The organism is Providencia sp. PROV073, assembly GCF_033688125.1.
GTDB classification, from domain to species: Bacteria; Pseudomonadota; Gammaproteobacteria; order Enterobacterales; family Enterobacteriaceae; genus Providencia; species Providencia hangzhouensis.
The window spans coordinates 807,402-865,072 of the sequence record NZ_CP096353.1; the positions used below are offsets into that span (position 1 = coordinate 807,402).

Annotated in this window: 56 protein-coding genes and 1 other RNA gene (2 of these 57 cut by a window edge); 29 read left to right on the top strand and 28 right to left on the bottom strand. The window is 40.4% G+C overall.

Annotation, left to right across the window (positions count from 1 at the left end):
- From ribD to pgpA, 5 genes are all read left to right on the top strand, one after another.
- On the top strand, positions 1-330 hold the 3' end of the coding sequence (ribD, locus tag M1F17_RS03420) for a bifunctional diaminohydroxyphosphoribosylaminopyrimidine deaminase/5-amino-6-(5-phosphoribosylamino)uracil reductase RibD (RefSeq protein WP_094961951.1). Its footprint begins 786 nt before the window's first position; the window shows 330 of its 1,116 coding nt (coding positions 787-1,116); its start codon lies beyond the left edge, outside the window; it ends in the stop codon at positions 328-330.
- Positions 331-420: 90 nt separating this feature from the next.
- The gene (gene ribE, locus M1F17_RS03425; RefSeq protein WP_004905531.1) at positions 421-894 is read left to right on the top strand and encodes a 6,7-dimethyl-8-ribityllumazine synthase; all 474 of its coding nucleotides are present in this window, start codon (positions 421-423) and stop codon (positions 892-894) included.
- Positions 895-997: 103 nt separating this feature from the next.
- Complete coding sequence (gene nusB, locus M1F17_RS03430) at positions 998-1,414, top strand: transcription antitermination factor NusB (RefSeq protein WP_036958557.1); 417 nt, start codon at positions 998-1,000, stop codon at positions 1,412-1,414.
- A gap of 243 nt (positions 1,415-1,657) precedes the next feature.
- Complete coding sequence (gene thiL, locus M1F17_RS03435; protein WP_004905525.1) at positions 1,658-2,641, top strand: thiamine-phosphate kinase; 984 nt, start codon at positions 1,658-1,660, stop codon at positions 2,639-2,641.
- A 1-nt stretch (position 2,642) separates the two neighbouring features.
- On the top strand, positions 2,643-3,161 hold the full coding sequence (gene pgpA / locus M1F17_RS03440) for a phosphatidylglycerophosphatase A (protein WP_094961952.1): 519 nt from the start codon (positions 2,643-2,645) through the stop codon (positions 3,159-3,161).
- A 315-nt stretch (positions 3,162-3,476) separates the two neighbouring features.
- Here the strand turns inward: pgpA and M1F17_RS03445 are convergent, their stop codons facing one another.
- The 5 genes from M1F17_RS03445 to fixA form a co-directional block, all read right to left on the bottom strand.
- Positions 3,477-4,802 carry an MFS transporter gene (locus tag M1F17_RS03445; RefSeq protein ID WP_004905520.1) on the bottom strand — a complete coding sequence of 442 codons (1,326 nt, stop codon included), beginning with the start codon at positions 4,800-4,802 and terminating at the stop codon, positions 3,477-3,479.
- 77 nt (positions 4,803-4,879) lie between these two features.
- Positions 4,880-5,167: a ferredoxin-like protein FixX gene (gene fixX, locus M1F17_RS03450; protein ID WP_004905518.1), complete on the bottom strand. Its 288-nt coding sequence runs from the start codon at positions 5,165-5,167 to the stop codon at positions 4,880-4,882.
- Positions 5,164-6,450 carry an FAD-dependent oxidoreductase FixC gene (gene fixC, locus M1F17_RS03455; protein ID WP_112307837.1) on the bottom strand — a complete coding sequence of 429 codons (1,287 nt, stop codon included), beginning with the start codon at positions 6,448-6,450 and terminating at the stop codon, positions 5,164-5,166. The genes fixX and fixC overlap by 4 nt, the downstream gene beginning before the upstream one ends.
- A 54-nt stretch (positions 6,451-6,504) precedes the next feature.
- On the bottom strand, positions 6,505-7,446 hold the full coding sequence (locus M1F17_RS03460) for an FAD-binding protein (protein WP_004905511.1): 942 nt from the start codon (positions 7,444-7,446) through the stop codon (positions 6,505-6,507).
- An 11-nt stretch (positions 7,447-7,457) separates the two neighbouring features.
- Positions 7,458-8,228 (bottom strand): putative electron transfer flavoprotein FixA, encoded by a 771-nt coding sequence (fixA, locus tag M1F17_RS03465; protein WP_004905507.1) that lies wholly within the window; start codon positions 8,226-8,228, stop codon positions 7,458-7,460.
- Between the two features lie 533 nt (positions 8,229-8,761).
- Here fixA and caiT point away from each other — a divergent pair.
- The 6 genes from caiT to caiE all read left to right on the top strand — a co-directional run bounded on the left by caiT (position 8,762) and on the right by caiE (position 15,861).
- The gene (gene caiT, locus M1F17_RS03470) at positions 8,762-10,279 is read left to right on the top strand and encodes an L-carnitine/gamma-butyrobetaine antiporter (protein WP_004905502.1); all 1,518 of its coding nucleotides are present in this window, start codon (positions 8,762-8,764) and stop codon (positions 10,277-10,279) included.
- Between the two features lie 34 nt (positions 10,280-10,313).
- Positions 10,314-11,456 (top strand): crotonobetainyl-CoA dehydrogenase, encoded by a 1,143-nt coding sequence (gene caiA / locus M1F17_RS03475; protein WP_004905499.1) that lies wholly within the window; start codon positions 10,314-10,316, stop codon positions 11,454-11,456.
- A 63-nt stretch (positions 11,457-11,519) separates the two neighbouring features.
- Positions 11,520-12,740 carry an L-carnitine CoA-transferase gene (caiB, locus tag M1F17_RS03480; protein ID WP_036958556.1) on the top strand — a complete coding sequence of 407 codons (1,221 nt, stop codon included), beginning with the start codon at positions 11,520-11,522 and terminating at the stop codon, positions 12,738-12,740.
- A gap of 71 nt (positions 12,741-12,811) precedes the next feature.
- Positions 12,812-14,371 carry a crotonobetaine/carnitine-CoA ligase gene (gene caiC, locus M1F17_RS03485; protein ID WP_094961957.1) on the top strand — a complete coding sequence of 520 codons (1,560 nt, stop codon included), beginning with the start codon at positions 12,812-12,814 and terminating at the stop codon, positions 14,369-14,371.
- Positions 14,372-14,459: 88 nt separating this feature from the next.
- A complete protein-coding gene (gene caiD / locus M1F17_RS03490) occupies positions 14,460-15,245 on the top strand; it encodes a crotonobetainyl-CoA hydratase (RefSeq protein WP_094961958.1) in 786 nt (261 codons plus the stop codon).
- Between the two features lie 22 nt (positions 15,246-15,267).
- Entirely contained in the window at positions 15,268-15,861 is a 594-nt protein-coding gene (gene caiE, locus M1F17_RS03495; RefSeq protein WP_004905486.1) for a carnitine operon protein CaiE, read from the top strand.
- A gap of 78 nt (positions 15,862-15,939) precedes the next feature.
- Here caiE and caiF read toward each other — a convergent pair whose 3' ends face one another.
- The 4 genes from caiF to xseB all read right to left on the bottom strand — a co-directional run bounded on the left by caiF (position 15,940) and on the right by xseB (position 20,216).
- Positions 15,940-16,332: a carnitine metabolism transcriptional regulator CaiF gene (gene caiF / locus M1F17_RS03500; protein WP_094961959.1), complete on the bottom strand. Its 393-nt coding sequence runs from the start codon at positions 16,330-16,332 to the stop codon at positions 15,940-15,942.
- 593 nt (positions 16,333-16,925) lie between these two features.
- Positions 16,926-18,791: a 1-deoxy-D-xylulose-5-phosphate synthase gene (gene dxs / locus M1F17_RS03505; protein WP_094961962.1), complete on the bottom strand. Its 1,866-nt coding sequence runs from the start codon at positions 18,789-18,791 to the stop codon at positions 16,926-16,928.
- Positions 18,792-19,043: 252 nt separating this feature from the next.
- On the bottom strand, positions 19,044-19,961 hold the full coding sequence (gene ispA, locus M1F17_RS03510) for a (2E,6E)-farnesyl diphosphate synthase (protein ID WP_164454996.1): 918 nt from the start codon (positions 19,959-19,961) through the stop codon (positions 19,044-19,046).
- 3 nt (positions 19,962-19,964) lie between these two features.
- The gene (gene xseB / locus M1F17_RS03515; protein WP_004914571.1) at positions 19,965-20,216 is read right to left on the bottom strand and encodes an exodeoxyribonuclease VII small subunit; all 252 of its coding nucleotides are present in this window, start codon (positions 20,214-20,216) and stop codon (positions 19,965-19,967) included.
- Between the two features lie 220 nt (positions 20,217-20,436).
- On the opposite strand from xseB, the gene thiI reads away from it, so the two are divergent.
- On the top strand, positions 20,437-21,888 hold the full coding sequence (gene thiI / locus M1F17_RS03520) for a tRNA uracil 4-sulfurtransferase ThiI (RefSeq protein WP_180312369.1): 1,452 nt from the start codon (positions 20,437-20,439) through the stop codon (positions 21,886-21,888).
- Positions 21,889-21,958: 70 nt separating this feature from the next.
- On the opposite strand, the gene M1F17_RS03525 is transcribed toward thiI, so the two are convergent.
- The 5 genes from M1F17_RS03525 to panE form a co-directional block, all read right to left on the bottom strand.
- Entirely contained in the window at positions 21,959-22,102 is a 144-nt protein-coding gene (locus M1F17_RS03525; protein ID WP_004905468.1) for a Hok/Gef family protein, read from the bottom strand.
- Between the two features lie 384 nt (positions 22,103-22,486).
- Positions 22,487-22,630 (bottom strand): Hok/Gef family protein, encoded by a 144-nt coding sequence (locus M1F17_RS03530; RefSeq protein WP_004905468.1) that lies wholly within the window; start codon positions 22,628-22,630, stop codon positions 22,487-22,489.
- A gap of 384 nt (positions 22,631-23,014) precedes the next feature.
- Positions 23,015-23,236 carry a Hok/Gef family protein gene (locus tag M1F17_RS22545; protein WP_413242982.1) on the bottom strand — a complete coding sequence of 74 codons (222 nt, stop codon included), beginning with the start codon at positions 23,234-23,236 and terminating at the stop codon, positions 23,015-23,017.
- A 177-nt stretch (positions 23,237-23,413) separates the two neighbouring features.
- Positions 23,414-24,007 (bottom strand): protein deglycase YajL, encoded by a 594-nt coding sequence (gene yajL, locus M1F17_RS03540; RefSeq protein WP_318837237.1) that lies wholly within the window; start codon positions 24,005-24,007, stop codon positions 23,414-23,416.
- Positions 23,967-24,881, bottom strand: coding sequence for a 2-dehydropantoate 2-reductase (gene panE / locus M1F17_RS03545; RefSeq protein ID WP_318837238.1), 915 nt, complete (start codon positions 24,879-24,881; stop codon positions 23,967-23,969). The genes yajL and panE overlap by 41 nt, the downstream gene beginning before the upstream one ends.
- Positions 24,882-25,068: 187 nt before the next feature.
- On the opposite strand from panE, the gene M1F17_RS03550 reads away from it, so the two are divergent.
- Positions 25,069-25,560, top strand: a complete 492-nt coding sequence (locus M1F17_RS03550) for a YajQ family cyclic di-GMP-binding protein (protein ID WP_004905465.1) — start codon at positions 25,069-25,071, stop codon at positions 25,558-25,560.
- 205 nt (positions 25,561-25,765) lie between these two features.
- Here M1F17_RS03550 and M1F17_RS03555 read toward each other — a convergent pair whose 3' ends face one another.
- The 9 genes from M1F17_RS03555 to M1F17_RS03595 all read right to left on the bottom strand — a co-directional run bounded on the left by M1F17_RS03555 (position 25,766) and on the right by M1F17_RS03595 (position 35,930).
- Positions 25,766-27,127 carry an MFS transporter gene (locus M1F17_RS03555; protein ID WP_112307843.1) on the bottom strand — a complete coding sequence of 454 codons (1,362 nt, stop codon included), beginning with the start codon at positions 27,125-27,127 and terminating at the stop codon, positions 25,766-25,768.
- A gap of 312 nt (positions 27,128-27,439) precedes the next feature.
- A complete protein-coding gene (cyoE, locus tag M1F17_RS03560) occupies positions 27,440-28,327 on the bottom strand; it encodes a heme o synthase (protein WP_004905461.1) in 888 nt (295 codons plus the stop codon).
- Between the two features lie 12 nt (positions 28,328-28,339).
- On the bottom strand, positions 28,340-28,672 hold the full coding sequence (locus tag M1F17_RS03565) for a cytochrome o ubiquinol oxidase subunit IV (protein WP_004905459.1): 333 nt from the start codon (positions 28,670-28,672) through the stop codon (positions 28,340-28,342).
- The gene (locus tag M1F17_RS03570) at positions 28,673-29,287 is read right to left on the bottom strand and encodes a cytochrome o ubiquinol oxidase subunit III (protein WP_004905456.1); all 615 of its coding nucleotides are present in this window, start codon (positions 29,285-29,287) and stop codon (positions 28,673-28,675) included.
- Positions 29,277-31,268, bottom strand: a complete 1,992-nt coding sequence (cyoB, locus tag M1F17_RS03575) for a cytochrome o ubiquinol oxidase subunit I (RefSeq protein WP_036958554.1) — start codon at positions 31,266-31,268, stop codon at positions 29,277-29,279. Before cyoB ends, M1F17_RS03570 begins: the two co-directional genes overlap by 11 nt.
- A 4-nt stretch (positions 31,269-31,272) precedes the next feature.
- On the bottom strand, positions 31,273-32,244 hold the full coding sequence (gene cyoA / locus M1F17_RS03580) for a cytochrome o ubiquinol oxidase subunit II (RefSeq protein WP_004905454.1): 972 nt from the start codon (positions 32,242-32,244) through the stop codon (positions 31,273-31,275).
- 428 nt (positions 32,245-32,672) lie between these two features.
- Positions 32,673-33,443 (bottom strand): outer membrane protein OmpK, encoded by a 771-nt coding sequence (locus M1F17_RS03585; RefSeq protein ID WP_112307844.1) that lies wholly within the window; start codon positions 33,441-33,443, stop codon positions 32,673-32,675.
- A gap of 272 nt (positions 33,444-33,715) precedes the next feature.
- A complete protein-coding gene (ampG, locus tag M1F17_RS03590) occupies positions 33,716-35,218 on the bottom strand; it encodes a muropeptide MFS transporter AmpG (protein ID WP_094962141.1) in 1,503 nt (500 codons plus the stop codon).
- A 130-nt stretch (positions 35,219-35,348) separates the two neighbouring features.
- Positions 35,349-35,930, bottom strand: coding sequence for a YajG family lipoprotein (locus M1F17_RS03595; RefSeq protein WP_036958553.1), 582 nt, complete (start codon positions 35,928-35,930; stop codon positions 35,349-35,351).
- A gap of 257 nt (positions 35,931-36,187) precedes the next feature.
- Between M1F17_RS03595 and bolA the strand changes: the two genes are divergently transcribed.
- The 9 genes from bolA (at position 36,188) to M1F17_RS03640 (ending at position 47,059) form a co-directional block, all read left to right on the top strand.
- Positions 36,188-36,526, top strand: coding sequence for a transcriptional regulator BolA (gene bolA, locus M1F17_RS03600; RefSeq protein WP_004905448.1), 339 nt, complete (start codon positions 36,188-36,190; stop codon positions 36,524-36,526).
- 352 nt (positions 36,527-36,878) lie between these two features.
- A complete protein-coding gene (gene tig, locus M1F17_RS03605; protein ID WP_004905445.1) occupies positions 36,879-38,183 on the top strand; it encodes a trigger factor in 1,305 nt (434 codons plus the stop codon).
- A gap of 538 nt (positions 38,184-38,721) precedes the next feature.
- Positions 38,722-39,342, top strand: coding sequence for an ATP-dependent Clp endopeptidase proteolytic subunit ClpP (clpP, locus tag M1F17_RS03610; RefSeq protein ID WP_004905443.1), 621 nt, complete (start codon positions 38,722-38,724; stop codon positions 39,340-39,342).
- 114 nt (positions 39,343-39,456) lie between these two features.
- Complete coding sequence (gene clpX, locus M1F17_RS03615) at positions 39,457-40,734, top strand: ATP-dependent protease ATP-binding subunit ClpX (protein WP_094962144.1); 1,278 nt, start codon at positions 39,457-39,459, stop codon at positions 40,732-40,734.
- Between the two features lie 206 nt (positions 40,735-40,940).
- Positions 40,941-43,379, top strand: coding sequence for an endopeptidase La (lon, locus tag M1F17_RS03620; protein ID WP_004905440.1), 2,439 nt, complete (start codon positions 40,941-40,943; stop codon positions 43,377-43,379).
- 236 nt (positions 43,380-43,615) lie between these two features.
- Entirely contained in the window at positions 43,616-43,891 is a 276-nt protein-coding gene (gene hupB / locus M1F17_RS03625) for a nucleoid-associated protein HU-beta (protein ID WP_004914513.1), read from the top strand.
- 175 nt (positions 43,892-44,066) lie between these two features.
- Entirely contained in the window at positions 44,067-45,938 is a 1,872-nt protein-coding gene (gene ppiD, locus M1F17_RS03630) for a peptidylprolyl isomerase (RefSeq protein ID WP_136134841.1), read from the top strand.
- A gap of 144 nt (positions 45,939-46,082) precedes the next feature.
- Positions 46,083-46,454: a ComEA family DNA-binding protein gene (locus tag M1F17_RS03635; protein WP_036958552.1), complete on the top strand. Its 372-nt coding sequence runs from the start codon at positions 46,083-46,085 to the stop codon at positions 46,452-46,454.
- 176 nt (positions 46,455-46,630) lie between these two features.
- Positions 46,631-47,059: an acyl-CoA thioesterase gene (locus M1F17_RS03640; RefSeq protein ID WP_036958551.1), complete on the top strand. Its 429-nt coding sequence runs from the start codon at positions 46,631-46,633 to the stop codon at positions 47,057-47,059.
- 60 nt (positions 47,060-47,119) lie between these two features.
- Here M1F17_RS03640 and queC read toward each other — a convergent pair whose 3' ends face one another.
- Complete coding sequence (gene queC / locus M1F17_RS03645) at positions 47,120-47,809, bottom strand: 7-cyano-7-deazaguanine synthase QueC (protein WP_036958550.1); 690 nt, start codon at positions 47,807-47,809, stop codon at positions 47,120-47,122.
- A gap of 277 nt (positions 47,810-48,086) precedes the next feature.
- Here queC and M1F17_RS03650 point away from each other — a divergent pair, with 277 nt between their 5' ends.
- The 5 genes from M1F17_RS03650 to amtB all read left to right on the top strand — a co-directional run bounded on the left by M1F17_RS03650 (position 48,087) and on the right by amtB (position 53,958).
- The gene (locus M1F17_RS03650) at positions 48,087-48,548 is read left to right on the top strand and encodes an Lrp/AsnC family transcriptional regulator (RefSeq protein WP_004905429.1); all 462 of its coding nucleotides are present in this window, start codon (positions 48,087-48,089) and stop codon (positions 48,546-48,548) included.
- 75 nt (positions 48,549-48,623) lie between these two features.
- Positions 48,624-50,369: a SmdA family multidrug ABC transporter permease/ATP-binding protein gene (locus M1F17_RS03655; RefSeq protein ID WP_318837239.1), complete on the top strand. Its 1,746-nt coding sequence runs from the start codon at positions 48,624-48,626 to the stop codon at positions 50,367-50,369.
- Complete coding sequence (locus M1F17_RS03660; protein ID WP_004905423.1) at positions 50,366-52,150, top strand: SmdB family multidrug efflux ABC transporter permease/ATP-binding protein; 1,785 nt, start codon at positions 50,366-50,368, stop codon at positions 52,148-52,150. The genes M1F17_RS03655 and M1F17_RS03660 overlap by 4 nt, the downstream gene beginning before the upstream one ends.
- Before the next feature lie 172 nt (positions 52,151-52,322).
- A complete protein-coding gene (gene glnK, locus M1F17_RS03665) occupies positions 52,323-52,661 on the top strand; it encodes a P-II family nitrogen regulator (protein WP_004905421.1) in 339 nt (112 codons plus the stop codon).
- A gap of 10 nt (positions 52,662-52,671) precedes the next feature.
- Positions 52,672-53,958 carry an ammonium transporter AmtB gene (amtB, locus tag M1F17_RS03670; RefSeq protein WP_004905420.1) on the top strand — a complete coding sequence of 429 codons (1,287 nt, stop codon included), beginning with the start codon at positions 52,672-52,674 and terminating at the stop codon, positions 53,956-53,958.
- A 138-nt stretch (positions 53,959-54,096) separates the two neighbouring features.
- On the opposite strand, the gene tesB is transcribed toward amtB, so the two are convergent.
- On the bottom strand, positions 54,097-54,966 hold the full coding sequence (tesB, locus tag M1F17_RS03675; RefSeq protein WP_318837427.1) for an acyl-CoA thioesterase II: 870 nt from the start codon (positions 54,964-54,966) through the stop codon (positions 54,097-54,099).
- Positions 54,967-55,204: 238 nt separating this feature from the next.
- Here tesB and M1F17_RS03680 point away from each other — a divergent pair, with 238 nt between their 5' ends.
- Both M1F17_RS03680 and ffs read left to right on the top strand, forming a co-directional pair.
- Complete coding sequence (locus tag M1F17_RS03680; RefSeq protein ID WP_004905418.1) at positions 55,205-55,663, top strand: YbaY family lipoprotein; 459 nt, start codon at positions 55,205-55,207, stop codon at positions 55,661-55,663.
- A gap of 141 nt (positions 55,664-55,804) precedes the next feature.
- Positions 55,805-55,901: signal recognition particle sRNA small type (gene ffs / locus M1F17_RS03685), an RNA gene on the top strand.
- A gap of 345 nt (positions 55,902-56,246) precedes the next feature.
- Here ffs and M1F17_RS03690 read toward each other — a convergent pair.
- The 3 genes from M1F17_RS03690 to mltD form a co-directional block, all read right to left on the bottom strand.
- The gene (locus M1F17_RS03690; protein ID WP_004905417.1) at positions 56,247-56,450 is read right to left on the bottom strand and encodes an HHA domain-containing protein; all 204 of its coding nucleotides are present in this window, start codon (positions 56,448-56,450) and stop codon (positions 56,247-56,249) included.
- Positions 56,451-56,524: 74 nt separating this feature from the next.
- Positions 56,525-56,893 carry an Hha toxicity modulator TomB gene (gene tomB, locus M1F17_RS03695; protein ID WP_004905413.1) on the bottom strand — a complete coding sequence of 123 codons (369 nt, stop codon included), beginning with the start codon at positions 56,891-56,893 and terminating at the stop codon, positions 56,525-56,527.
- A gap of 523 nt (positions 56,894-57,416) precedes the next feature.
- Positions 57,417-57,671, bottom strand: the 3' portion of a protein-coding gene (gene mltD / locus M1F17_RS03700; protein ID WP_094962148.1) for a murein transglycosylase D. 1,116 nt of this gene lie beyond the right edge of the window; 255 of the gene's 1,371 nt are visible here — the last part of the coding sequence; its start codon lies off the right edge, out of view; its stop codon occupies positions 57,417-57,419.

The following is a 57,671-nucleotide window of genomic DNA, read 5'->3' on the forward strand; positions in this document are numbered from 1 at the left end:
AATGCAGTATGGCAAGGGCAAGTTGAGCAACTCGCTGTTCCTGCTGATGAAAACGGCACCGATCTCGTTATTTTGATGATGCAATTGGCTAAACGTAATGTGAATAGCATTTGGGTTGAAGCAGGGGCAAAACTTGCAGGCTCATTGCTTAAGTTAGGTTTAGTGGATGAGCTGATTGTCTATATTGCGCCTAAATTATTAGGAAATAGCGCTCGAGGCCTGGTGGACTTCCCACCGCTTAATGCCCTTATTGATGCGCCAAAATTTGAATTTACAGAAGTGAAGCAAGTCGGGCCAGACCTACGCGTCAGGCTTCGTCCCGTATGGTAAGTGTTTTTTTTGAAAATCATACGTACGATACACGAAAGAATGTGATAAAATCCGCGCCCCGCGGGTTATAATTAATATTAGAGGAAGGCTATGAACGTAATTAAAGGTGTTGTTGCTGCTCCACAAGCGCGTGTTGCTATCGCTATCGCTCGTTTTAACAACTTTATTAATGATAGTCTGCTGGAAGGTGCTGTTGATGCGTTAGAGCGCATTGGTCAGGTTTCAAATGACAACATCACAATTGTGTGGGTTCCAGGCGCTTATGAGCTACCGTTGACCACAAAAGCATTAGTTGAAACTAATAAATATGATGCAGTAATTGCATTAGGTACCGTTATTCGTGGTGGTACAGCTCACTTTGAATATGTTGCAGGTGAATGTAGTTCCGGCCTATCTCATGTCGCGATGAACAGTGAAGTGCCAGTGACTTTTGGTGTGTTAACCACTGAAAATATCGAACAAGCCATTGAACGTGCGGGTACTAAAGCAGGTAATAAAGGTGCTGAAGCTGCGCTGACAGCACTTGAAATGATTAATGTAATTAAGGCCATCAAAGGCAAATAATACACAATTAGCTCGATGTTGCCGTTTTTTCGCCACAATGGTGTAGATAACGCAATGCAACAAGTGTTTTTTGTGTACAGTTTTTAAATTTAAGGGGAATCTTGTGAAACCTGCTGCTCGTCGCCGCGCTCGTGAGTGTGCTGTACAGGCCATTTATTCATGGCAATTATCTGGCAATCCAATTGCTGAAGTGGAATATGAGTTTATTGCTGAACAGGACATGTCAGACGTTGACGTAAACTATTTTCGTGAACTGTTATCAGGTGTTGCGACCAACGCGACAAAACTTGATCAACTGATGGCGCCTTATTTATCTCGTCAGCTAGAAGAGTTAGGGCAGGTAGAAAAAGCGATTTTACGTGTCTCCATGTTTGAATTAAGTTTCCGTGAAGACGTACCTTATAAAGTTGCAATCAACGAAGGTATTGAATTAGCGAAAGTTTTTGGCGCAGAAGATAGCCATAAATTTGTTAACGGTGTATTAGACAAAGCGGCACCTGCAGTTCGTCGTAAAAAATAATAATATCAGGGTTCCCTCCTGTAGCACTACGGTAATAAATAGGTAGGCTGGGTTCCAGTCTACCTTTGTGTTTATATGCTCGCGATATTTCAATGACAGGTGAGCGAAGAATAATTGTAGCCAATTAGATACGCTGTTTAGGTTAGCAATTGTGTGCTATTTACCTATTATTGAATTATTAGGGTGTAAATTATTTGCTTCGTCTCAAACGAAAATAGATATAGCGAAAACGGAAAATCTACCATGTCATATGGCGAATTTGACCTCATCGCGCGTTATTTTAACCGTCAAACCACTAACCGACGTGATGTTAATATCGGTATTGGCGATGATTGTGCGTTGATGACCATTCCAGAAAAACAGCAACTTGCAGTAAGTACTGACACTCTCGTTTCTGGTATCCATTTCCTACCTACCATTTCACCGGCTGATCTTGCTTATAAATCATTAGCATCTAATTTAAGTGACCTTGCAGCGATGGGCGCAGACCCTGCATGGGTTTCCTTAGCCATTACATTGCCTTGTGTTGATTGCGATTGGTTGCAATCTTTCAGTGATAGCTTGTTTGAACAGCTTAATTATTATGGAATGCAATTGATTGGTGGTGACACAACTCGTGGGCCAATGAGTTTAACGTATACGGTTCATGGTTTAGTACCAAATGGTAAGGCGATGTCTCGCGCAGGAGCGCGTAATGGCGATTGGATTTATGTCACTGGTACTCTCGGTGATAGCGCGGCAGGCTTAGCTATTTTGCAAGACAAACTGAATGTTGAAAATGTAGAGCATCAAGAATGGCTAATTGCGCGCCATTTACGTCCGCAGCCACGGATTTTACAAGGCCAAGCGCTGAGAAACCTGGCTTCTTCTGCAATTGATATTTCGGATGGTTTAGTTTCCGATCTTAACCATATCTTGAAAGCGAGTGGTTGTGGTGCACGGATTAATTTAGATGCATTGCCTCAATCAGAAGCGTTGAAACAAAGTTGTAGTATTGAGCAAGGGCGTTTATGGTCTTTGAGTGGTGGTGAAGATTACGAACTCTGTTTTACTGTTCCTGAAATTAATCGTGGAGCGTTAGAGATGGCATTAGCGCATACGGGGTCAGGCTTTACGTGTATCGGGCAAATTAAGCCGCAGTCTGAAGGAATTAGCTACTTTTGCAATAACCAAGAAGTTGATGTAAACCTAAAAGGTTTCGATCATTTTGTTTCGGAAGGTGCATAGAATGGCAAGTCGCCAAGAAAAAGCGGAAGCAAAAAAACGGCTAACTATGCGTAATCCTTGGCACTTATTGGCTACGGGGTTTGGTAGTGGCCTTTCTCCTATTGTGCCTGGCACAATGGGCTCTCTTGCTGCGATACCTTTCTGGTTATTAATGGCAAACATGCCAATTTGGAGTGTGTGGGTACTCATTATCGTGGGTTTTTGGATTGGTTGCCTAATTTGCCAACGCACTTCCGACGATATGAAAATTCATGACCATGGCAGTATTGTTTGGGATGAATTTATTGGGATGTGGATTACGCTAATGGCGATCCCAGTTGTTGATTATGAGTGGGTCATTACCGCCTTCTTTATTTTCCGCATTTACGACATGTGGAAGCCATGGCCAATACGGTTTTTTGACCGAAAAGTCAGCGGCGGTTTTGGTATTATGATTGACGATATCATTGCGGCGATTTTTGCTTATGTCACTATTTGGTTGTTGGTTTGGTATGACATTATGCCATTCTCAACCAACTAAATACGCGTCATATTTTGCGTTGTGGCGTTGTTGGCTGCGTTCGGTTACCCGAATCACATACTTGTGTATGCTCATCGGGATAACCTCGATTGCCGCCTAGCCACAACCCAAACTATTTAGCGTATAAATACGCGTCATATTTCAAATTGTAGGGGTGTTGGCTTCGCTTATTCGCTCTAGTCACATACTTGTGTATGCTCCTAGGGTCTTATTCGCTTGCCGCCTACCTACAATCTGAACTATTTAGCGTATAAATACGTGTATATTTGATGTGATTGCATATCGTGGTGACTTCTTTTACTTCTTTTACTTCTTTTACTTCTTTTTGCGCCGAATACCCATCACGGAGGTTTGTGCTAGGGTTAATCCTTTGGTTTCTGGTGCAAATAGGATAGAAACAATTAGCCCGAGCAAAGAAACACCTGCCCCCATTAACACCACTGAACTGACCCCATATTTAGTGATAAACAGTGGTAATGCCCACGTTGAAAAAATGGTTCCAATACGGCTGATGGACATAATTACCCCAACGGCAGAGGCACGAATATCTGTTGGAAACAGTTCATTAGGGTAGAGCCATTGTAAAATACCCGGCCCGCCGGAGAAGAAAGCGTAAATGCCAAACATAATAATCACAAGGCAAATACCGAGGTTTGAGAATAGCCCAAGTATGGCAAGTGCAAGGGTCATAATCGCAAAGCTACCAATCAATAGTGGCCGCCGGCCCATTTTATTTAACCAATACATCGCGGGTAAACAGCCTAACATAAAGAATAAGCTAATAACCACGTTACCCAGTGCGGCATTTTTCCCCTGATCCCAGCCCAATTGCCCAACAATTTGTGGGCCAAAGGTGTAAATTGCAAACATCGGGATCACTTGGCAGGTCCAAATAATGGCAGTGAATAGAACAAAAGAAAAATGGCGCTTAGTGAATAATTGGATGAAATGTGTTTTTTGTTGTTCTTCGGCTTCGAATACCACAGGCTGACCAAACAGCTTTTCCATCATTTTTTCGCATTCTTTAACGCGCCCTTTGCGGATCAGCCAAAGAGGTGATTCAGGTAAATCAAAACGACCAATCAAAATGATAATACAAGGGATCACTGAGCTACCAAGCATCCAGCGCCAGCCATCTTCCACGTCATACAACATATAACCGACGAGATTGGCACAGGTTGCACCCACATACCACATAGCCGCAATAAACCCGACAGCAAATGCGCGCTGTTTAGTATTGGAAAACTCAGTGATCATTGACGTTGCAATTGGGTAGTCCGCACCTATTACTATCCCGATTAAGAACCGCATGATAAGCAGCTCCATCGGTGTTGAGACAAACATGGTCGCCACTGAAATAGCACCAATGGCAACAATATCAATTAAAAACATTTTACGACGACCGACTTGGTCGCAAATATAGCCGAATAGAGAAGTACCGATGAATAGGCCCGCTAATGTTGCAGCGCCTAATAAGCCAATCCATTCACTACTTAAGCTTAATACGGGTGTGAGTTGTTCTAAGGCAACGCCGATCAGGACTAATACATAACCATCCAGAAAAGGCCCTCCACTGCCCCAAAGCATAATCCGCCGATGAACGGAGGAAAATTGGATATCATCAAAACTTTTTGGTTTCATTATGCATCCCAGTGTCAGCGTAAATAAACGCTTGAAAACTCTCGAAGTTATTAGCTCCGAGAGTTATGCTAAATAAATCAGCCGTAACGAAATTCAATACCGAAAGTGCCGCGTGGGTATTCCCATTTTTCTAATGCACTACCTAAGCCAAGAATGCGGCAGGTTCCACATTCAAGACAACCGGCATAATCGAAACGTACTGAGCCGTCCTCTTGTTTTTTATATAATCCCGCTGGGCAAGCTTTAGTTAATGTTTCGAGCACATTCATATCTGGATGCTCTTTTATCACAATATGCGGGTTTTCTTCATCGACATTAAATTTATTAATGCCGAGTTTGACATCAACGTTGACTGGATTACTCATATTGCTCTGACTCCTTTAATTCCATCTTTGAGCAAATTCATAAAGCCCACTTTCTTCGCGTGTTGTAACATGGTCTTACGTAAAGGCACAGGCGCTTCATCTGAGATAGTGAAGAGTTTTTTGGCAATACCAACTGCCATTTCTGGGTAAGCAGAAAACATGCGAGGGTTATCCAAAAACTCAGGCATTTTTTGGTACATTTTCATGTCCCGCAGTGGGCCTTCGTTGAGCAGTGTGAGGTATTGATTTAAATTTTGTTTGCTGAAATCGTCGGTTTTCATTGCGCTAAGTACGGCTTTTGCTGCCGCTTCACCGGAGGCAACAGCTAAGTCCATACCACGAATAGTAAAACCTAAATTCATACACATACCAGCCGCATCACCAGCAATTAATACCCCATCACGTACTAATTCTGACTGCATTTTTAAACCTGCTTCAGGAACAACGTGAGCGGCATATTCGACCATTTTTCCGCCTTCAATCAACGGTGCAACGGCGGGGTGCTGTTTAAAGTCTTCAAGCATTTGCGGAACAGATTTCTTAGCGTCTTTGATGTGGTGTAAGCCACAGACTAAACCTAAAGAAATAGTATCTTCATTGGTATAAAGGAAGCCTCCGCCCATCAAGCCATCGGTCGGTGAGCCTGCAAATAGCCAAGCAACGCCCTCGTTCTCATTTAAATTAAAGCGGTTGCACAACACATCTTTTGGTAGTTCAATTAATTCTTTAACCCCAACGGCAACATGTTCTGCATTGACGCGTTTTGTCATACCAAGTTGTTCTGCCAATAGTGAATTGACACCATCTGCTAAAATGACCACTTTAGCTTCAAGTACATCACCATCAGCCTCCACACCGACGACCTTGCCATCGCGTTCAACTAACTTATCAACTCGAATACCTGTAATACACTGCGCACCGGCATTTTCGGCTTGTTCAACCAGCCATGGGTCCAGTTTTCCCCTTAGTACAGACCAAGAGGTTTCATCTGGGTTTTGTGCTGCAGAATTTTGAAAATCAACAGTGACAGCACCGGTTTCGGTCATAAATGACAATTTTTCGCGTGTGATCATGCGCTCAATAGGCGCTTCTTGGGTAAAGCCAGGAATAATTCGTTCTAAGCTATGGGCATACATTCGCCCACCTGTTACGTTTTTACCGCCCGCGTAGTTTCCTCTTTCGATTAGGAGAACTTGCGCACCTTCACGGGCAAGCACCAATGCAGCCACAGAGCCGGCTAGGCCTGCACCTACAATGATTGCATCAAAAATATCATCGGACATAGTTTCTCCAAAGGTCACTAAAACAGTGAGGAAAATGCCTCACTGTTATTGAGTTTATTTCGCCAGTTGTTGCGTTAAAGCAGGTAAGATTTTGAACAGATCGCCTACTATCCCGTAGTCAGCAAATTGGAAAATAGGGGCATTTTTATCTTTGTTGATAGCGACGATAGTTTGTGCGCCATTCGCACCGACCATATGTTGAATTTGCCCTGAAATGCCGACAGCGAGGTAAAGCTCTGGTTTGAGCATTAAGTTGGAAATACCCACATAGCGCTCATGTTCCATCCATTTTTCATTTTCTGCGACTGGGCGGGAACAAGCGATTTCAGCACCTATTGTGTCGGCAAGCGTTTTAGCAATAGCGATGTTTTCTTGACTACCAATACCCCGTCCTACACTGACAACTAAGCGTGCTTTATCTAGTTCAACTGAGCTACCTGCTTTTTTCTGAATCGAGGTACGTACAATAGATTGTTTTGGTTCGACCCATTGTGTAGCTTGAGCCGTGCCGTTACGTGATGCATCACTTGGGGCTGCTTCAAATGTACCAGAGGTAAGTGTTGCAATTGAAAATGCGCTATCTAGAGTCTCTTGACCGAAGGCGAGACCACCGTAAACCATATGTTTAATTGCAGGTTTTCCAGATTCGATTGTAACTGCTGTTGCATCGTTAGAGACGACTGCTTGTAGTCTAGCCCCTAAGCGTGCTGCTAGTAATTTACCTCTACGGGTATTCGGTAACAGTAATAAACCTTTATCACCATGCTGTTTGATGGTTGAAACGATAGTGTCTGCATAATCTTCAATAATACGGTCGTCGGGTTTACCTGCTAATTGAAAAACTTGGGTCGCACCAAGTTGAAAAGCTTGTGAGCTTTGCGCTTCATCTAGGGCGAAAACATTGACTTGCTCACCAAGGGTGAGAGCACCGCCGATAAGTTCAGGCAAACGGGAAGTCATGTCACTAAATACCCAAACGGTTGATAATTTGCTCATAACTCCTCCGATTAAATGATTTTTCTTAAATGTTCTGCAAATTGCGCAATTTGATCATCTCCATCACCTTCAATAATGATTCGCTGGCGAACTTTCTGTTTTGGTGCGGCGATAGATTGAGACGATAATGCGGCAACGTTATCTAAGCCAATATCTGCCATCGTCCAAGCTTGGACGGGTTTTTTAGCAGCACCTAAGATGGCTTTCATGGATGGAATAACGGGAACGTTAATATCGGAGGTAACAGCGATAATGGCTGGTAATGGAAGGGATAAGGTTTCAATTTCGTCTTCCAGTTCACGCTCTACAATCACCGTATCGGCTGTGATAGAAACAATGTTTTTCACACCATTAATGGCAGGAACTTGCAGGGTTTCACCTAATAAAATACTCACTTGTTGTGCATTGAGATCTGCGGAACCATCACCGCAAATAATTAAATCAAAGCCCACTTTCTGTGCCGCGGCACCAAGGGTAATCGCAGTTTGATGGGGCAGTGCATGCTCAAGTTGGTCATCAATAACAACAACCAGCTCATCTGGGCCACGTGATAGCACATCTTTACGTGCTTTCATATTAGTTAGTGCTTTACCACCAATACTTAACGCAATTACTTTGCTGTCTGCTTGCTGCGCTTTTATTTGGTTGGCAGTTTCAATTGCATTTAAATCATATTGACTGATTTTGGTATCGGCACGTGAAAAATCTAAAGAACCATCTGAGCTATTTACAATAATATCTTGTTCATCAGGAACAGATTTATAGCATGTAATAATATTCATTACATCTCCTAAAATAATATTAATAAATATGATCCGTTTCGGTTTCGGATTATATAATTATCATGATCTGGATATTTAAAAATAAAACCTAAGTCACCAATATTGAAAACGTTAAATTAAAGAGGATTTAAATGCTCATACTGATACCCTACTCACCAATATTATAAAAATCACCTAGTTATCAATGAAATGTTCAATATTGCTACCTGAATCACCAATACTGAAGGTATTTAATAACATTAACGTTACACAATATTTTATCTCTATGTATTTATTGATGTTTAAAGTTATTTTAAATGGAAAAAACAATAACAATTATTTATCACGAATAATATTGTGACCTTAATAACAGAATTGTTAATGGGGACTAGACATGATTTGGATAGGATTTGAATTAATACTTAATTAGGTTTATTGGGATTTAATAATAAATATAAGTTTTAAATAAATGTAAGTATGAGGTTATGTATTAGGTATTGAGAATAATATCTATTTTAAAACTTATGTATTAAATAATAAATTGGGATCGAACTATGAGCAAAGAAAATAAAAAAGGTGGAATAGAACCTAAGGTTTTTTTTCCGCCGTTGATCATTGTTGGACTATTGTGTTGGTTAACTGTCCGTGACCTTGATGCTTCAAATGAAGTTATCAACCAAGTTTTCAGCTATGTCACCAATGTGTGGGGCTGGGCATTTGAGTGGTATATGGTCGTGATGTTTGGTGGCTGGTTTTGGTTGATTTTAGGACCATACGCTAAAAAACGTCTAGGGGAAGAGAAGCCTGAATTTAGCCGAGCAAGCTGGATTTTTATGATGTTCGCATCTTGTACTTCAGCCGCTGTGCTGTTTTGGGGGTCGATTGAAATCTATTATTACGTTTCTGCACCGCCTTTTGGCTTTGAACCTTATTCAAATGAGGCTAAAAATATTGGGCTTGCATACAGCCTGTTTCACTGGGGACCACTCCCATGGGCGACCTATAGCTTCTTATCTGTCGCATTCGGTTATTTCTTCTTTGTTCGCAAAATGGATGTTATTCGTCCAAGTAGTACGCTAGTTCCTCTGGTAGGGGAAAAACGGGTAAACGGGTGGTTTGGTACGCTTGTTGATAACTTCTATCTCGTTGCGTTGATATTAGCAATGGGAACTAGTCTAGGATTAGCAACACCGTTAGTTACTGAATGTATTCAATATTTATTTGGTATTCCTCATACCTTACAACTTGATGCCATCATCATTTTCTGTTGGATCATCCTAAATGCAATTTGTGTGGCTTTCGGCCTGCAAAAAGGGGTGAAAATTGCGAGTGACGTCCGTAGCTACCTGAGTTTCTTGATGTTGGGATGGGTATTTATTGTTGGTGGCGCTAGCTTCATTGTGAACTATTTCACTGATTCTATCGGTGTCCTAATGATGTATATGCCTCGCATGCTGTTTTATACCGATGCGGTAGGTAAAAGTGGCTTCCCACAAGGCTGGACAGTGTTTTACTGGGCATGGTGGGTTATCTATGCCATTCAAATGTGTATCTTCCTCGCACGTATTTCTAAAGGCCGTACCGTCCGTGAGTTGTGTATCGGGATGGTGGCAGGCTTAACGGCGGGAACAACGTTAATTTGGACTATTTTAGGGAGTAACACACTCCAACTTGTTGACCAAAATATTATTAATGTTCCCAAACTAATTGAAGAATTCGGCGTTGCGCGCGCCATCATTGAAACATGGGCTGCCTTACCTTTGAGCACTGTAACAATTTGGGGCTTCTTCATCCTCTGCTTTATCGCCACTGTGACACTCATTAATGCCTGTTCCTACACCCTCGCTATGTCGACTTGTCGCGCAGTGAAAGATGGTGATGAACCGCCATTGTTAGTGCGCATCGGTTGGTCTGTCTTAGTCGGTGTTATCGGCATTGTTTTGCTGGCGTTAGGCGGATTAAAACCCATTCAAACAGCGATAATTGCCGGAGGATGCCCACTTTTTTTCGTCAACATCATGGTAACGCTCTCCTTTATTAAAGATGCCAAAGTGCATTGGAAAAATGACTAATTTACTCAGAAACAACATTTAAGAGGTTATTGATATGGATTTTAGATTGAATGATGAGCAGGAGCTGTTTGTCGCAGGGATCCGTGAACTGATGGCCAGTGAAAACTGGGAAAGCTATTTCGCTGAATGTGACCGCGACAGTAAGTATCCTGAACGCTTTGTAAAAGCGTTAGCGGATATGGAAATCGATAACCTGCTGATCCCAGAAGAACATGGCGGCTTAGATGCAGGGTTTATCACCGTTGCTGCGGTATGGATGGAGCTGGGTCGCCTGGGAGCACCAACTTATGTGCTGTACCAACTACCGGGCGGTTTTAATACAGTGCTAAGAGAAGGAACTCAAGAGCAGATTGATAAAATCATGGCGTTCCGCGGTACGGGTAAACAAATGTGGAACTCGGCGATCACTGAACCGGGGGCTGGCTCTGACGTAGGTAGCCTACAAACCACTTACCAACGCCGTAATGGCAAAGTGTATTTGAACGGTAGTAAATGTTTTATCACCAGTAGTGCTTACACCCCATACATTGTGGTGATGAGCCGTGATGCGGATTCACCAGATAAACCTGTTTTCACCGAATGGTTCTTAGATATGAGCAAACCAGGAATCAAGGTGAACAAACTTGAAAAACTGGGTTTACGCATGGATAGCTGTTGTGAAATCACTTTTGATAATGTCGAACTTGATGAAAAGGACATGTTTGGCCGCGAAGGTAATGGTTTTAACCGTGTAAAAGAAGAGTTCGACCATGAACGTTTCTTAGTGGCCTTAACTAACTATGGTACTGCGATGTGTGCGTTCGAAGATGCGGCTCGTTATGCTAACCAGCGTGTTCAATTTGGTGAAGCCATTGGCCGTTTTCAGTTAATTCAAGAAAAATTTGCACATATGGCGATCAAGCTCAATTCAATGCGCAACATGTTATATGAAACTGCATGGAAGAGTGACAATGGATTGATCACCTCTGGAGATGCAGCAATGTGTAAATACTTCTGTGCAAATGCGGCATTTGAAGTCGTGGACTCTGCGATGCAAGTACTCGGTGGTGTAGGAATTGCAGGTGAGCACCGGATCGCCCGTTTCTGGCGTGATCTGCGTGTGGATCGCGTATCAGGCGGTTCAGATGAAATGCAAATACTGACATTAGGCCGTAGCGTACTAAAACAATACCGCTAATAACTGAACGTAATGGGATGGCTTTCACGAGAAGGCCAACCCTGCTTCACAGGAGATAAGAGCATGGCAGAGCATCTACCTATGCCAGAATTTGGCCCTCTAGCTGGGGTTAGAGTGGTATTTTCAGGAATTGAAATTGCTGGCCCATTTGCAGGGCAAATGTTTGCAGAATGGGGCGCTGAAGTGATCTGGATAGAAAATGTCGCTTGGGCAGACACTATTCGCGTTCAACCCAACTACCCTCAGCTGTCACGACGTAATTTACGTGCATTATCATTGAATATTTTTAAGGATGAAGGGCGTGACGCATTTTTGAAACTGATGGAAACCACGGATATCTTCATTGAAGCGAGTAAAGGCCCCGCATTTGCTCGCCGTGGTATCACGGATGAAGTACTTTGGGAACATAACCCTAAACTAGTTATTGCACACTTATCCGGTTTTGGGCAGTACGGTGACCCACAATATACCAACCTCGCAGCTTATAACACCATCGCTCAAGCTTTCAGCGGCTATCTGATCCAAAACGGTGATAAAGACCAGCCAATGCCTGCTTTCCCGTATACCGCAGATTATTTTTCTGGCATGACCGCCACAACAGCGGCTCTCGCGGCACTGTATAAAGCGCGTGAAACCGGAAAAGGTGAAAGTATTGACGTTGCCATGTATGAAGTGATGTTGCGTATGGGGCAATACTTCATGATGGACTACTTTAATGGCGGCGAAATCTGTCCACGTATGACAAAAGGAAAAGACCCCTATTACGCAGGTTGTGGTCTCTATAGCTGTAAAGATGGTTATATCGTGATGGAAATTGTCGGCATCACGCAAATTCAGGAAATTTTCAAAGATATTGGGTTAGCGCATCTGTTAGGTACACCAGAAATACCGGAAGGCACACAGCTAATTCACCGTGTGGAATGCCCTTATGGGCCTTTAGTGGAAGAAAAACTCGATGAATGGCTAGGTTCACGTTCGATTGATGAAGTGCTAGCAAGACTCGCGGAATTGAATATTGCTAGCGCCAAAGTCCTTACGATTCCTGAGCTAGAAACCAATCCTCAATACATTGCACGCGAATCTATTACCAGTTGGCAAACAATGGAAGGAAAAACCTGCCGTGGTCCTAATGTCATGCCTAAATTCAAAAATAACCCCGGACAAATCTGGCGAGGCATGCCATCACACGGTATGGACACGACAGATATCTTAAAAAATATTGGATACAGCGAAACTGATATTCGGGGGTTAGTCAATAAAGGGCTAGCCAAAATAGTTGATTAATTGAATGGGTACTCAGGGCAATGATGACTATTGAGCTGAGTATTCATCAGGGAAATGATGGGTAACAATTAATGGATGTAATCGGTAAACAAAATTTGCGTCAAATGTGGGATGACTTAGCAGTCACCCACGGTAACAGTCAGGCGCTTATCTTTGAATCCTGCGATGGAAAGGTTAGCGAGTTCAGTTACTTAGAAATGAACCAGCAAATTAATCGCACCGCCAACCTCTTTTTAGCTTATGGCATTCAAAAAGGCGATAAAGTGGCTTTACATTTAGATAATTGCCCTGAATTTTTCTTTTGCTGGTTTGGCTTGGCTAAAATTGGGGCGATTATGGTCCCAATTAATGCGCGTTATAAATACAGTGAAAGTGCCTGGATCATGCAGAACTGCCAACCCAAAATGGTGGTAACTTGCTCCTCTTTCTTAGATATTTATCAACAAGTATTCGCTGATGAAGCGACCAGCTTAGAACATATTTTTTTGATTACAGAAACGCAAATTGAACCCGTAGAGCATATTTCTGACTTTTGGCTTGAGCAGTCACAACAACATACGCAGTTGACTCAGGTGGTTGAATTGCATGTCGAGGATACGGCCGAAATTTTATTTACTTCTGGTACCACCTCGAAACCTAAAGGGGTGATTATTACTCACTATAACCTCCGCTTTGCGGGTTATTACTCTTCTTGGCAAAACAGCTTGCGCTCCGATGATATTTATTTAACGGTCATGCCTGCTTTTCATATTGATTGCCAATGTACGGCTTCTATGGCTGCATTTTCTGCCGGTGCTACGTTTGTTTTATTAGAGAAATACAGCGCACGCCGTTTTTGGCAACAAGTGGTGAAATACAAAGCGACTGTCGTCGAACTTATCCCAATGATGATCCGCACATTATTAAGCCAGCCGCTGGCGGATAACGAAAAAGATCATTGTTTACGAGAAGCCATGTTTTACCTCAATTTAAGTGAAGAAGAACGCGACCAGTTTATGGCCCGTTTTGGGGTGAAGCGGTTTTTAACTTCGTATGGAATGACGGAGACGATAGTTGGTTTGATTGGTGATAGGCCTGGCGATATGCGTCGTTGGCCATCCATTGGCCGCCCTGGTTTTTGTTATCAAGCTCAAATTCGGGATAGAAATAACCAACCTGTCGGAACAGGGGTTATTGGTGAGCTTTGTGTAAAAGGTGAACGTGGTAAAACCCTCTTTAAAGAGTATTACAACAGCCCTGAAGCGACAGCAAAAACCTTTGACGAAGCGGGATGGATGCATACGGGTGACTTTGCTTACCAAGACAAAGACGGCTTTTTCTATTTTGTCGATAGAAGCAGCAATATGATCAAACGCGGTGGAGAAAATGTCTCTTGCAGTGAAATCGAAAATATTATCGCCTCACACCCTGCCATTGTGGATGTGGCGGTGATCGGTGTTGCGGATGATATTCGAGATGAAGCGATTAAAGCCTTTATTGTGCTTGAAGAGGGTGAAACCTTAACCCAGGAAGAATTTTTTGCTTTTTGTGAAAAACAAATGGCGAAATTTAAGGTACCAACGTGTGTTGAGGTACGTAAAGATTTACCGCGTAACTGTTCTGGAAAAGTATTGAAAAAATATCTGCAATAATCGACAAACTTGATTAATTTTGCATACATTTTCGGGCTGCACATGCGCAACCTGAAGCGTCACTGCACGACGAAGAAAGGATTATATTATGAGCGAATCATTAAAAATCACTCGAAATGGCGCTATTTTAGAAATCATACTCGATAGACCTAAAGCAAATGCAATAGATGCAAAAACTAGTTTCAAAATGGGAGAAGTTTTCCTTAATTTTCGCGATGACCCTTCGCTGCGTGTCGCCATTATTACCGGGGCAGGAGAGCGATTTTTCTCTGCGGGTTGGGATTTAAAATCTGCGGCGGAAGGTGAAGCACCTGATGCTGATTTTGGTCCAGGAGGCTTTGCCGGTTTGACTGAAATTTTTAATTTAAACAAACCTGTTATTGCTGCGGTGAATGGATATGCGTTTGGCGGTGGTTTTGAACTGGCTTTAGCGGCAGATATGATTATTTGTTCTGAAAATGCCAGTTTCGCATTACCTGAAGCCCAACTCGGGATTGTTCCGGATAGCGGTGGTGTTTTACGTTTACCTAAAATTTTACCTGCGCCAATCGTGAATGAAATGGTGATGACCGGCAGGCGAATGGATGCGCAGGAAGCATTACGTTGGGGAATTGCTAACGATGTGGTTCCTATTGAGAGCCTGATGGATAAAGCCCGTGAACTTGCAGAACAAATCACCCAAAGTGCGCCACTTGCTGTCGCTGCACTGAAAGAAATTTTCCGCGCTACAGGTGAACTTACAGTTGAAGAGGGGTATAAACTTATGCGTAGCGGCGTGCTGAAAAACTACCCTGCGGTTTTACACTCAGAAGATGCAACAGAAGGCCCGCTGGCGTTTTCCGAAAAACGTTCACCGAGTTGGAAAGGGCGCTAGTACGCTAGCAGTGAGGTGAATCTTGAGTTTTTACGCTTTTGAAGGGGTGATCCCAGTTGTTCATCCCACCGCATATGTACATCCATCAGCGGTAGTGATTGGTGATGTGATTATCGGTGAAGGAGTGTTTGTCGGGCCTAACGCCTCTTTGCGAGGGGACTATGGTCGTTTGATCATAGAAAAAGGTGCGAATATTCAGGACTGTTGCATTATGCATGGCTATAGTGATGTTGAAACGATTGTCCATGAGTGCGGACACATAGGTCACGGTGCTATTTTGCACGGATGTATTATTGGTCGTGATGCTTTAGTCGGTATGAATAGTGTGATCATGGACGGTGCTGTCATTGGCGAGCAAAGCATTGTTGCTGCGATGAGTTTTGTTAAAGCTGGGTTTCAAGGAGAATACCGTCAGATGTTAGTCGGAAGTCCAGCCCGTTTTTTACGCTTAGTGACTGATGAAGAACTGCATTGGAAGCAGTTAAATACTAAGGAATATCAAGACTTAGCGTGCCGGTATCAGCAACACTTACAGGAAACCCAGCCACTAATAGAGCTTGAAGCTAATCGACCCCAATTATTTGGTACAACGGATGTAAAACCTAAGGGGCAATGATTCACAAAAAGGCCGTAAAATAAAAAACGCAGATAGTGAAGTCTGCGTTTTTTATTGATGTGAAGCTAAGAAATAGGTTTAACGACGTTGTGCTTTTGATAGCATCCATTGCCATTTTTGCTCTCGATTTAATTCACTTGGTGGCATAGAGGCTGCTTTTATAGGAGAATCGATAGTGACTTTTTCAGCTTGATGATTTCTTAAACGTGCATAAAGCTGGTTATCAATTTTCTTAACTTTAATAAGCCGCTGGCATTGGCAGCCTCGTCCCGATAATTTATTTGGGATCATTTTTACTTCACACTGAATTTCAGCAACATCAGATAAAATATAAGAAACAATATTGACTGCATTAGGATGCGGGATATCAAAGTTGTTAGATATCTCTCTAGCTGTAGTCCAGCGGCCTTGTTTCATTACCCAGTTTGCAATAGATAAATACAAGGGTTCATTAATATATTGTCCACACATAAGCGCTCCCAAATCTATTTATTAAAATCGACTAAATAAAAATAAACCATATGAAAATTGTAGTTGGAATAGCGTTTATTTGTTTCCTGGTTTGTTAATTAAGAAAACAAAATAATTATTTATTAATTTCTGGTTAAAATTGTTAAAATAATATATTCGTTATAAAAATAAATTATCATTTCTTACATATAAAAAATAATATTTCATAATGATATGTGACGAATATAATTCAGAGACTAAATTACGCTGTCATACAGTGACAAAGTTCATATTAATAGATTTTAAAATAATTTGCATGCCTTTATTGTGAAAATTTACATTCAAGATAAAAGCTTTGTTTGTATTCTTATTTCAGGTAAATAGCTGAATATCGTTGTAGATAAACTGATTATATTTGGTTTTATATTTTATTTTAATGATCTTGAAATATAATAAAAATGTGACATAGGTGATTTTTTTAAATGAACATTAGTGAGTCAGTAATAATAGGGAACTAAACACTTTTTTAGCGTATTAAGAAAAGGAATAAGAGTGATTGGCTTTGTGATTGAATAGGGCATTGTATTGTTAATGCAATGCCCTGAAGATAAAAACTATTTGGCTAAGTAGTTATTAATAGAATTAACAATACCTGTGGAATCTAAGCCCAGTTCAGCAATAAGTTCCTCTTGGGTACCCTGAGAAATAAAATAGTCAGGTAAACCAAGGTTTAAGGTTGGAATGATTTTTTTCTCATGCATTAGGAACTCATTCACACCGCTACCAGCACCACCCATGATGGCATTTTCTTCGAGAGTGACAAGTACATCATGGGTATTGGCCATTTCGAGGACCAGAGCTTCGTCTAAAGGCTTCACAAAACGCATATCTACAACAGTTGCATTGAGTTGTTCAGCAGCAACTAATGCGTGGCTTAATAATGTGCCAAAACATAAGATAGCGACTTTTTCACCTTGGCGACGAATAATACCTTTACCAATAGGCAGTGGTGATAACGGCTGTAATTCAGCGCCTGTTCCTGTACCTCGAGGGTAACGAACCGCACATGGGCCATCTTGGTAATGGTAGCCAGTATGCAGCATTTGGCGGCACTCATTTTCATCACTTGGAGCCATAATAACCATGGTTGGTATACAGCGCAGGAATGAAATATCAAAAGAACCTTGGTGAGTTTGTCCATCAGCCCCAACAATGCCTGCCCGGTCAATTGCAAACATGACAGGTACCTTTTGGATAGCCACATCATGAATGACTTGATCATAACCGCGTTGCAAGAAAGTGGAATAGATAGCAACAATAGGCTTATAGCCACCAATGGCGAGGCCTGCCGCAAAGGTGACAGCATGTTGCTCCGCGATCGCGACATCGAAGTATTGCTCTGGGAATTCTTTAGAAAACCGAACCATACCAGACCCTTCACGCATCGCAGGGGTGATAGCCATCAGCTTGCTATCGTCTTTGGCCTCTTCACACAGCCAATCCCCAAAGATTTTAGAGAATGTTGGCCCCGTCTCTTTGCTTTTAGGTAAAGTGAAGGTACTTGGGTCAAATTTAGGAACAGCATGCCAGCTAATAGGGTCTTTTTCTGCTGGCTCATAACCCCGGCCTTTCTTGGTCATGATATGTAAAAATTGCGGGCCTTTTAAATCACGCATATTTTTTAACGTTTGAACTAAGGCAACAACATCATGGCCATCAACAGGGCCAATATAGTTAAAACCTAATTCTTCAAACATGGTCCCCGGTACGACCATGCCTTTAATGTGTTCTTCTGTCTTTTTCAGCAGCTCTTTAATAGGTGGCATGTTAGAAAAAACTTTTTTTCCACCTTCACGCAATGTTGTGTAGAGCTTTCCAGAAAGCAAGTGAGCTAAGTGGTTGTTTAGTGCGCCAACATTTTCTGAAATAGACATTTCGTTATCATTTAAGATAACCAACATGTCAGGTGCAGCATCCCCAGCATGGTTCATCGCCTCAAATGCCATTCCTGCGGTAATGGCGCCATCACCAATCACACAAACCGTTTTACGGTTTTGTTTTTCTTTTTCTGCGGCAATGGCCATGCCTAAACCGGCACTAATGGATGTTGAGGAATGGCCAACGCTTAAAATGTCATATTCACTTTCTTCACGCCATGGAAAGGGATGTAAACCATTTTTTTGACGAATGGTATCAATACGGTCACGGCGCCCCGTTAATATTTTATGTGGGTAGGCTTGGTGGCCGACATCCCACACAAGGTTATCAAACGGCGTTTTATAGACATAATGTAGTGCGACGGTGAGCTCAACAGCGCCAAGACCAGAAGCAAAGTGACCGCTAGAGCGACCTACGCTACTCAGTAAAAATTGTCTGAGTTCATCACAAAGCTTGGGCAAACTCTCTTTAGGCAACAGACGAAGCTCATCTGGTGTCTCTGCCAAGGCTAGCGTTGGATATTTAGCGATATCAATACTCATTAGTTGCTCACTTATAATTAATAAAAAACCCAACTTACTTAGCCATAACAAAATGACTATTTTCAGTATTTAGCTGCATAAAGCCTCTATGTGCTGTTGGGTTGCCTTCGTTTATCGTCTGCCTATAACTCTCGAGTGATTAAGAAGTCATCCATCTATTTTGTTGTGTTATAGGAATGATTCGAAGATACATTAGGGTAATAAATTGCCGTAATTATCGATCTTCTTGTAGCCAAAAGGCAAAGCATATTGTCAGTTTTTACGTTCAATAATGAAATTAGCTAAAGCGCTTAACATTTCTATATTATATCCATGGGACTGGAGTGTCTCTAAAGCATCTATTGCATCATGATATAGCTCACGTGCTTTTTTCTGCGCCGCTTCAAGCCCTAATAGCGATGGATAGGTACTTTTTTCATGTTCGGCATCAGTTCCTTGGCGTTTACCCGTGACTTCACTATCACCGATAACATCTAGGATATCGTCCTGTACTTGAAAGGCAAGACCGATGGATTGTGCATATTTATCTAAAACAGGTAACAATTGTTGACCTTTTTCACCTGCCGCAAAAGCACCAAGACGGATTGCAGCACGAATCAATGCCCCTGTTTTATGTTGATGAATGCGCTCGAGAGATTCAAGGTCAACTTGCTTCCCTTCTGCATCTAAATCAAGTGCTTGTCCGCCACACATACCTGCTAAGCCACTTGCGTATGATAACTCTGCAATCATCGCTATGCGGTCTTTGTCTGTTACATCTGGCATTGGTGCAGATGACAGCAATTGGAAAGCCAATGTTTGCAATGCATCTCCAGCAAGCACCGCATTGCCTTCACCGTATTTAATATGGCAAGTCGGTTGGCCACGACGTAAATCATCATCATCCATTGCAGGTAAATCATCATGGATTAATGAATAAGCATGAATACATTCGACTGCAGCAGCAGGGGCATCAAGGTTTTCTTGGCTAACACCAAACATCGAGCCGATGGCATAAGTTAAAAATGGACGTAAGCGTTTTCCACCTAATAATGTGCCATAGCGCATAGCTTGCGCTAGAGGGAGGTTTGCAAACGGCAGCGCATTTAAGGCATCTAATAGGTATTGATTGACTCTGTCGTAAGCTTGCTTTTGTTGCTGCGTAAAGCTATCTAAATGTTGTTCAGACATAATTTATTCTGTATCAGGTGAAAAATCGGCTAGAGGTTTATTTTCGTCATCGCTTAGCAAAATTTGTACACGTTGCTCTGCTTGCTGTAATACTTTTTGACCTTGTTTAGCAATTTGAACACCACGTTCAAACTCATTAAGGGCATCTTCTAAGGGAAGTTCACCGGATTCTAGGCGAGCGACGATCTGTTCTAGCTCTTGAAGTGAGTTTTCAAAACTAACAGTCGGAACTTGCTGAGTTTTTTCTTTAGCCATAGTCTTTAGCCACTAATGTGAAATCAGTTAATTCGAGGGATTTTAAATATTCAGCAGACTAACGCAGTCTTGCTACGGTTACAATTTATTATTGGGGTTTTTAGATTCAACCCGCAAGATAGTGTTATAATACGCCTCTTTATTGACAATTGGTAACGTGTCATGTGTCTCTGTTAAGGCACATTCGTTTGCCCCCAACCACCATGAACATGCAGCTATTATGAAGTTTATCATTAAGTTATTCCCAGAAATTACCATTAAAAGCCAAACTGTTAGGCTACGTTTCATTAAAATTTTGACCAGTAATATCCGTAACGTGCTTAAACCACTTGGCGAAGAGATTTCGGTTGTCCGTAATTGGGATAACATTGAAGTGCGTGTGAAGGGGGAAACAAAACACGATGAAATTTGTGACATGCTAGGGCGTATCCCAGGTATTCACCATATTCTCGAAGTGGAAGAAAAACCGTTTACTAGTCTGCATCATATTTACGAAATGACACACGAAGCCTATGGCGAGTCATTAGAAAATAAAACATTCTGTGTGCGGGTGAAACGTCGTGGTAAACATGAGTTTTCATCCATCGATGCTGAACGCTATATCGGTGGTGGGTTAAACCAGCACATTGCATCTGCAAAAGTTAAGCTTAAAGACCCTGACACCACGATTCACTTAGAAATCGAAGATGATAAACTTATCTTAGTTAAAGCACGTATTGAAGGCATTGGTGGTTTCCCTATAGGGACCCAAGAGGATGTGTTGTCACTCATTTCCGGTGGTTTTGATTCAGGTGTCTCGAGCTATATGTTGATGCGCCGTGGCTGTCGTGTTCACTATTGCTTCTTTAATTTAGGCGGAGCTGCACATGAAATTGGTGTGAAGCAAATCGCACATTATTTGTGGAACCGTTTTGGTAGCTCCCATAAAGTCCGTTTTATTGCTGTAAATTTTGAGCCAGTTGTGGCTGAAATTTTAGAAAAAGTGGATGATGGCCAAATGGGCGTTGTGCTCAAACGTATGATGGTAAGAGCGGCATCTAAAGTTGCTGAGCGTTATGGCGTGCAGGCGATTGTCACAGGTGAAGCGTTAGGGCAGGTATCAAGCCAGACTTTAACAAACTTGCGTTTAATTGATAATGCTTCTGATACTCTCGTATTAAGGCCGCTAATTTCCCATGATAAAGAACATATTATTAAGTTAGCTCGCCAAATTGGTACTGAAGATTTCGCAAAAACCATGCCTGAATATTGTGGTGTAATCTCAAAAAGCCCAACAGTTAAAGCGGTGAAAGCGCGGATTGAAGCGGAAGAGGCCAATTTTGATTTTGGTATTTTAGAGTCTGTTGTTGAGCAAGCTCAAAATATAGATATTCGACAAATTGCACAAGAAAGTCTTGAAAAAGTTCCTGAAATTGAAATGGTGAGTGAGCTTTCAATTGAAAATGAAGTGATTTTAGATATTCGTTCAATTGATGAATTCGAAGACAAACCACTGAATGTAGATGGAATGGAAATTAAGCACATTCCATTCTATAAGTTGAGTACGCAATTTGGTGACTTACCAAAAGATAAAACCTATTTATTATATTGTGACCGTGGGGTAATGAGCCGCTTGCAAGCGCTATACCTAAAAGAACAAGGTTATGAAAATATAAAGGTTTATCGCCCATAACTTAAAACAGGGTGCTTGTATCACCAACTCACGATCAGAGAGAAATGTGGGGGAAATTTCCCCCACAAGACTAGTTATCGCAGGATAACGTAGCTTGAACCAGCGTGTTTCCGCTGCTGATACTGAAAGAGCACAGTCTTTCTTGCATCAATAACGAAAAACACAATACCGTCAGACACACGGTAACTAGCCCCAGAAGGGCAATTTTGGCCATTCCTCTTGACTCCTTTTCTAAAAGGAGACAGAATCCAATTGTGTGAGTTGGAGACTGCCTCGGATTAAGATTAACATCTAAATTCGGGGCTTTCGTCTTTTTGGCTCTCACATATGCTTGAACCAAATGATCCAAGCACCCGCGGCAATCATAGCAAAAAATCACTCTAAACAAATGTTTTTATCGTTCATTATTGAAAATAAAATATTTAAATTCAGTTGGTTATAATGGTTTCGATATCATTGATATTAATATGATTACTGATGCAACTGAAATAGAAATGACAAAGTGAGCTGAATAAAAATAAGTAGAGAATAAAAACGGGGTGCTTGTATCATCAACTCACAATCAGAGAGAAATGTGGGGGAAATTTCCCCCACAAGACTAGTTATCGCAGGATAACGTAGCTTGAACCAGCGTGTTTCCGCTGCTGATACTGAAAGAGCACAGTCTTTCTTGCATCAATAACGAAAAACACAATACCGTCAGACACACGGTAACTAGCCCCAGAAGGGCAATTTTGGCCATTCCTCTTGACTCCTTTTCTAAAAGGAGACAGAATCCAATTGTGTGAGTTGGAGACTGCCTCGGATTAAGATTAACATCTAAATTCGGGGCTTTCGTCTTTTTGGCTCTCACAAATGCTTGAACCAAATGATCCAAGCACCCGCGGCAATCATAGCAAAAAATCACTCTAAACAAATGTTTTTATCGTTCATTATTGAAAATAAAATATTTAAATTCAGTTGGTTATAATGGTTTCGATATCATTGATATTAATATGATTACTGATGCAACTGAAATAGAAATGACAAAGTGAGCTGAATAAAAATAAGTAGAGAATAAAAACGGGGTGCTTGTATCATCAACTCACAATCAGAGAGAAATGTGGGGGAAATTTCCCCCACAAGACTAGTTATCGCAGGATAACGTAGCTTGAACCAGCGTGTTTCCGCTGCTGATACTGAAAGAGCACAGTCTTTCTTGCATCAATAACGAAAAACACAATACCGTCAGACACACGGTAACTAGCCCCAGAAGGGCAATTTTGGCCATTCCTCTTGACTCCTTTTCTAAAAGGAGACAGAATCCAATTGTTGAGAGTTGGAGACTGCCTCGGATTAAGATTAACATCTAAATTCGGGGCTTTCGTCTTTTTGGCTCTCACAAATGCTTGAACCAAATGATCCAAGCACCCGCGGCAATCATAGCAAAAAAGTACTCTAAACACAGATTTTTTTACTATTTAATTTTTATTATTCAATAAGTTAAGTTGTATTTCTAATTCGTTTTTTATAATGAGTTTTATATTTAATCTTCTAAATAATCGTTAATACCATTAGGTAAAACGAGTTGAGTGGCAACTTGGGCTGCAGTCTTTCGGCCTGCCAATAGTTCAATTAACTTTAATGCAAAGTCAAAAGAAGTGGCGGGTCCTTGACTAGTTAATAGATTGACACGTTCATCAAAGTAAACTCGGCGATCGACCCATATATGAGCTGGAATTTTATCTTTCATTGATGGAAAACAGGTCATATTACCTAGTGGAAACAATTGGTGATATTCAAGTACAAGCGCTGGTGCTGCACAAATAGCTGCTACAATTTTACCATCAAGATGCATACGGCGAACTTTTTCAACAACCAGTGGGCTATCGCGGAACGTTTCTGCGCCCGCTATACCACCGGGTAGCACAATGGCATCAAAAGGCTCATCAGCGACTTTAATCAATGGGGTATCGGCAATAATTTTTAGGCCTCGTGAAGCGGTAATGGTTAAAGAACCGTCTTCCGTCACACTCGCTAAAGACACATTAATGCCTGCTCTAACTAATAAATCAGCAGTAATGGTAAATTCAATTTCTTCACTCCCATGAGCGATGCAAACTAGAGCGGAAGTCGTCATATTGTTGTTCTCTATTTTTGACTAAATGATAAAGGCGATCGTTTTCAGGTGTACTGATCCCATGAGCTCGTGCTTGTTTGATTAAAAAGCCAGTGATGTAATCAATCTCTGTACGGTGATTATTTCGCATATCTTGTAACATAGAGGAATAGTTATCAGCGGTATTATTGATAATGCCGTAAATATACTCAGTCAGTTCTGCTTTATCCGTATGCAGCCCTTCTGCCGCCATAACATGACATATTTCATCAATGATCCGAGATATCTGTGTGGAATGTTGGATTAATTCACCATTTTTACAGTTATGTTCGACGGTAAGGGGGTTAATGACACAGTTTACAATCAATTTACGCCAGCAAGTGGTTAAAATATTATTATGCCAAGCCACATCAGGTAAGGCTTCATGCAAGATATCTGCTATTGGGTAGTAAGCTTGTGCTTGGGAATTGATAGCGCCGATATGTGTGATGCCATTTGCGACATGAAATACTTGGTTATTTTCTTGCCAAGCTGCATGGGTTGTGACGCTCGCTAAGATAGGATGACGTAAAGGCGCCAGCTCTTCAATCGTCCCCATACCATTATGCAGTAATAGAATAGGCGTATTTTCTGGGATAGTATTAATCAAAGGTAATAAAGCGTCAGAAACTTGCCATGCTTTTAAACAAACAATGATCAACTCACTGGTTTGCAAGTGGTTAATATTATTACAAGGAATCAGCTCTCGGAAACTACGCCCATCAGGTTCATTAACATCGACGAATAAATCAGACTGTGCAACACGTAGCCAACCTTGTATGTCATGCCCTTGTATTGCAAGTGAAGCAAGCCACAGTTTACCTATCGCACCACAACCAATTAGAGTTATTTTCATTGTTTCCCCTTTGAAAATGGGACTTTAACGTCTTATAAGGTAAGGCGGAAGTGATCTCTTATCATTATAACCTTTTACGATACGAAGTTGTAGTTAACGAAGTATCACAGACCCTGATAACTTGAAGTGATGTGAATAAAAACGTTATCATGCGCACAGTCTAAAAATTATCAGTGAGGTTCTAGCTATGCCATCATTTGACATTGTATCTGAAGTGGAAATGAATGAAGTACGTAATGCGGTGGAAAATGCGCAGCGTGAGTTAACCAGCCGTTGGGATTTTAAAAATGTCGAAGCTAGTTTTGAGCTAAATGACAAAAATGAATCAGTTAAAATCACTAGCGAGTCTGATTTCCAAGTACTCCAGTTAGTTGATATCTTAAGAGAAAAAATGGCAAAACGCGGTATTGATGGTGCTGTATTGAATGTGCCAGAAGATATTGTTCATAGTGGAAAAACCTATAGCGTTGAGGTTACGTTCAAGCAAGGTATTGATGCTGCAACTGCTAAAAAAATCGTTAAATTAATTAAAGACAGTAAACTGAAAGTCCAAGCACAAGTTCAAGGTGACCAAGTACGTGTGACGGGCAAAGCCCGTGATGATTTACAATCGGTTATGGCATTAGTACGTGGCGGGAACTTAGGCCAACCTTTTCAATTTAATAACTTCCGCGATTAGTTATTTTTCAAGCATTCATTTAAAGCCCGCGATAGCGGGCTCAGATTGCTGACAAACATATTATGTTTGGCGGCAAGTCTAATAGGTTTTGAAAATAAACTAGGAAAATCAATTTATTGATTTTCGGCTGATAACACAAAGCGGGAAAAGCCACGCTTTTATCCTGCTTTGTCAACAACCTCAGCCCGCGATAGCGGGCTAATTTTTACTGATTTATTAATGCTTCAAGTTGCTCTCGATTGATGATTTTTCTATCAACTTTAACATAAGCACTAAATTCCTCGTCAACGACAAGCGCTTCCATCACCCCTTCTTGAGCTTGTAATTTTTTCTCAAGAGCTCTTGTATCTCCAATATGGTTGGGTAATTCAATACGAATACTGCTGACATAAGGAGGCTGCTGCATTGTCAGGCTAATGATAAACCAGATAATGGTCAAAATTAAACCACCAATAAAAACGGTACTAGCTCCTTCAAAACTGTATAACCACCCACCAACAATACCCCCGATGGCAACGCCTAAAAACTGGCTAGTGGAGTAAACGCCCATGGCAGTTCCTTTATAGCCCGCAGGCGCCTCTTTGCTTATGAGTGACGGTAAAATGGCTTCCATGATATTGAAAGCGATAAAAAACAGTTGAATACCTAAGAAAATCACCCATAAGTGACTACCAGAAAACCATAAGGTAATTTCGGCCAATGCTAAAACGGCAATACAGAATAAGAAGACTTGTTTCATTTTGCGGTATTTTTCCGCATAAATAATGAACGGAAGTACGGTGACAAAAGCAATTAACATCGTGACTAAATAGGCTTTCCAATGGTCTTTCGCTAAAAAGCCAGAGTCAGTCATGATAAGAGGCAGAGCAACAAAACTGGACATCAGTAGGGTGTGTAAGCTGAGGATCCCTATATTTAATTTGAGTAATTGAGGGTGCATTAAAACCGTTTTTAAATTACCTTGCACAAATGCAGACTCACGATTTAAGACATGAGTATTAGTATTAGGAACAACAAAAACAGTCACTGCAATAGCACCAACTGCAAGTAGCGCTATCCCCCAAAATAAGCCACTTAAACCAACCCAATTAGCGATAATTGGGCCAAGTACGAGGGCGATAGCAAAAGTTAAACCGAAACTAATACCTAAAAATGCCATGGCTTTAGTGCGATTTTGCTCTCGAGTTAGGTCAGAAAGTAATGCCATGACGGCAGCAGAAATTGCTCCGGCGCCTTGTAAAGCCCGACCAATAATAATTCCCCAAATAGAATCGCTTAGTGCTGCAACGATACTTCCGATAATAAAAATAACTAACCCAATAATAATTAAAGGTTTCCTACCAATCTTATCTGACATTAAACCAAAAGGGATTTGAAAAACGGCTTGGCTAAGGCCATAGATACCAATAGCGACACCCACTAAGAACTCGCTAGCACCTTGTAAATGCATCCCATAGCTGGTCAAAATAGGTAATACCATAAACATTCCAAGCATTCGCAAGGAGAAAACGGAGCCTAATCCCCAAGTGGATCTAAGCTCTGTGGATGTCATTTTGTTATCATTCATTTTTATTCTTCATATTTCGTGCTGTAGCGGTGTTGACTTCTCTCAGCTAGTTAGGTCACACATTAATAAATACAACAAGTTGAATAAATACGTATATGTTGTGGCAATATGTTTTTAATCTCAACCTATTAGCATTTTTAATAGTGCATTTGATATCTAGCTTATCAATAGCAAGCGGCTATTTAACCATAAAATAGATTCATAAGGATAGGCAGAATAAGTAAAAGTGAGTTGTAAAAGCAGTTAGAGACAAATAAAAACGGCGGGGAAGGCCCGCCGTTTAGACATCGTTATCATCAGTAAACAGATAAGTTATCTGACGAGAGCTATAACAGTATCGCTTGAAACGATAGGGTCAACTGACATCATTACGCTCAATGAAGTAATCGCTACGATTGAGAAAATGAACAGTTTTCTTGCCCAGACCCGGTCGTCATTTTCGGTTTTGAAGCCCGAAATTGCCATACCTAGCCACCATAAGCTGACTGCTGCACCTACGATGAGGTACTTATAGCCCGCGTATCCACTGATAGCTAACATTAATGTTGCGACCATAAACGCTAGGATATACAGGAAGATGTGCGTTTTCGCGACGGAAATTCCTTTAATAACCGGTAACACAGGAATGTTTGCGGCTTTGTAATCCTTAAAGCGGAAGATAGCAATGGCATAAGAATGAGGCATTTGCCACAAACTGAATATCAATAATAGGATAAGTGCCCCCATATCGAATTCATTTGTAACAGCGCAGTAACCGATAACTGGTGGTGCCGCGCCTGAAAGACTGCCAATCAGTGTGCCATAAACGGATTTACGTTTCATATATAGGCTATAAATACCTACATAAACAATGAAACCGATAACTGCAAGCAGCATTGCCAGAGCATTGGCTGCTACAAGTAGCAGCACCATACCAGCAATACCTAATGCAGCAGCGTAAATCAGGCTAACTTTCGGATCAATTAACCCTTTAACTAAAGGGCGATTCTTCGTTCTTTCCATGATACGGTCGATATCACGGTCGATGTAGTTGTTAAAAACACAACCAGAAGCCACGACCAGTGATACACCCAGCAAAGTCGCAACGAACAGTGGGTAATCAATTGACCCTTTTGAAGCCAATAAAAAACCACCGATCACAGAAATCAAGTTTCCGAATATAATTCCTGGTTTGGTCACTTGCAGGTATTGCTTAAACATATCGGCAACTCTTTAGTCGAGCATCATATTGATGTTCAGGTTGTACATAATCCACAGTGAGCCAATGACCACAATGCCAACAATAAGCATGGTGAACAGGAAGGCAACTAAATTCCAACGCTCATCTGATGATGTATTCATATGTAAGAAACAAACCAAATGAACCAGAATTTGCACAACCGCCATGCCTACAACAGTCCAAAGGATTGCTGAAGTTGACGCTGTACCTTCCATCACCATCCAGAAAGGGATCACTGTCAGGATAACTGATAGGATAAAGCCAATCAGGTATGTTTTAACGCTACCGTGGCTTGCTCCAGTGTGAGCATCTTTTGCATGACTCATTTAAATAGCCCCCAGAAGATAAACAACGGTAAATACACAAATCCACACAACGTCTAAGAAGTGCCAGAACAAACTTAGGCAGTTTAAACGTGTTTTGTTGACATCAGTCAGGCCACGGCGAGTGACTTGGATCATCATGATAATAATCCAGATCAGGCCCGCAGTTACGTGTAGACCGTGAGTCGCAACGAGTGCGAAGAAGCCAGATAAGAAACCGCTACGGTCAGGACCAAAGCCTTCTGCGATCAATTCATGGAACTCATAGATTTCCATGATGACGAAGCCAAGACCTAACAGGAACGTTGCAAATAGCCATAAGTTAACAGCAGCTATCTTACCTTTGTGCATCGCTATCATTGCGAAGCCGTAAGTGATACTACTCACTAACAGTAAGAAGGTTTCGCCTAATACGAACTTCAGACTGAAGATATCTTTACCAGCAGGACCGCCAGCAGTTCCATCGGCCAAAACAACATAGGTAGCAAACAAACAAGCAAACAGGATCAAGTCGCTCATAATATAGAGCCAGAAACCGAATACTTTTGTTCCACCTGCATCGTGGTGCCCATGCTCAGCATGGGCGATATTTTGGTTAGTCATTGTATTAGTTGACATCGTTCACACCTGCCTTACGCAATTCTTCAAAGTGCTTATTCTCGATTTCTTCGATTTCAGCCACAGGTACGTAGTAATCAACATCTTCGTCGAAGCTTTTTGCAATCCAAGTTACGATCATTCCACCGAAACCAATGATTGCGAGCCACCAGATGTGCCAGATCATTGCGAAACCTAAAACTAAGCTAAATGCAGCGATAATAACGCCTGCGCCTGTGTTTTTCGGCATATGAATTTCTTCATATGAAGTTGGTTTCTTATGAGCAAGGCCTTTCTCTTTCAGATCCCACCATGCATCGCGGGTTTGAACGTGTGGTTCAATCGCAAAGTTATAGAAAGGTGGTGGAGAAGATGTCGCCCACTCAAGTGTACGTCCACCCCATGGGTCACCGGTTAAATCACGGTTTTCATGACGGTCACGGATACTCACAATGATTTGGATAACTTGGCATGCAATACCGATTGCGATTAACGCAGCACCGCCTGCAGCAACAACTAACATTGTGTGGTAAGTCGGGTCAATATTCTGACTTAAACGGCGGGTCATACCCATAAAGCCAAGAATATACAGTGGCATAAAGGCTAAGAAGAAACCGATGATCCAGAACCAGAAGGCACGAACACCCCATTTCTCATTTAGCGTGAAGCCATATGCTTTCGGGAACCAGTAAGTCATACCCGCGAAGCATCCGAATACAACACCACCAATGATAACGTTATGGAAGTGAGCAATCAGGAATAGACTGTTATGCAGAACGAAGTTTGCACCTGGAACAGCAAGCAGAACACCAGTCATACCACCAACAGAGAAGGTGATGATGAAACCGATAGTCCACAGCATAGGTGATTTAAACTCGATACGGCCTTGGTACATGGTAAACAACCAGTTGAAGATCTTAACCCCTGTAGGGATAGCGATAATCATTGTGGCGATACCGAAGAAGGCGTTAACGTTCGCTCCTGAACCCATCGTAAAGAAGTGGTGCAACCAAACGATGAAGGACATAACGGTAATAACGATTGTCGCCCAAACTAATGAGGTATAACCGAATAAACGTTTTTTCGAGAAGGTTGCTGCAACTTCAGAGAATACACCGAACACTGGCAGAACAAGGATATACACCTCAGGGTGACCCCATGCCCAAATCAGGTTGATGTACATCATCATGTTGCCGCCCATATCATTAGTGAAGAAATGGGTGCCTAAATAACGGTCTAACGTCAGAAGCGTTAATGTAACAGTTAAGATAGGGAAAGCAGCAACAATCAATACGTTAGTACATAACGCAGCCCAGCTGAATACAGGCATTTTCATCATCGACATACCCGGCGTACGCATACGGATAATAGTCGCGATAAAGTTAACCCCTGTTAATAGTGTACCAATACCGGATATCTGGAGACTCCAGAGCCAGTAATCGACCCCGACCCCAGGGTTGTACTCCAAGCCGGATAATGGCGGATAAGCCAACCAACCAGTTTGTGCGAATTCACCTACCCCTAGAGAGATGTTGATTAACACAACACCAACAACAAAGAACCAGAAGCTCAATGAGTTAAGGAATGGGAACGCAACATCACGTGCACCAATTTGCAGAGGCACAACTAAGTTCATCAGACCGACAACGAATGGAGTTGCCATGAAGAAAATCATGATAACGCCGTGTGCGGTGAAGATTTGGTCATAGTGATGAGGATTCAAGAAACCCTCTTGGCCAGCAGAAGCAAGAACTTGCTGCCCACGCATCATGATAGCATCCGCGAAGCCACGGAATAACATAACCATTGCGACAATGATGTACATGACACCAATTTTCTTATGGTCAACAGAGGTTAACCATTCTTTCCACAACCACTTCCATTTACCAAAGTAAGAAATCACACCTACTAAGCCAAGTCCACCTAGGACAATAGCAATCAGGGTGACAACGATAATCGGCTCATGGAGCGGAATTGCATCTAGTGTTAATTTTCCGAACATGCCCTTATTCCTCAGCGCCAGCAGCATGAGCACTATGGCTCATTTGCATTGAATTGCCTGTAGCATCGTTATGGTCAGTCATTGAATGACTTTGATTTTCTACAGGAGCGTGACCTTTATGGTGCTCATGACCAAACTTCAGAACGATATCTTCATAAAGTTTAGGCTTCACGCTAGAGAAGTAGGTAACAGGAACGTTCATGCTTGGCTTAGCGACTTCGTCGAATGCCTGCATGGTATCCATTGTTTTAGGAGAAGCTTTTACCTTTTGTACCCACTCATCAAAACCTTGACGGTCTGGAGTTGCAATAGCATTGAACTTCATATCAGAGAAGCCATGGCCACTGTAACTTGCTGAGAAGCCTTTGTAGGTACCTGGTTCATTAGCGATTAAATGAAGTTTAGTTTGCATACCTGCCATCGCGTAGATTTGGCCACCTAAAGATGGAATGAAGAATGAGTTCATCACCGAATCTGACGTGATTTTGAAGTTAACTGGCACACCTGTAGGGAATGCGATTTCATTAACTGTTGCAATGCCTTGCTCTGGATAAATAAATATCCATTTCCAGTCAGCAGAAATAACTTCAATAGTGACAGGTTCCTGATCACTCACTAATGGCTGATACGGGTCCAGCTCATGTGTCGTCTTCCAAGTGATAGCACCTAGAATAATGATAATGATGATAGGAACGGTCCAGCAGACTAACTCAATTTTATTTGAGTGAGCCCAATTAGGACGGTAGGTTGCTGACGTGTTGGATTCACGGTATTTTCTTGCGAAGATAATCGTCATGAAAATAACAGGAATAACAACAAGTAGCATTAAGCCAATTGCAATAAGAATTAGCTCTTTTTGTTTAACGCCAACGGCGCCTTTTGGATCCATCAACACCATATCGCAACCACCTAGTAGTAAGGCAGCTACAACGAGTGAGATTGCTCCGATGCTTTTTTTGTAGTTCATAAGTCTCATCCACGACCCCAAATGACAAAGATTCTAATTGTCGTTTCATCAGTGCGGGCATTTTACGGTAAGGTTATGCGAGTGTAAATGATTGTAAGGCAAAGAAACTGAATTGTTAGCTCTTTATGTTAATATGATCACATGTAAAGAACTTATAAACAAAAAGTTAAAATTGATACGGATTATAAGTATGTATTGATAAAACTCTATTAATACTAAATTATCTTGGTAATTTTTCAAAGAAAAATATATACAAAAGAAATGAAAAAATAGTGAAACTGATATAAATGATTAGCAATTTGCTAAGGGAAATTACAGTTTTTATTGCCGATAAAGCTATTTTGGTTGCTTTATCGGCTAAATCATAAAGAAAAATTCTTATTTTACTGATAAAAATAAGAAAATAGTTAACTTCTGATGCAATGTTCTATAGTGCGCTAAAAGGTATACTTTAATGTGTAAATGATTGCATCTTGGTAGAAAGTATCTCCTAATTTATTATCAGCATAGCGGTATTGTACCCCTGCAGAAACATGGTTTGTTGCATTCCACCAAAAAGCGAGGGCGCCATTTATGCCATTACGCTTGTCCCCGTTATAGCGTTTATTCCTCGCGAATTCCATTTCATGCCAGTTTGTTATCATGAAATTTTCTTCGAATACGCTGAAATTATAGCCAGCCACCCAACCTGCTACATATCCATTATTACCTGAATAGAATGTCTGGTCGGTGTAATTAAGAGCAATAAAAGGTTTAAACCATAAATCACCGAATGCAGTGTTATAACCAATACCATATAAAGTATTCACATCGTGGAAATTACCACCATACTTGGCTCCAGGTAATGACCAAGTGCCATAAACGTGTCCGTATAGGTTGAAACCAGTATCACCTAAATAAAAGCGGCCTGTTGTTTTAATGGTATAGCGTTTATTTCGTCCTGAATCGGTGTGTTGGCTATGGAGTGGGTTTTCGAGATCAAAAAAGCCATATAACTCACCCCAATTAAAATTGGCACCGCCTTCAAGCTCAATATAGGCAAAATCTTTCTTACGTGTCGTGTTTTCTGTTTTGGTTTCAGTACGATGTGACCAATCTAAATAGTTTACATTGACATCAGCAAAGCCATTTTTATAGCCAATAATATTGTCAGAATATGCCGTACCTGCTAGAGAAATTAAGGCGGTCATGTAAATGATTTTTTTCATATATAGATTATTTTCACTTATTGATTAATGGAATTTAGTAGTGCGTTAGTTATTAACACTTTAGCTAACCAATTTGTAACTTGTGATATATTAGACTTGAAAATTGTAATTAAGAAATATTTTACACGAATGAAGTGATCGTAATCACGATATTTAGATGTTATTGCTTTGTTTTGCTATTTAGATCTAATTTATACAAAAGATCAAATTCCCTAAACAAATAAGCTTTGCTTAGGGAATTATGAAAAGAATGAGAAAGAGTATTGGGAGGGTTATTGCTGTACTGTTTTGCGAACGGCGAGGAAATCTAAACTACCACCAATAACTAAGCTGATAGCACCAATGCTAATACCAGTATTAAAAATAAGGTTTTGGTAGTGGGGTAAACTCAGCCAAAATTCAATGTGTGTTGTAAACAGATAAACTTTCATATCACTAAATGAAAATATAAGTAATGAAAGTAGCCAAATAGCAAGGAAGCTAACGGCAGTAATAAGAGCATAAACGGCAATGCGATACCCTTTCGCATACAGCTGACGCCGTTGAAACAACCCTGTTGTTTGTGTGTAGATTAAGGATGTCCGACAAGCTAATAAAAGCAAAACACCAGGGACTGCAACTGCGATCGAAATAAGGTAGAACAGTGGCCAGCCATAATTACTGACAAAAATACTTGCGACTGGGCCAATATAAACACGACCAACGGCGGAAAGAGCAGAAAGAAGTGCAAACTGCGTTGCGGATAGCGACTTATTACATAGTGTCATTAATAGGGCGACAAAAGCGGCGGTTCCCATACCAGAGAAGATATTTTCTAGAAAGATAATCGACCCCATGGTTAAGATATGGGGCGGTGTTATCGCTAAGAACCAATAGCCTATATTAGAGCCGCCTTGTAGAAGCCCAAAAATAAATAGAGCTTTAAATAAGCTCATATTTTTCATGAGATAACCACCAAGTAACGCTCCAACAATAGTTGCAGCCATACCAACAGTTTTATTGACGGTACCCACTTCGCTTAAACTAAAACCAAGAGCATTTAATAGAAAGTTGGTATTAAGCGCCATGACAAAGGCATCACCGAGCTTGTAAAAAACTAACAGTAGTAAGATTAGCCAAGCATTGTTTCGGCTAAAGAATTCAGCGAGTGGTTCGTATATTGCTTTTTTTAGTGATGTTGGTGCAGCGCAGCTTTCTTCGGGTTCTTTCGCGAGTAATGTTGCGATAACGCCGATAATCATCAGCCCTGCCATGACTAAATATAGTTGTTTCCACGTTAAAAACTTATCCGCTAACCAAAGAGCAAGGCCGCCTGAAACTAACATGCTGATCCGATAACCCATAACTGAGGTTGCAGCACCAATTCCGCGTTCTTCCGCACTCAGTAAATCAGTTTTATAGGCATCAAAAACAATGTCTTGTGAGGCTGAACAAAATGCAACAGTGACCGCCAGCGCAGCAAGGTACCACAAATGTTCTGAGGGGGTCATAAAGCCCATAGCGGCAATGCTGATAATCAACAGAATTTGCGTGGTTAATAGCCATCCTCTTCGACGACCAAGAAAGGGCGGAGTATAGCGGTCCATCATTGGGGACCAAAGAAATTTCAACACATAAGCCTGTCCGACTAATGAAAAGAAACCAATAGTTTTAATATCGACATTTTCAACAGTTAGCCAAGCTTGTAATGTACCTGCAGTTAAAGCTAAAGGTAGACCAGAAACAAAGCCTAAAAGGATTAAAGTGATGTTATTTGGTAGAGTAAAACGAGGCATTATTTCCCTCTAAGCCAGTGTGATATTGCTGCAATACATTGCGCTGCAGAGGTATTGGCTGCGCTATGCTACCCAAGCTCAATCAGTGAGAGCTTAGGTAGCTTAATACTTAATGATAATGATTGCTCAGTTAATAGCGTGAATTTTGTCTGATAAAATCGGTGATTTCTTGGTCTGTTGCCATATCTGCAATTAAATCAGTGAGTGCGCTATTGATAGCTGTTGCAATCTTGTCATTATTGGCTGCTAATAACTCTTGTGTATTAAAATTGCGGGTAAATGAACGTGTTTTTGTCGAACCATTTGGGGCTGTTGCAATAATACTCACACTGGAGTTTACGGTAATATTATGGCGCAAGCTGCCTTCACTGACTTTGGTATCGAGTTTATTCAATTGAACGACTAGATTCACATTTGCTGGTGATGTCACCATAAAGCCACGTGCAGCCATTTGTTTTTCGACGGCTTCTTGCATCAGATAACGAGGATCGCGTGAAGGGTTCAGTACGACTAAACTGCCATTGCGGTTGACTTCCGCTAAGGATTTATTCGTACGATTGTCTACACTGCTAACACTGATTGAAGTTGCATTCAGTGTGGGGTTTTTTGCAGGTAAAGCTATCTTAGGCTCAAGTGATAATGTATTGCTGCTGGTTGCACAGCCCGCAAGAAGAAATAACCCTAAAAGTGGAAAACACAGTTTTCTTAACATAATTTTTTCCAGTTCATCTTTCCTAATTGAAAATGTTTCGTTATGGTGCGGGTAGCCGTCGTTCAATATAAAGCTTAGCGGCTTATTTATCCTGAACTATTAGACAACAATTTTTGAAAAAATTCGCATCAATGTGCCGCTATCATAACATTGGCAAGTTATTATCGGATATTTCTATAATAAGAAGATAGCAATAATCAACACGTACAATAAAAGATAATTGCCTCTGAGCATAATTTTTAATTAAGGAGCATTTTATGGTCGCTAATGCAGCTCAAAGTATGCAATCTCTTGTGAGCCAAAAATTACAAGCTGCTTTCGAACCTACACATTTGGAGGTAATTAATGAAAGCCACCAACACAATGTGTTACCGGGCTCTGAAAGCCATTTCAAAGTTATTTTAGTGAGTGATAAATTTGAAAATAAACGAATGCTTGCCCGCCACCGCGAAATTTATGCTATTTTAGCCAGCGAATTATCGGGAGGGATCCATGCCCTTGCTTTGCATACATATACGCAACAAGAGTGGAATGAGCTTGCTGACACTGCGTTAAAATCACCTGCTTGTCGTGGTGTCGGCGGTGTTAATCGGTAATTTTTTGTTTCAGTTAATACACTGAGACTATGCTGTACTTAATCAGCCATGCTCGATGATGAGCTTGGTGAATGTTTTTTCTTCAAATTAGGTGAAAAAACAAAAAATTTAGTCAGAAAAGTCACAAATAATGAGGAAAAAACGCTTCTTTTCTCAGCTTTTCTCGACTCAGGGCGCATGCATCGGTATAATGCTGCGTCTAATTTTCAGTAAGGTTTCGGGACGCTTCTGATATCAGGGATTGACCGTTACGAAAGTAACGCCCCCGGTTCTGGAAGGGAGACAGCCGTTATGATTTAATGGCATAACTCTGGAGTAGACCGATCACTAAGATTTATTTTGAGGTAAGAAGATGCAAGTTTCTGTTGAAACGACTCAAGGCCTTGGGCGTCGTGTAACAATCACCGTTCCTGCCACTGATATTGAAAAAGCAGTTAATAGCGAATTAGTTAGTGTTGCTAAAAAAGTACGTGTTGATGGTTTCCGTAAAGGGAAAGTACCAATGAACATCGTTAAACAGCGTTACGGCGCGTCTGTTATGCAAGACGTTCTGGGCGATGTAATGCAACGTAACTTCATCAACGCAATTATTGAACAAAAAATCAATCCAGCGGGTGCGCCTAGCTACAAACCTGAGCAACTCGAAGACGGTAAAGATTTTGTTTATTCAGTTGAATTCGAAGTTTACCCAGAAATCGAATTAACAGGTTTAGAAACGATTGAAGTTGAAAAACCAGCTGTATCTGTAAAAGATGAAGATCTGGAAAACATGTTAGAAACTCTGCGTAAGCAACAAGCGCAGTGGAAAGAAGTTGAAGCGGCAGCAGAAGCTGACTCTCGCATCACTATCAACTTTACCGGTTCTATCGATGGTGAAGAATTCGAAGGCGGAAAAGCAGAAGATTTCGCGCTCGTTATGGGCGAAGGTCGTATGATCCCAGGCTTCGAAGAAGGTGTTGTTGGTCATAAAGCGGGTGAAGAATTCGATATCGAAGTTAACTTCCCAGAAGACTACCATGCTGAAAACCTGAAAGGTAAAGCGGCGAAATTTGCTATTGTTCTGAAGAAAGTAGAACAACGTGAACTGCCTGAATTCACTGAAGAATTCATCAAGCGTTTTGGTATCGCTGATGGTTCTTTAGATGGCCTGCGTGCAGAAGTACGTAAAAACATGGAGCGTGAGCTGAAAAATGCCGTGCGTAACCGTGTTAAAGCACAAGTTCTTGATGGCTTAATCAAAGCTAACGACATCGAAGTTCCAGCAGCAGTTGTTGATGGTGAAATTGATGTTCTGCGTCGTCAAGCGGCACAGCGTTTTGGTGGCGACGAAAAACAAGCGATGGAATTACCTCGTGAACTGTTTGAAGAACAAGCAAAACGTCGCGTAGTGATCGGTCTGCTGTTAGGCGAAGTGATCAACAAAAACGAACTGAAAGCTGACGAAGATCGCGTTAAAGCGCTGATCGAGGAAATGGCTTCTGCGTATGAAGATCCAGCTGAAGTTATCGAATACTACAGCAAAAACGAAGAGCTGATGAATAGCGTTCGTAACTTAGCTTTAGAAGAACAAGCTGTTGAAACTGTATTGGCTGTTGCTAAAGTGACAGAAAAAGAAACTAACTTCACTGAACTGATGAACCAAGTTCAAGCAGGTTAATTCTTTCTTGCTGTACAAAATAATGAAACCCGTGGTGTAATACTACGGGTTTTTTGTCAATTAAAGCCTTTAAATTATCACTTTAGCGAATTTAATTAGGATACCCTTGAAAAACACATTTAAACCCTAATTATATTATCTATACTTCAAGTAGTCTAAGTGGGGCTTTAATTGCAATTTGAACTATTTTGAATAGCTTAATATTGTAGAAATAGTGATATTAACCAATCGAGTTATTTCGTCATTTTTGAAAATCAAGTATGGTTTTCTAATGGTATAATTCCGTGTAACCCAATAGACTTGTGTTAAACTCTTTTACAGAGCGTCTTGTTTACTGCAGCATACTTAGCTGCATTTTCTTCTTATTTCGCCAGTTGCTTGGTTAAATATTAGCTAAACTAGAAAATAAGAGAATTGAAAGAGCCTGCAGACACAGGAATTTTTTAAAACCGTTGTTTGTGGCATGATCTCTGCTCAAAATAGCAGGCAGACAGCAAATTAGGCGCAAGCACCGGAACGTTTTTAATAGGAGATTTCGATGTCACATTTTGGCAGTCAGGAACAATTAGCATCTCAAATGGCCCTTGTGCCTATGGTCATAGAGCAAACTTCTCGTGGTGAGCGCTCGTATGATATTTACTCACGTCTATTAAAAGAACGTATTATCTTCCTGACTGGTCAAGTGGAAGACCATATGGCGAATTTAATCGTCGCTCAGATGTTATTCCTTGAAGCAGAAAACCCTGAAAAAGATATTCATTTGTATATTAATTCACCGGGTGGCGTTATTACCGCAGGAATGTCAATTTACGATACGATGCAGTTTATCAAGCCTGATGTAAGTACTATTTGTATGGGACAAGCTTGTTCCATGGGGGCTTTTTTATTGACGGCGGGTACCAAAGGTAAACGTTTCTGCTTACCAAATTCACGCGTGATGATCCACCAACCATTAGGGGGTTATCAAGGTCAAGCGTCAGATATCGAAATTCATGCTCAAGAAATTCTTAAAGTGAAATCTCGAATGAACGAGCTAATGGCTCTACATACTGGTAAATCCATTGAAGAAATTACTCGAGACACAGAGCGTGACCGCTTCTTATCTGCAAATGAAGCAAAAGAGTATGGTTTAGTCGACCAAATTTATAGTAGCCGTTAATGGGTTAACTTTTGGTATAATTAGTTCATACCATAAACTATTTTAAAGAAAATCGTTGTTTTGTTTTTTAATTGAATGAAAACAAAACAATATGGATAAAAGTGAGGTCAACTGATGACAGATAAACGCAAAGAGGGGACAGGAAAACTGCTTTACTGCTCTTTCTGCGGAAAAAGTCAGCATGAAGTTCGTAAGCTGATTGCCGGTCCGTCAGTCTATATTTGTGATGAATGCGTAGATTTATGTCTCGATATCATCCGTGAAGAAATAAAAGAACTTACGCCGCATCGCGAGCGTAGTGAGCTGCCTACGCCACATGAAATCCGGCAGCATCTTGACGACTATGTCATCGGCCAAGAAAAAGCGAAGAAAGTCTTAGCGGTTGCTGTATATAACCATTACAAGCGCTTGCGTAATGGTGATAAAACCAGTGATGGCGTTGAATTAGGCAAAAGTAATATTTTGCTAATTGGCCCAACCGGTAGTGGTAAAACGCTTTTAGCTGAAACTTTAGCGCGTTATTTGGATGTACCATTTACAATGGCTGATGCAACGACATTAACTGAAGCTGGTTATGTCGGTGAAGACGTTGAAAATATTATTCAAAAATTACTACAAAAGTGCGATTACGATGTTGAAAAAGCTCAACGTGGTATCGTATATATTGATGAAATTGATAAAATTTCACGTAAGTCAGATAACCCATCAATTACCCGTGACGTTTCTGGTGAAGGTGTGCAACAAGCCCTTCTGAAACTAATCGAGGGAACGGTTGCAGCAGTACCGCCACAAGGGGGACGTAAACACCCTCAGCAAGAGTTCTTGCAGGTTGATACTTCAAAGATCCTCTTTATATGTGGTGGGGCATTTGCAGGGCTCGACAAAGTAATTGGCCAGCGTTTAAATACCCGTTCAGGTATCGGTTTTGCTGCCGAAGTGAAAGGTGAATCAGATAAAGCAACGGAAGGTGAGTTATTAACTCAGGCAGAGCCAGAAGATTTAATTAAATTTGGTTTAATTCCTGAATTTATTGGCCGTTTACCTGTTGTTGCAACATTAACTGAATTAAGTGAAGAAGCATTAATTCAGATTCTGCAAGAGCCTAAAAACGCTTTAACTAAACAATATCAAGCCTTATTTAGCCTTGAAAATACTGAACTCGAATTCCGTGAAGAAGCACTAAAAGCAATAGCTAAGAAAGCTATGGCACGTAAAACCGGAGCTCGTGGTTTACGCTCTATTGTTGAAGCTGCATTGTTAAATACGATGTATGACCTTCCTTCAATGAGTGATGTTGAAAAAGTTGTCGTTGATGAAAACGTCATTAACGAACAATCAGAACCGCTATTGATATATAGCAAACCTGATGCTCAAGCTTCTGGCGATAACTAATCCCATATAAAACGTTCAATAGTTAATCAAACGAAATGAGGGGTTTCCCTCATTTTGTTTTTTATGTTCAACTAGCCATTGAATGCTAAAATCTTGTCCCCATATAGTTTATATTCTGAGGTGTGGTTTCCTTGTTCTAGAAAGTAATTTTAAAACAAGAGATAGAAACCCTTAAACTAGCGTGAGCTAAACGAAGAGAGAGCTTTATGAATCCTGAGCGTTCCGAACGCATTGAAATACCAGTATTGCCTCTGCGTGATGTAGTGGTATACCCACATATGGTGATCCCACTGTTTGTTGGACGTGAAAAATCCATTCACAGTCTGGAAGCAGCGATGGATCATGACAAGCAGGTAATGCTGGTTGCGCAAAAAGAAGCCTCGACTGATGAGCCAGGGGTGAATGATTTATTTGCTGTCGGTACAGTCGCATCGGTTATTCAGATGCTAAAACTGCCTGATGGTACCGTTAAAGTCCTCGTTGAAGGTCTACGACGTGCACGTATTACCAGTTTGACAGATAATGGCGAATATTTCTTAGCGCAAGCAGAATATTTAGCTGCAGAGCAAAATAATGAATCTGAGCACGCAGCGTATGATGAAGCGACAGCGGGTTCTCAATCATCAGACGCACTTGATGAAAAAGAAAACGAAGTGTTGTACCGCACTATCGTTAGTCAGTTCGAAAGTTATATAAAACTGAATAAAAAGATTCCACCTGAAGTATTAACCGCGTTACATGCGATTGAACAAGATCAGCTAGACAAACTGGCAGATACCATTGCCTCTCACATGCCACTAAAATTAGCGGATAAACAACGCGTTTTAGAAATGGCAAATATCGCAGAGCGTGTAGAGTTTTTGATGGCCATGATGGAGTCAGAAACTGAGCTGCTGCAAGTGGAAAAACGCATCCGCAATCGTGTTAAAAAACAGATGGAAAAAAGCCAGCGTGAGTATTATCTGAATGAGCAAATGAAAGCCATTCAGAAAGAGCTGGGTGAAATGGACGATGCACCAGACGAATATGAATCGCTAAAACGTAAAATCGAAGAAGCGAAAATGCCAAAAGAGGCACAAGAGAAAGCAGAAGCAGAATTGCAGAAGCTGAAAATGATGTCGCCAATGTCAGCAGAAGCTACTGTTGTCCGTAGCTATATTGATTGGATGGTGCAGGTACCATGGCATAAACGTAGTAAAGTCAAAAAAGACTTAGTTAAAGCTCAAGAAGTGTTAGATACCGATCACTACGGTTTAGAGCGTGTGAAAGACCGTATTTTAGAGTATCTGGCAGTGCAAAGCCGCGTCAGTAAAATTAAAGGGCCAATCCTCTGTCTGGTTGGGCCTCCGGGCGTGGGTAAAACCTCTTTGGGGCAATCTATTGCTAAGGCTACTGGCCGTCAATACACTCGTATGGCATTAGGTGGGGTGCGTGATGAAGCTGAAATTCGCGGTCACCGTCGTACCTATATCGGTTCAATGCCAGGTAAGCTGATTCAAAAGATGGCAAAAGTAGGGGTCAAAAACCCACTATTTTTATTGGATGAAATTGATAAAATGTCATCTGATATGCGTGGTGACCCAGCCTCTGCATTATTAGAGGTGCTTGATCCAGAACAAAATATTGCCTTTAACGATCACTACTTGGAAGTGGATTACGATTTGTCTGATGTGATGTTTGTTGCAACATCCAACTCGATGAATATTCCAGCACCATTGTTAGATCGTATGGAAGTCATCCGTCTTTCTGGCTATACAGAAGATGAAAAACTGAATATTGCGAAAAAACATTTGCTGTCTAAGCAGATTGAACGTAACGCATTGAAAAAGAATGAGTTAACTATCGATGATAGTGCTTTAATGAGCATTATTCGTTATTACACTCGTGAAGCTGGAGTTCGTGGTTTAGAGCGTGAAATCTCTAAATTGTGTCGTAAAGCGGTTAAAGCGCTGCTCATGGACAAAAAGCTTAAGCACATTGAAATCAACGCTGATAACCTGAAAGATTATCTGGGTGTTCGCCGTTTTGATTATGGCCAAGCAGACACAGAAAACCGTGTTGGGCAAGTTACAGGCCTTGCTTGGACTGAAGTTGGTGGTGACTTACTGACTATTGAAACTGCATGTGTGCCAGGCAAAGGCAAACTAACTTATACCGGTTCTTTAGGTGAAGTCATGCAGGAGTCTATCCAAACGGCATTAACGGTTGTTAGAGCTCGAGCAGAAAAACTGGGTATAAATAGTGATTTCTATGAAAAACGTGATATTCATGTTCACGTACCAGAAGGCGCTACACCAAAAGATGGCCCGAGTGCGGGTATTGCGATGTCAACCGCTTTAGTCTCTTGCTTAACGGGTAATCCAGTTAGAGCTGACGTAGCAATGACAGGTGAAATTACTTTAAGAGGTTTAGTTTTCCCGATAGGCGGCCTGAAAGAAAAATTATTGGCTGCACACCGTGGAGGGATTAAAACCGTATTAATCCCTAAAGAAAACGAACGTGATTTAGAGGAAATTCCTCAAAATGTGATCGCGGATCTCGAAATTCATCCGGTGAAAACAATTGAAGAAGTTCTTTCTTTAGCTTTAGTTAACCCTCCTTTTGGGGCAGAAGTAGTTAAAAAGAAAGCTAAAAGAGTGAGCTGAATCAAGAAGTTTGTATAAAATTAAGACTGACAGCTAATTTAGGGCTTGTCAGTCTTTTTTTTCATCGCTAATTTAACGATGATTCTGATAATTGTTTGTATGCAATCTGTTCTCTTGCCATTGGTAATCAGGATTGATATAACGGCTGCATCATTAATTAACTATACTAATAACTGCTATAGTTAATTATAGTTAATTAAGAGATTTATAGTCCAACTAATATGGGGATGATAAGAGTGAATAAAGCTCAACTGATTGATCAAATCGCTTCTGATGCGAATATTTCTAAAGCTGCAGCAGGTCGTGTTGTTGACGCGTTCGTTGCTACTGTAACAGGTTCTCTGAGTAAAGGGGATGATGTTGCTCTAGTTGGCTTTGGGACTTTCTCTGTTCGTGAGCGTGCAGCACGTACAGGCCGTAACCCTCAAACGGGTAAAGAAATTAAAATCGCTGCGGCGAAAGTTCCTGCTTTCCGTCCAGGCAAGGGTCTTAAAGACGCTGTAAATAGCTAATTAAGTATTTAAGTTTGTCTTTCTCGTAATTTTGCGAAAACTCAAACTGACGGAATGTCTTTAATCAGCTAATATATAAGCGCACCATTGAAATGGTGCGCTTTTTTTTCTTTCTGAGTTAAGATTAGCGTATTATCAGGAAATTGAATTCAACAAAGCGGAGTTAAGCCTTTTTATGATGGAAAATTTACGCACAAAGGCGAATAGTCCTTTGCTCAAAATAATACTGGCGCTGATTATCCTTTCATTCGTGTTGGGTGGCGTTATGATGGGGGGCCTCGGTGGCAACAGTGCAAATAATGCAGCTGAAGTTAACGGGCAATCAATAAGCCGCGAACAGCTACAGCAGGCTTTTCAACAAGAACGCCAATCATTACAAGAGTACCTAGGGGATAAATTCTCAGAAGTCGCTAGTAATGAAGAAAGTATGAATTTACTGCGTCGTCAAGCTCTTGATAACTTGATTAACAATGAACTGATTAATCAGTATGCTAATGAATTACAGCTCTCAGCAAGTGACCAGCAAATTGAGCAATATATTTTCTCAATGCCTGTTTTCCAGACAGATGGCCGGTTTGATAGCGAAAAATATCGTGAGATCTTAAGTCGTAACAACATTAACGCGGATAGCCTTGCGGCTCAAATTCGCCAAGACCTTACACGAGCTCAGTTAGGAAAAACCTTTACTGGAACGGATTTCGCTTTACCATCAGAAGTTAAAGCATATGCTGAATTATTTATGCAAGAACGTGAAATTCGTACTGCAATCTTAGATTTAGCAGAGGTTCAAGCAAAACAAACAGCTTCTGAAGAAGAATTAAAAGCCTACTATGATGCCAACCAAAATAGCTTTATCTCACCTGAGAAAGTACAAGTAAGCTATGTTGAAATGGATGCAGCATCAATGCCGCCAGCGACAGTGTCAGCTGAGGAAGTAAAAGCGTATTATGATCAAAACCTGAAAAATTATACTCAGGCAGAGCAAAAACAGTACAGCATGATTCAGGTAGCTTCAGAAAAAGAAGCAAATGATATTCTGAATGAATTAAAACAAGGTGCGGACTTTGCAACACTGGCAACTGAAAAATCAACGGATAAATTCAGTGCAGGGCAAAAAGGCTTGATTGGTTGGATGGAAGCGGCATCAACGCCAAGCGAAATTGTGGACGCAAAATTAACAGAAAAAGGGCAACTTTCGGCACCTGTTAAATCACAAAATAGTTATGTTATCTTTCGCTTAGATGATATTAAACCTGAATCTATTAAACCGTTTGAGCAAGTTGAAGAAAGTATTAAAACTAGCTTACTTCAAGATAAAAACATTAAACAATTCTATGACTTACAGCAGAAGGTTAGTGAGGCTGCCACGAGTGATATGGAATCATTAGTTTCGGTTGAATCTGTATCTGGTTTGAAAGCTGTGACAACGGATTGGTTTGATAGAACAAATCCACCTGCCGCACTTAATTTCCCTAAAGTGGTCAGTGAAGTATTTAGCGACCGTTTAGTGGATAAAAATGGTTCTAAAGGGATCAACTCAGATGTTATTAACGTTGAAGGGGACCGTGCATTTGTTGTGCGTGTAACAGAGTACAAACCTGAAAGCGTTGAACCTTTTGATAAGGTTAAGTCCGAAATTGAAACTCTGGTTAAGCGCCAAAAAGCGGATGCAGAGTTGAAAGCTACGAGTGATAAACTTCTTGCTGAGTTAAATGCGGGTAAAGGAACAGAAGCTCTAAATGCGGCGGGGGTTAAATTTTCCGATACTCAAACTGTTTCTCGTTTAATGCCACAAACAGCGGTTATTAATGCAACGATGGAAATGCCGCAACCTGCTGATGGTAAACCAAGTTATGCACTTGCGCGTGATGAGTCCGATAACTATGTGCTTATTCAACTAGATAAAGTTACGCTAGGCCAACCGACGGATGATGAGTTAAAGCAACTGACTCGTGAATACCAAGGTGCTATGAGTTCTGCGGTCAATGAAGCTCTGATGCTTAATTTGCGTGAGAATGCAAAAATTGAAGTGCTGAATATTGAGTAATTGCGAGCAGCTTCGCAAGTAAAATTGTAACTTCATGAATAGAAGGCCACCTTTGGGTGGCCTTTCGTATTTTCAGTATTATTGAAAAGTGTTCCGTATTTTTCTATGGCATCGTTGTGTCTCAACATACACAGGAGAACAAATATGTTATGGAATTCAGTCAATAAATGCAGATTAGGTATTGTTCTGCTCCTTTCTTTATTATGCTCATTCTCTTCTTTTTCTTTGGCTAAGAAAATTGAGCGAGAAAAAGCCACAGAGGCTGTCATTCAAGAAAAACAAGTAAGTAATAACTCACCATCAACGAGCCATGGCCAGTCTGACAAAGTGAATATCAACTTAGCGGGTGAAGAAGAACTTGCAGAAAAACTTACTGGTATAGGTAGGCAAAAAGCGAAAGCAATCGTTGAATATAGGCAAAAATATGGTGCTTTTAATTCCATTGAAAATATTTTAGAAGTTCAGGGGATAGGTCCTGCATTTTTAGAAAAGAATAAAGATAAGTTAACTTTGTAACTAAAATCCCCCATACAGAGTATGGGGGTAATATATTAAAGGTTAATAATTAAGCAGAAAACTAAGCTTTTTATAAATAATTTGCGAGCTAAGTCTTATTATTGATAATCATTCAGCACATTTTCCGTACATTTGTTATTTTTATGTTATTAAAAAATAAACTGGTCGGAGTAGTTATGACAACACACATTAAAGTTCATGGTTATCATATAGATATTTTTCAACATGTTAATAATGCACGTTACTTAGAATTCTACGAAGCGGACCGCTGGGAATGGATGAATAAGCGTAATTTCATTAGTTGGGCGATAAAAAACAATTTAACAATGGCTGCGGTGAATATTAATGTAAATTATATCCAAGGCGTCTTGCTTGGTGATGAGCTGACAGTAGTGACTCGAATGGATAAAATCGGTACTAAAAGCGCAGTCTGTTATCAACAAATAATTCGCAATAAAGCAGGGGCTCAAGAGGTAGTTTCTGATGCTTATGTGACATTTGTATTTATCGATAACATAGAGAATAAAGCGATTGTTATTGATGAACAATTGCGTGAGAAACTAGAGTCATTCAAAGTAGGTTCTGAAGACTTTATTCAAAATTAGCCTACCTAGCTTGAATCGTTATGAATAAGCTAATGGCAGGCTATGTGTTTGACTAATTAATTATAACTTTTGCTTTAGTGAGAGCATGATAGCTTCTTTATCACTTAAATATTCATTTAAGCCCTTGCTCCTTAAATGGCAGGCAGCACATTCACCGCAACCATCACCTTGAATACCATTATAACAAGTCAGTGTTTGCTGCCTGATCGTTTCAAGGTGACCATAGCTGTCGGCAAGTGCCCAGGTTTGGGCTTTATTCAGCCACATTAACGGGGTTTCAAAGCGAATATTTTTGGCAAGACCGAGGTCTACTGCATGGTTGAGAGCTTTGACAAACTCATCTCGGCAGTCCGGGTAACCTGAAAAGTCGGTTTCACAAACCCCCGTTATCACTGCTTCTGCCTGTACTTGGTAAGCATAAATTGCAGCTAATGTGAGGAATAAAATGTTACGCCCTGGAACAAAAGTACTAGGCAACGCACTTGACTCACTTTCAGCGAAATCAGGGACTGGTATGTTGTCTCGGGTTAAGCTACTGATTGCCAATTCATTGAGTAATGTGACATCTAATACTTTATGTGCCGCAGCACCTAAAGATACGCTTAATTTCTGTGCGACTTCGATTTCAAAACGGTGGCGCTGGCCGTAATCGAAAGTAACACAGTGAACTTCATCATAGTTTTGCAAAGCTTGAATAAGACAGGTTGTTGAGTCTTGGCCCCCGCTAAAAACCACAACTGCGCGTTTCATAGGTACTCCTTGGTGATATATCATTTTCAATATGTAATAAGAAGAGAGCGAAACATGTTAGCGATACTAGGATGCAATTAATAGTTCTATTTTTATCAAGCGAGTTTGATTGAGGTACTATTTATATGTCAATTTGGTTATTTGTGTAAAAATATTCTATAATCGTGGTGTTTGGTAACATTTTTATTGTTTTTTAATTATTCAATTTTGCATAATATGTTTATGCAGCTAATAAAATAACGACAAAAGTACTTACACCTAGATCAAGAGAGCATTCATGTTAGATAAAATAGACAAAAAACTGCTTTGTTTATTGCAAAATGACAGTAGCCTATCCTTAAATACCCTTGCTGAAGCTGTTAATTTAACATCTACTCCGTGCTGGAAAAGATTAAAAAGGCTTGAAGATGAAGGCTATATTCGAGGGCGAGTGACCTTACTCGATGGTGAGAAGCTAGGTTTAGGTTTAACGGTAATTGTGACAATTAAAACACAGCATCATAATAGTGAGTGGTATGAGCAATTTGTTTCTTTTGTTAGTCAACTTCCTGAGGTGCTGATGTTTTATCGCATGGCTGGTGAGTATGATTATCTTATGCAAGTCGAAGTGCATGATATGAAATCATATGACTTATTTTATAAAAAGCTAGTCAATGGCGTTCATGGTCTAATAGATGTAACTTCAAGCTTTGCAATGGAAAAAATCAAATATACGACAGTATTGCCTATCCCTGACTAACCTCGTAATAGCTTAGATAATTACGGTCTCTCATTCTTAGGCATCAATAAATCAATATATTCAAGGCAGTATTACGTGCGATTATTTTCACAACTAGGTTGGTATTTTTTGAGTGAATGGCGGCGCTATCTCGGCGCTGTTTGCTTTTTAATTATCATTGCTATTTTACAATTAGTTCCTCCACGCATTGTTGGTGTTGTCGTTGATGGAATAAGTAAAGGAGCAATGCCGACAAAGCAATTAATCACTTATGTTTTAATCATGCTGTTGATTGCATTGGTTGTGTATGGGTTGCGGTATATTTGGCGTTTATGGTTATTTGGTGCTTCTTATAAGTTAGCTGTACAGCTACGACAAAAGTTTTATCGGCAATTAAGTCTGCAGAATCAAGCGTTTTACCATAAGTATCGAACGGGAGACCTAATTGCACGTACAACGAATGATGTTGACCGAGTCGTGTTCGCAGCTGGTGAAGGTGTTTTAACATTAGTTGACTCATTGGTGATGGGGTGTGCGGTGCTCATCATGATGAGTGTTGAAATTAGTTGGCAGCTTACTTTACTAGCACTTATTCCAATGCCAATTATGGCATTAATCATTAAACGGTATGGAGACCAGCTTCATCAGCGCTTCAAGCATGCTCAAGGGGCATTTTCGTCTTTAAATAATCATGCGCAAGAAAGTTTAACAAGTATTCGTATGATTAAAGCTTTTGGCCTTGAAGATCATCAATCAAATCAATTTGAACAGGTTGCTACTGAGGCAGGGCGTCGCAATATGCATGTTGCTAAAGTTGATGCGCGTTTTGACCCCACCATTTTTATGGCGATTGGTATGGCAAATTTACTCGCTATTGCAGGTGGAAGCTGGATGGTATTAAACGATACATTGACGTTAGGTGAATTAACGAGCTTTGTAATGTATCTAGGGTTAATGATTTGGCCGATGTTAGCGCTTGCTTGGATGTTTAATATCGTTGAACGAGGTAGTGCGGCTTATAGCCGTATTCTAAGTTTACTCAATGAACCGTTAGTCATTCAGGATGGTTCGCATTCATTACAGCCTGAAAAGGGAAACTTGAATGTGAATATTATCAACTTTAGTTATCCAGAAACTAAGCGAATAGCATTACATGATATTAAGTTTGATTTAAAACCTGGACAATTTTTGGGGCTCTGTGGGCCGACGGGGGCTGGAAAATCAACGTTGTTGACGTTATTACAGCGTCAATTTGATGTGACGGAAGGGGCGATTTGCTATCAAGGCTTATCACTACCCGAAATCCGTTTAGATGAATGGCGTGCTCGGTTATCTATCGTAAATCAGTCCCCATTTTTATTTTCAGATACAGTTGCTGGCAATATCGCGCTTGGGCGGCCTAATGCCACTCAAGATGAAATTGAACAGGCTGCGCGTATAGCTTGTGTACATGATGATATTTTACGTTTACCTGAAGGCTATTCCACTCAGGTTGGTGAGCGCGGTGTCATGCTATCTGGCGGGCAGAAACAACGAATTTCTATTGCAAGGGCCATCTTGCAAAATGCAGAAATCTTGGTGTTAGATGATGCGCTTTCTGCCGTTGATGGGCAGACCGAGTTTACAATTTTACAAAATTTAAGCCATTGGCGGCAGGGTAGGACTATGATAATTAGCGCCCATCGTCTATCTGCATTGGTAGAGGCAGACAATATTATTGTGTTATCTCAAGGTGCTATTGTTAGTCGAGGTAAACATGAAGCGCTTATTGAGCAATCGGGTTGGTATAAAGATATGTATCAGTATCAACAGATTGAAGCTGCTCTGGATGGTGAGCTATGAGCCAAAAGAAACCGCTATGGCCAGCACTCAAGCGTTTGCTTGGTTATGGAAAAGCATACCGAGGAACCATGGGTATTGCCATTGCAATGCTATGGTTAGCCGCTATTGCAGAAGTTAGTGGGCCTCTGCTAATCAGCTATTTTATTGATAACATGATAGCGAAAAAACAAATCATCATGCCACTTGCTTTATATATGGCAGTTGGTTTTATATTGCTCCAAGTTATTGCAGCGTTATTACATTACTATCAAATTATTTTATTTAATAAAGCCTCTGTGGGGGTAGTGCAAACATTACGTACAGATGTGATGAATGCAGCCCTTCGACAGCCCCTAAGTGCATTCGATAAGCAACCTGTTGGCCAATTAATTTCACGAGTTACAAATGATACTGAAGTTATTAAAGATCTATTTGTGATGGTTGTGCCGACAGTATTTCGTAGTTTAGCCCTGATTTGTGCCATGTTAGTTGCTATGTTTTCATTGGAATGGCGTATGGCATCAATTGCAGTGATGATTTTTCCTGCAGTATTTGTGGTAATGCTTGTTTATCAGCGTTTAAGTACGCCCATTGTGCGCCGTGTGAGATCTTATCTTGCAGATATTAATAACGGTTTTAACGAAGTCATTAATGGAATGACAGTTATTCAGCAATTTATCCAACAGGCTAGGTTTGGCGAAAAAATGCAAAGTATTAGCCAAGACCATTATTTTGCAAGAATGAAAGCATTAAAACTTGATGGCTTACTATTAAGGCCATTACTAAGTTTACTTTCAGCTTCAGTATTGTGTGGCTTGCTATTGCTATTTGGGTTCGAAGGAACGACTACCATTGGTGTTGGTGTCTTATATGCATTTATTAACTATTTAGGTCGCTTGAATGAGCCGCTTATTGAGTTAACTTCTCAGCAATCAATGCTTCAGCAAGCTGTTGTTTCTGGTGAGCGTGTATTTGAATTAATGGATAGTCCGCAGCAAGGTTATGGTGAAAGTATTGAGCCATTACAAGGAGGTTCAATCTCAATTAACCATTTATCTTTCGCTTACCGTGATAACAAAATGGTACTTAAAGATATTAATTTACAAGTGCCTGATAATAACTTCGTTGCATTAGTCGGTCATACAGGCAGCGGTAAAAGTACCATAGCAAATTTAATTATGGGGTATTACCCGTGGCAGGAGGGAGATATTTTATTAGATGGACGTAATTTGAGTTCACTATCCCACCAAGTATTACGTAATGGTATTGCAATGGTACAACAAGACCCTGTTGTCCTCGCTGCTTCTTTTTTTGACAACGTCGCATTAGGACGTGAGATTAGCCAAGACAAAGTTTGGGAAGTTCTTGAAACTGTTCAGCTTGCTGGGTTGGTTCGTGGCTTACCTGATGGGCTAGATACCGTGCTTGGTGAACAGGGAAATACCCTGTCTGTAGGGCAAAGACAGTTATTAGCGATGGCCCGGGTACTTGTGGTGACACCCAAAATTTTAATTTTGGATGAAGCAACCGCGAATATTGACTCAGGGACAGAGCAAGCGATACAAAAAGCGTTACGAGTGATTCGCCAACATACTACGTTAGTTGTGATCGCCCACCGTTTATCGACAATTGTCGACGCTGACCAAGTCGTTGTGTTACATCGTGGTGCAATTGTTGAGCAAGGTAAACATTTACAGCTTTTGCAACAAAAAGGACGTTATTATCAAATGTACCAGTTGCAGCAAGTTGGAGAATCATTAAATGCCCATAGTGATGCTGAAATTGAGGCTATACCTAGTTAATTATTCTGCACTCTTATAATGCATACCTTAAAGCCACTCATTCGAGTGGTTTTTTATTTTGTTCTTTCCTATTGAATTTTATGGATAAATATATTTTGGCACACGGTTTGCTATAAAGTCAGTGCTGTCCGAAGTATTAAGCAGCTTATTCATATGACTTATAGGAGTGAACATGAAATATATCATCGCGATCATTAAGCCATTTAAATTAGATGAAGTTCGAGAGGCACTATCAGATATTGGGGTTCAAGGGCTTACGATTACTGAAGTTCGAGGGTTTGGGCGGCAAAAAGGACATGCCGAATTATATAGAGGAGCTGAATATACCGTCGATTTTTTACCTAAAGTACGTATGGAAATAGCGGTTTCTGATGAGTTGGTAGAGCAGGTGATTGAAACAATTGAAAAAAAAGCTTATACGGGCCAAGTCGGGGATGGAAAAATATTTATTTTGTCATTAGAGCAAGCAGTACGTATTCGTACAGGTGAAAAACAAGACGAAGCACTGTAGGAGAGCAAATATGAGCAAAGGGTTCCAATACTTATTTTTATTGATATCAATGGGTGGTTTTCCAATAACCGTGTTTGCAGCAGAGGAAACCCTAGATAAAGCTGATAACGCATTTATGATGATAGCGACTGCTTTAGTTATTTTTATGATACTGCCAGGTATCGCATTATTTTATGGTGGGTTACTGAGAAGTAAAAATGTTCTTTCTTTAATGGCTCAAACTGCGGTTATTTTCGCTTTAGTGTCTGTTATTTGGATTGTTTATGGATACAGTTTAGCTTTTAGTGAGGGGAATGATTTTATAGGTGGTTTTAGTCAGATTATGTTGAAAAACATCACTGTAGATAGTTTATCTGGGCCGATCCCTCAATTTATTCACGTTGTATTCCAAGGTGCATTTGCATGCTTAACAGTTGCATTAGTGATAGGTGCACTAGGGGAGCGCATTAAATTTTCTGCAATTTTAATATTTACCGTTATCTGGACTACATTTGCTTATTTACCAATGGCACACATGGTATGGGGCGGCGGTATTTTATCCCAAGATGGTGCACTAGATTTTGCAGGGGGGACGGTTGTTCATATTAATGCGGCTGTTGCAGGTTTAGTTGGTGCTTACTTACTTGGACATCGTACCGGATTAGGGAAAGAAGCCATTAAACCTCATAACTTACCTATGGTATTTATGGGAACCTCTATATTATTTATTGGCTGGTTTGGTTTCAATGCAGGTTCGGCAGGAAGTGCAAATAGTATTGCAGCCTTAGCGTTTGTGAACACTATTGCAGCGGCGGCTGGCGCTATTTTATCATGGACTTTAGCAGAGTGGATTTTCAGGGAAAAACCTTCATTATTAGGTGCTTGCTCTGGGTGCTTGGCCGGGTTAGTCGGTGTTACGCCAGCGGCGGGCACTGTGGGTGTCGGCGGGGCATTAATCATCGGGCTGCTTTCTGGGCTAGCGGGTTTATGGGGGGTTGTGATTTTAAAACGCCGGTTAAAAGTTGATGATGTGTGCGATGTTTTTGGGGTTCATGGTGTCTGCGGAATTTTAGGTTGTTTACTAACGGGGGTGTTTACCTCAACTGCATTAGGTGGAAGTGGCTATGCAGAAGGTATTACGATGATGAAACAAGTGGGAATTCAAGCTATTAGTATTCTAGTTTGTGTTGTTTGGACTGCAATTGTTGCTTATATTGCATTTAAAATCGCAGAGAAAACGTCTGGCTTACGCATTAATGTTGAAAAAGAAAGGGAAGGTTTAGATATTACTTCTCATGGTGAAAGTGCCTACAATTAACCTTAATGTAATGATAATGACAGGATAATACTGTGTTTTATGTAAATTGATAATGGCAGCGTATTGCTGGCTGCCATTACCTTTTTAAACTGACAATTTTATTTTTCTAAGTAAGTAATCACTTACTTGAAGTCCCTTCTATTTTTGAGGTTGCCTATGGCGGATTACGCCCTCTTGGACAGCCGTTGCAACAAGATCACCTTGTAAATTATAGATTTGTCCTTTCACAAAACCCCTCCCTCCTGATGCTGAAGGGCTTTCTACGGCATACAGTAACCAATCATCAATTTTAAATGGACGATGGAACCACATTGAATGGTCAATCGTTGCAACCTGTAAGTCGCGTTCCATAAAGCCTCTACCATGCGGTTGTAATGCGGCTGGAAGGAAATTGTAATCAGAAGCATAACCTAATAAATAGTGATGAAGTGAAGGTAGGTCAGGTAGCAGCCCTTTTGCTTTGAACCAAATATAGCGAAATGGTTCTTGAGGGGCGGAATCGAATGGGCTGTAAAACTCAACAGGGCGAAACTCAAAGGGAGTTGGCCTAAGAGCGTATTTTTTAACTGCTTCCGGTAATTTATCAGCCAAACTTTGAACAATATCATCTTGAGAAATTAATTTTGTCGGTGGTGGCACATCCGGCATTAAGTTTTGATGGCTATAACCTTCTTCTTGAGATTGAAATGATGCGGTCATAAAAAAGATAGGCTTGCCATTTTGAATGGCACTTACTCGGCGTGCACTAAAGCTTCCACCATCGCGCAAAATTTCAACGTCATAAACAATAGGACGAGAGCTGTCACCGGGGCGCAAAAAATAACTATGAAAAGAATTAATCGCTCTTTCTTCAGGTATGGTTTGTTTCGCAGCATACATGGCTTGCCCAACAACCTGCCCGCCAAAAACTTGAGGCAATCCAAGGTCTTCACTTTGTCCTCGAAAAATCCCTTCTTCAATTTTTTCGAGTTCAATTAGGCTAATTAAATTCTGTAATTCTGGGCTCATAGTCATCTTAGTTCTGTTATATGTAAATGAGATACAGGTATTTTCCCATTATTTACCCTGAATAGGTAGATTAATTGCTATCGAATAAATTGGGGTTACGTATTGTTACATTTAGAAATATAAATGTATTATTCTACCAATATTAGTTATACTTTTTATCATTCCTTGTCAGAAAATGATTTGTCTATTCCGATTATTTAAAAATGTTTTAGTAAACATTGTATTATAGGTAATAACTATGAAGTTTTTTCGCTACATTGTTAGCTTATTAGTGCTTTTAACGTTGGTTGGCTGTGAAGGGAATAGCACAAAGCCCAGTGAAAAAACACTTAATGCTAAAAATAGCAATAATAACCAGACGGTAGATTCAGGGAAAATTGAGGGCCGTGTGGTAATCTTACAGGATACTGTTTTACCCGAAGGTGCGGTTGTTACAATCACTTTGGCAGATACAACAGTTGCGGACTTACCTGCTCTAATATTATCTCAAAAATATTATAATTCGGTGAACAATCGGCCGACAATTCCTTTTGAACTAACTTACCAAAAAAGTGAAGTTAGGCAAGAAGGCACGCTAGTTGTGAATGCAACTATAAGCGCAAACGGAAAACTATTGTATATCAGTGATAGTGTTGTAGAGGTTATCAACAACGGTATTACAAAAAATGTTGAATTATTGATGGTCTCTGCGAATTAGCCAATGTACCGGCTCTTAGTTGAGTCTCTATTTTTATAGGTGTTTGTGTGATAAATCGCCACTTAGCTATGGGTTTCTTGCTATTTCAATGACTATCAAGCATAATGCCCCTGCTTTGAAAGAAGCAATCAATGGGGGCTCTGTTGGTTCTCCCGCAACGCTAACTTGTTAACTTGGTCAGGTCCGGAAGGAAGCAGCCATAGCAGGGGTCGTGTGTGCCGGGATGTCGCTGGCAGGGCTCCCACCCAATTCTAAGACCTTTCCTTGTATATCAATCTCCCTATTCCAATTTATTATAAATATAATTTTTAATTGTTTTTTCTGTTTATTCTTTTTTATTTTTATAAATGTAAATTAAACTTTAAGGTTTAAATGAATTCAAAAGTTAAAAAGAAAAGTTAAGAATACAACATTAATTGTTGAGTATTGTGATAAGAAAAAGTTGGCAGGCTAAAATTTAAAGTAAGAAAATCCTATTAGCATAATAATTATGCCAATAATAAAATGACAAATACATTGCGTTCAGCCGATAAGTGGATTTACCGGCTATAACCATTCACTATCTGTGCGTGTTAATAAGATATTATCTAACAAACTTCCAAACAGACGCTGGGATTTTATCATAAAGCTTATTCATTGTGAGTTCAGCTAAGCGGTGATCTGCTGCTGAATAGAATAGCTCTAGCTCATCATCAGATAATTCATACTTATTTTTTTCAATGACACGCTCAAGTGTTTCAATTGTGGTGCATTTTCTTAAACGCATCAGATAATCAGATTTGGTCATAATACCCTTTCTTTTATGCAAAATTACTTATTAATATACGGTTTTATAGTCTGAACTAAAGGTAAATAATACCTTTAAGTTTTGCTGGTTAGGCACTTTAGGTCATCATCCAGCACAGCGACAAGGCTGTGATTCATTGCTTCCCAGTCTATAATTTCACTAAGTGTGATAACTGGGCTGCCGAATAAATCATAGGTCTCATCGAGGTATTCTTCGATAAGTGATATAACAAGATTTTCTTTTGGGTATTTGATTTTAAACCGCCATACAAATGCAGCGATATGTTCAATGAGTTCATTCAAGGCTGCGCTTTGCGGGGAGCTTAAATCATTAATCCAGTGTGTATTTGTTTTTTGTAAGCTTAAAATAGCGTCTCTATTGAGACTATTACATAAGTATTTTAGTTCTGCTATATCATGTCTTTTGGGTGAGTATTCATCCATAATCACCTCCGCAGGCGAATCTGACTTTTGCTGTGTGTATTTTTTATCAATAATGTCATGTTAACTAATTAAAGCACCTATGTTCAATATAAAAGTTTGCACGTTAGTATATTGAAAAATATAAGATTATTGCTAGTTCGTTAAACTTTCGAAAATTATTAATATAATACATAAGCGATGTTCGAATACGGACTGGCTGCTCGGACTAAACTAGCCGCGATATAATAATAGCATTATTACCACATATGTCACCACCAATAAACGACTTTTTTCTAATTTATTAGTGAGTAGTTGAGGTTTGAGTTACGTATGTTCTGTTTAAACTCAATTTTATGAAGTATTTAAACTATAGTTTAACCATCGGTTATTCTAGTACAGCGAATATGAAACGTTTATACAAAAGATGTTATAAAAATTATTATCCTATTTAATTCATTCAAATAATTAATTTTTACTAATAAGAGAATTCAAAATAAAAAAGCTTTTATCTGAAATAGACAAAAGCTTTTTTGCTGAGATTAACTTAAAGGTAGAGGTTTAAGGTCACCCCTGGTTTCAGGTCGGCCATTTTAACACCTGAATTCCAAGTCATTAAATCATTGAGCTTTATGCCATGACGCTTAGCAATGCTATAGTAGGAATCGCCTTTTCTTACTTTATAGGTTTTTGCCTTACGGCTACTTGCTGTAGACGCTGGGCTAGCAACTTTTAATACTTGCCCAGGTTTGATAACGCTTGCGGTTTTTAATCCATTTAGCTTTTGAATATCTTTCGCAGT

Excerpts from the sequence above, each read along its gene's own strand:
- bolA (WP_004905448.1), top strand. The coding sequence starts at position 36,188 with ATGGTCGCTAATGCAGCTCAAAGTATGCAATCTCTTGTGAGCCAAAAA.
- queC (WP_036958550.1), bottom strand. The coding sequence starts at position 47,809 with ATGAAACGCGCAGTTGTGGTTTTTAGCGGGGGCCAAGACTCAACAACC.
- clpX (WP_094962144.1), top strand. The coding sequence starts at position 39,457 with ATGACAGATAAACGCAAAGAGGGGACAGGAAAACTGCTTTACTGCTCT.
- caiC (WP_094961957.1), top strand. The coding sequence starts at position 12,812 with ATGGATGTAATCGGTAAACAAAATTTGCGTCAAATGTGGGATGACTTA.
- M1F17_RS22545 (WP_413242982.1), bottom strand. The coding sequence starts at position 23,236 with ATGTTAATCTTAATCCGAGGCAGTCTCCAACTCTCAACAATTGGATTC.
- thiL (WP_004905525.1), top strand. The coding sequence starts at position 1,658 with ATGTCATATGGCGAATTTGACCTCATCGCGCGTTATTTTAACCGTCAA.
- M1F17_RS03660 (WP_004905423.1), top strand. The coding sequence starts at position 50,366 with ATGAGCCAAAAGAAACCGCTATGGCCAGCACTCAAGCGTTTGCTTGGT.
- M1F17_RS03690 (WP_004905417.1), bottom strand. The coding sequence starts at position 56,450 with ATGACCAAATCTGATTATCTGATGCGTTTAAGAAAATGCACCACAATT.
- thiI (WP_180312369.1), top strand. The coding sequence starts at position 20,437 with ATGAAGTTTATCATTAAGTTATTCCCAGAAATTACCATTAAAAGCCAA.
- cyoB (WP_036958554.1), bottom strand. The coding sequence starts at position 31,268 with ATGTTCGGAAAATTAACACTAGATGCAATTCCGCTCCATGAGCCGATT.
- tig (WP_004905445.1), top strand. The coding sequence starts at position 36,879 with ATGCAAGTTTCTGTTGAAACGACTCAAGGCCTTGGGCGTCGTGTAACA.
- clpP (WP_004905443.1), top strand. The coding sequence starts at position 38,722 with ATGTCACATTTTGGCAGTCAGGAACAATTAGCATCTCAAATGGCCCTT.
- fixA (WP_004905507.1), bottom strand. The coding sequence starts at position 8,228 with ATGAATATTATTACATGCTATAAATCTGTTCCTGATGAACAAGATATT.
- M1F17_RS03680 (WP_004905418.1), top strand. The coding sequence starts at position 55,205 with ATGAAGTTTTTTCGCTACATTGTTAGCTTATTAGTGCTTTTAACGTTG.
- glnK (WP_004905421.1), top strand. The coding sequence starts at position 52,323 with ATGAAATATATCATCGCGATCATTAAGCCATTTAAATTAGATGAAGTT.
- cyoE (WP_004905461.1), bottom strand. The coding sequence starts at position 28,327 with ATGTTTAAGCAATACCTGCAAGTGACCAAACCAGGAATTATATTCGGA.
- M1F17_RS03460 (WP_004905511.1), bottom strand. The coding sequence starts at position 7,446 with ATGAGCAAATTATCAACCGTTTGGGTATTTAGTGACATGACTTCCCGT.
- M1F17_RS03640 (WP_036958551.1), top strand. The coding sequence starts at position 46,631 with ATGACAACACACATTAAAGTTCATGGTTATCATATAGATATTTTTCAA.
- fixX (WP_004905518.1), bottom strand. The coding sequence starts at position 5,167 with ATGAGTAATCCAGTCAACGTTGATGTCAAACTCGGCATTAATAAATTT.
- M1F17_RS03555 (WP_112307843.1), bottom strand. The coding sequence starts at position 27,127 with ATGAATGATAACAAAATGACATCCACAGAGCTTAGATCCACTTGGGGA.
- ribE (WP_004905531.1), top strand. The coding sequence starts at position 421 with ATGAACGTAATTAAAGGTGTTGTTGCTGCTCCACAAGCGCGTGTTGCT.
- pgpA (WP_094961952.1), top strand. The coding sequence starts at position 2,643 with ATGGCAAGTCGCCAAGAAAAAGCGGAAGCAAAAAAACGGCTAACTATG.
- xseB (WP_004914571.1), bottom strand. The coding sequence starts at position 20,216 with ATGGCTAAAGAAAAAACTCAGCAAGTTCCGACTGTTAGTTTTGAAAAC.
- M1F17_RS03550 (WP_004905465.1), top strand. The coding sequence starts at position 25,069 with ATGCCATCATTTGACATTGTATCTGAAGTGGAAATGAATGAAGTACGT.
- caiB (WP_036958556.1), top strand. The coding sequence starts at position 11,520 with ATGGCAGAGCATCTACCTATGCCAGAATTTGGCCCTCTAGCTGGGGTT.
- M1F17_RS03585 (WP_112307844.1), bottom strand. The coding sequence starts at position 33,443 with ATGAAAAAAATCATTTACATGACCGCCTTAATTTCTCTAGCAGGTACG.
- M1F17_RS03650 (WP_004905429.1), top strand. The coding sequence starts at position 48,087 with ATGTTAGATAAAATAGACAAAAAACTGCTTTGTTTATTGCAAAATGAC.
- panE (WP_318837238.1), bottom strand. The coding sequence starts at position 24,881 with ATGAAAATAACTCTAATTGGTTGTGGTGCGATAGGTAAACTGTGGCTT.
- caiA (WP_004905499.1), top strand. The coding sequence starts at position 10,314 with ATGGATTTTAGATTGAATGATGAGCAGGAGCTGTTTGTCGCAGGGATC.
- ispA (WP_164454996.1), bottom strand. The coding sequence starts at position 19,961 with ATGTCTGAACAACATTTAGATAGCTTTACGCAGCAACAAAAGCAAGCT.
- M1F17_RS03525 (WP_004905468.1), bottom strand. The coding sequence starts at position 22,102 with ATGGCCAAAATTGCCCTTCTGGGGCTAGTTACCGTGTGTCTGACGGTA.
- tesB (WP_318837427.1), bottom strand. The coding sequence starts at position 54,966 with ATGAGCCCAGAATTACAGAATTTAATTAGCCTAATTGAACTCGAAAAA.
- M1F17_RS03595 (WP_036958553.1), bottom strand. The coding sequence starts at position 35,930 with ATGTTAAGAAAACTGTGTTTTCCACTTTTAGGGTTATTTCTTCTTGCG.
- caiF (WP_094961959.1), bottom strand. The coding sequence starts at position 16,332 with ATGTGTGGACAATATATTAATGAACCCTTGTATTTATCTATTGCAAAC.
- ppiD (WP_136134841.1), top strand. The coding sequence starts at position 44,067 with ATGATGGAAAATTTACGCACAAAGGCGAATAGTCCTTTGCTCAAAATA.
- cyoA (WP_004905454.1), bottom strand. The coding sequence starts at position 32,244 with ATGAGACTTATGAACTACAAAAAAAGCATCGGAGCAATCTCACTCGTT.
- M1F17_RS03445 (WP_004905520.1), bottom strand. The coding sequence starts at position 4,802 with ATGAAACCAAAAAGTTTTGATGATATCCAATTTTCCTCCGTTCATCGG.
- M1F17_RS03565 (WP_004905459.1), bottom strand. The coding sequence starts at position 28,672 with ATGAGTCATGCAAAAGATGCTCACACTGGAGCAAGCCACGGTAGCGTT.
- dxs (WP_094961962.1), bottom strand. The coding sequence starts at position 18,791 with ATGAGTATTGATATCGCTAAATATCCAACGCTAGCCTTGGCAGAGACA.
- M1F17_RS03635 (WP_036958552.1), top strand. The coding sequence starts at position 46,083 with ATGTTATGGAATTCAGTCAATAAATGCAGATTAGGTATTGTTCTGCTC.
- tomB (WP_004905413.1), bottom strand. The coding sequence starts at position 56,893 with ATGGATGAATACTCACCCAAAAGACATGATATAGCAGAACTAAAATAC.
- caiT (WP_004905502.1), top strand. The coding sequence starts at position 8,762 with ATGAGCAAAGAAAATAAAAAAGGTGGAATAGAACCTAAGGTTTTTTTT.
- caiD (WP_094961958.1), top strand. The coding sequence starts at position 14,460 with ATGAGCGAATCATTAAAAATCACTCGAAATGGCGCTATTTTAGAAATC.
- amtB (WP_004905420.1), top strand. The coding sequence starts at position 52,672 with ATGAGCAAAGGGTTCCAATACTTATTTTTATTGATATCAATGGGTGGT.
- fixC (WP_112307837.1), bottom strand. The coding sequence starts at position 6,450 with ATGTCCGATGATATTTTTGATGCAATCATTGTAGGTGCAGGCCTAGCC.
- ampG (WP_094962141.1), bottom strand. The coding sequence starts at position 35,218 with ATGCCTCGTTTTACTCTACCAAATAACATCACTTTAATCCTTTTAGGC.
- M1F17_RS03530 (WP_004905468.1), bottom strand. The coding sequence starts at position 22,630 with ATGGCCAAAATTGCCCTTCTGGGGCTAGTTACCGTGTGTCTGACGGTA.
- M1F17_RS03570 (WP_004905456.1), bottom strand. The coding sequence starts at position 29,287 with ATGTCAACTAATACAATGACTAACCAAAATATCGCCCATGCTGAGCAT.
- yajL (WP_318837237.1), bottom strand. The coding sequence starts at position 24,007 with ATGACGACTTCCGCTCTAGTTTGCATCGCTCATGGGAGTGAAGAAATT.
- lon (WP_004905440.1), top strand. The coding sequence starts at position 40,941 with ATGAATCCTGAGCGTTCCGAACGCATTGAAATACCAGTATTGCCTCTG.